We start from the raw sequence: 53,753 nt of genomic DNA, 5'->3' as shown, positions 1-53,753 counted from the left end.
GGGATTGTTTATGTTGAAAGGTCAGTTCCATTTATTGGCTGACCTTTTTTTAATTGTAGAATAGTAATGAAAATAATGCGTAACCTACTTTTTATATCGTACTTAATGGTCTTGAGTTCTTTGGCAAGCGCTCAAACCAAGATAGATAGTACGCTTATACGTTTCGAAAACCAGTTTACAACTGCCAAAACAGATTCCTTAAAAGTAGAAGCTTTACTTAAACTTTGCAATTACCAAAGAAAGAGGGATTATAATAAAGTTATTACTTATTGTAGTCAAATTCATGAAATTCTTAATAAAGCTACGTATAATACTAAAATACAAAGAGCAAAAACCTTTGGTCATTCTGGAATTTATAAACGACGAAAATCTGATTATGTAGGTGCATTAAAAGATTACTATGCTGCAGAAAAAATCTATATCCGCTTAAGCGATACCGTTCAACTTTCTACTATTTACCACAACATAGGTTTTGTATACAGAAGTCAAAAAGAATATAACAAAGCAATCAAGCACTTCAAAAAAGCAATTACTTTAAACTATACTAATAAAAAATATAGAAGTCTTGGTAATAATTACAGTATGATGTCTCAATGTTATAAAAACTTATATCAAACTGATTCTGCTTTTTATGTTATAAATAAAGCTATTGAATATTTTGATTTGGATAATTATGAAGAAGGCAAACAACAAGCTATTGCTAATAAGGCTTCAGTATTAACGTTTCAAAAGAAATATAACCAAGCCCTTTCTATGTATTTAGACTATCTGGAATATGTGAAAAGTATACACAAAAAAAGATCTATTGTAAATACACTAATTAATATTGCTAATGCCTATTTGCAAATTGAAGAACATAGCAATGCACTGCGTTATGTTAATGAAGGTATAGAAATGGCTATTTCTCAAGATACCAAACAATACTTATATAACGGTTATTTAATTAGAAGTAGAATTTACAAAGCGATGAAAAAGTATGATTTTGCATTCAAAGATGTTGCGAAATACACAGAAATTAATGACGAAATAAATAATGTAAAAAAAGCCAAAGAATTACAAGACATTGAAGTACTACATGCCTACGAAAAAAAACGTTTAAGGGATAGTATTATTAAATCAGCAGAAAAGAAAAATATACTTATTCATGCTAAAACACAACAACTCAAAAAACAATTGTATGTTAGTATACTTTTTATTTTTACGTTACTAGTCATAATCATTTTACTGCTTAGATTTAAACGCTATAAAAAAGCTAAGGAAAGTCCTCCTAAGAAAGAAAAACAACTATCCACCACCAACCATAATATACATTCTGAAGTTGGTATAAAAAAAGAACAAGTTAGAGAATTACATACCAAAACGGTATCTCATATACAAACTAAAGAGCCTTCCGTTATATCCAATCCTAATAATACGATATTACTAGAACAAATCATTTCTAACTTAAAAAATGATATTATTGATGATGAAAAAATTAATGAACTAAAAGAAAATATTAAAACTTTAAATCATGACTTTCTAATTCGGCTTAAAATAAAACATCCAAAACTCACTAAAACCGATATTGAAGTCTGTGCTTTCATTAAAGTTGGATTTTCAAGAAACGAAATAGCCAGCGTAAGAAAAACAAGTTTAGAAGCTATAAAATCGACTCGCTTTCGCTTGAAAAAGAAGCTACAATTGGGTAAAGAAAATAAATTAGACGAGTACATTCAAAATCTATAAGATTTAAAGAAAGAAGATGGAAATTGTGTTTTCAATTGTGTACGATTCCAATTCGTAAATCTAAAAACCTAAAGTTACTTTACATCTCTATTACTATAAAGTATCAAAGAACAGTAAACTATCTTTAACATGCTCTTCCCAATAAGGCCACTCATGTTTTCCTGAGAATTCCTCATAAACATGAATAATATTTTCATCTACTAATTCTTGGTGTAGTTTCCTATTGTGTTCTATTAACTCGTCATTTTTTCCACAATCAAATCGGAAAGGAGCAATATGGTCTTTATTCTTTTTAATGATTTCAAAGACAGATTCTTCTTTAGCACTTTCTTGTTTGTAATTTTCTAATTCTTCCTCTACAAACAAACTCATTTGAGGTAAATCTGTAATAGAACTATGCCCAGAAAACCCTGAAAACACATTTGGATACTTAGCTCCTAATCGTAATGCTCCATATCCTCCCATGGAAAGTCCTCCAATAAAAATTTTAGAATCATCTGTAATCTCTTCTACAACTTCTTTTACAGCTGTAATTACATCCTCTGCTATCCATTTTTCAAAATTATAACTGCTATGCGGTAAATAGGCTGAACCATCTCCCCAGAGACCATCAGAAGGCATTGCAATTACCATGGGTTGGATTTCTTTCTCTGTAATCATTCGCTCTGCAGTACGATGTACTCCTGCTTTTTGAGACCATATCCAAGCACTCCCATACACTCCGTGTAGTAAAATTACTAGTGGTGTATTTGGTGCTAAACGTACACTTGGAATATATACACAAATATCTCCTCTACCTTTAAGATTAGGCGTTTTTATGGTAATAAATCGAAGATTATCGGATTCAAACTCTTTATTTGAGATTTCAATGGTCCTAAATTTTGATGTCATAACATGCTCTAGTTTTTCTGACTTTAGTAGATCCCCCTTGAATTCTATAGAAACCTTAAAAATAACAAGGGGGTAATTCACCTACCAAAACAAATATTTTGTAATTCTAAGATGTATTTCAACTGTTATTAGTATGCTAATAATTAGTCAAAAACAATTACTCCTTTTGCATTTTTCCCTGCTAACATATCATCAAATCCTTGTTGAAGATCTTCTAATGTATATGTACGTGTAATCATTTCTTCAATTAATAAATCTCCCTTTTCATACAATGCTTCAAACTTAGGAAAGTCAATATCTGGTTTAGCCCCACCATATAGTGGATTGATATATATTTTATCCCATTCAAATAAGCGCATATCTACCATGATTTCTTCTTCAATTCCACTTACCTGTACCGCAGTACCTGCATTACGTATCATGGCTAAAGGGGCTACACCTAAAGCAGGAACAGCTGTACACTCAAAAGCGTAATCTGCCCCTCTACCATTAGTCATTCCTTTTACTATTTCAGCAGCTTTCAGCAAACCTTTATCTTCTTTATCTGCTAAAATAACATCAGTAGCTCCAAACTGTTTTGCCATTTCTAAGCGTTGCTCATTAATGTCTATCGCAATAATTTTTACTGCTCCAGAAATTCTAGCTGCTTGCACTACGTTTAAACCTATTCCACCAGTTCCTAAAACTACTACAGAACTTCCCCACTCTGGTTTGGCTGTGTTAAATACCGAACCACACCCAGTCATTACAGCACAACTAATAGTTGATGCTGCTTCAAAAGATAATTTCTTAGAGTTTTTCTTTACAACACCTGAAGATTTCACTAATGCATACTCAGAAAAAGTTCCTAAATTAAATGAGCGTTCTATAGGTTTATCATTCCATGTTGTAGACTCAAAAGTTGGATGACCTCCTGAAATTTTACCTGCATGACTTGCCAAAACTGGAGAATTACACTCACAAATATTTTGATTTCCTATTTGAGATTGAAAACTATCATACTTTGGGGTAGCCCAGTTTAAAATGACTTCATCTCCAACTTCAACCTTTGTTACTGCATCACCAACTGCTTCTACTATCCCTGCTCCTTCATGCCCCATAACAATAGGCATTCCCCATGTTAATGAGTCATAATCGGTATGGCATATAGCCGCAGCTTTAATTTTAACCAATACTTCATCACTTTTAGGTGGATGAATTTCGGTTTCTTCAATCTTGAAAGTTCCATCTCCAGGAGCGATTGCTGCTTTACATTTAATAGTACTCATCTTGTTTTTGTTAGTTTATTTCGTTTTGGTTAATTACTACTATAGATTTTAAATCTGATGCTGGATCAGCCAATTTAATTTTATCGATTTCTGCTTTTGTTTTAATGTATTTTGTACCTAACACATAAGATTTAGCATTGTTTATGGAGTCTACAGCAAGAAGTTGTTTTCCTTTAAAATACCAAATAGAGAACTTTTTATCCTCTTCAACTCTAACAACCTTATCGTCGTGTCCATCCGCTAAACCAACAATTTGAAGTTTAATATCATATTGATCTGACCAAAACCAAGGAAGAGTTTCATATATTATTTCCTTTCCACAAATATTTTTGGCCGCAACCTTTGCCTGATCAACAGCGTTTTGAACAGACTCTAATCGAACAAATCGATCATAAATACCATTGTAATGATAGGTACAATCTCCGATAGCATAAATATCTTTTTGTGAGGTTTCTGTTTTTGTATTTACATGAATACCGTTTTCAAGTTTCAATCCAATACTTTCTGCTAACTCTGTATGTACTCTAATTCCAACACCTACAATAATAATATCTGCTTCATAAGCAGAACCATCATTACATATCACATGATTTGTATTTGTGATTTCAGTAACATTTTTATTCGTAAAAATCGATACTCCATTTGCTCGATGTAATTCATCAAAGAATTTTGATAAATAAGTAGTAGTTACTCTTGCTAGAATACGATCTTCACGTTCTAAAACCGTAACATCAGCACTTAGCTTCTTTAGTGATGCTGCAGTTTCTAATCCTATATAACCGCCTCCTATTACAACGACTTTCTTAGTCTTACTTGTGTGTAATGCTTTACGAATTCCATCAACATCATTAGCGTTTCTAAGTGTAAAAACATGTTTTGCTTGTTGTATTCCTTTTATTGGTGGAATAAAAGCTCTTGCTCCCGTAGCAAAAACTAGTTTATCATAATGTTGTACACTATTATTATCTAATTGAACAAACCGTTCTTCCGTATTTATGCTGACAACAGATACTCCTAACTGTAAGTCAATATTATCTTTAGTATAGCTTTCTTCTGGTTTTAATAGATTATTTTGAATGCTATCTTCTAACTCTAAATACTTTTTAGAAAGTGGTGGTCTGTGGTATGGTAGTTTTGAATCTTTATCAAAAATTATAATACTTCCCTCCCAACCTTCTTTACGTAACGCAAAAGCTAAGTTTACCCCAGCATGACTTGCTCCAATAATAACACAAGTTGTATTCTGAGACATATAATTTTTATTTTGCAACAGTTAATTCAACTCCGTCAATAGCATCTGTAATTTCTATTTGACAACATAAACGACTAAACTCATTTGCATCATCTGCAAGCTCAAGCATATCTACTTCAATATCGCTCGCTTTTCCTACTTTATCTATATCTTTTTCAGCAACAAAAACATGACATGTTGCACAAGAACATACACCTCCACAATCACCATCAATACCTTGTACTCCATTATTTACAGCCAATTGCATTACGTTTCCAGAATCACCTTCTAATACTATCTTTTCTTTATTGCTTGTTATAAAAGTTATGTTAGCCATAATTTATTATTGTTACTTATTTATTAAACTTTACCTTTAATTCATGAAATCCGACTTTACGATGGAATTCACCCCATTCTTCAATGTTTTCTCTACTATCTGTTATTGCAATAGAAGTAACCTTATCGGACAAAAGACGTAATAAAGTTCTCATAATTTGACGTGCGTGAGTTGCTCCTAAACAATTATGATGACTAAACCCGAAAGCAACATGTGGATTTATTTTTCTATCAAAATTGACTTCATTTGGATTTTCAAAAACAGTTTCATCTCTATTAGCTGAAGCCCAACATAAGGATACTCGAGTGTCATTTTTTACAGCATGCTCACAAACTTGAGCGTCTTCCGTAGCTACTCTTCCCATGTGAGTTAATGGTGAAAAATATCGGATTAATTCTTCTACTGCTTTATTAATTTTATCTGGGTTTTCTTTTATGTCTTGCAAAGATTTTGGATGCTCTGCGAAATAGGCAATCGTATTTGTTACTGCATTAATAACAGTATCTCTTCCTCCTGCAAAAGTTAAAATCATGATTCCTTTGATTTCATCGTGAGTTAACTTTTTTCCGTTTACTTCTGCCTGTAATAAAACGGAGTATAAATCTTCACCTAAATTTTCTCTAGCTCCGTTAATTTTATCATCCAAATAATCATATAATACATTTGCTTTAGAAGCATCTAAGCTATCTCCTTCGCTTCTGAATACATGTGTTCCCCAAGAGATGAATGTATCCGACTCAACATATGATGTATTTAATAAAATAGTCAGTGCTCTTGATTGTAATTTTAGAGAAAAATCATCTACTACTTCAATTTCATCTTTTGATACAACTTCGTCAATTAATGTTGAAATCTGGTCGTTCAATATTTTTTGATACTCCTCTCCATTGGGCCTTTTAAACCATCCTTCTAATAGCTCTCTAAAATCTTTATGTAATGGTGGGTCTACCTCAAAAGGAATCTGTCTAATATCACGAATATTTACTTCAGAAGGAACTACAATTCTCCCTGGAACTGCTCCTGATTGATATGTTTTCCAATTATGTGCTGTTTTTCTAACATCTTTATGACGTAAAATCATTGCTACAGGATCATTTTGATCATCAATATGTCCTAATCCTGAATCTTGTCTTGCCTTTTCAAAAGGATCTGGAAATTCACTTTTCATAAATATTGGATAGTTTTTTTACAAATTTGACAATATTAGTTTTGCAATCATCGACGTATATTGTCAGATATTTGAACTATATTTCCTTTTTATTTTATTTTTCACTTTTCAAAGCACATATTGGATTATGAAAGCTATAAAAGAGCAACTTTTTTATGCTAATCAACAGTCGTTTTTAATTTCTGAGTTTGAACAAAATTATTTTGATTCTCCATGGCACTTTCATCATGAATATGAGCTTACCTATATTCAAGCTGGACATGGAACTCGATTTGTAGGTACTAGTGCTGAATTATTTACAGTGGGAGATTTGGTATTAATTGGTCCGCAATTACCACATTATTGGCGTTGTGATACTATTTTCTACCAACAGGAAAATCTTATTTCAAAAAGTCAGGTGATACAATTTAAACAAGATTTATTTTTTGCTCATGAGCTTCCTGAAATGAAAAATATTCACTCTTTATTAAAGAAATCTATTAGTGGAATTCAATTTCTAAATGGTAAGCAATACGAAGAACAAATTCTAAATTTAAAAAATAGTACTGGGATTCATCGATTACTTTCATTCTATAAAATTTTAGAAGAATTAAGCTTGGATAAGCATCAGCGTTTACTTTCTACCACAGCTAGTTCGCAATTATATCAAGCAAAAGACAGTGCTACTTTTCAAAAGATTTTAAACTATATCTTCGATAATTTAGAACATGAAATTTCATTAGATACTATAGCATCTAAAGTATACATGAGTAAATCTTCTTTCTGTAAATATTTTAAAAAAAGAACAAAAACAACATTTACTGATTATGTAAACCGACTTAGAATAACCAAAGCCGCTAAATTACTTGCTGAATCTGATTTAACGATTTCTGAAATCTGTTTTGCTTCTGGATTTAATAGTTTAAGTTATTTTAATAGACAGTTTAAAAAGCAAAAAAAAATAAGCCCAAAGGCTTATGCAAAATTGTATCGTATAAAAGAATAACGTGAACCCTATTTAGAATCTATGGTTTTAGGGGATTACTTATATGAGAAAATTAGATTCTTGATTCACGTTATCGCATTTTTTATTGATGTACTGGTTTAAAAATTCTAATCCAGTCTACTTTTAACACATGGTCTTCTGGAGCATTAGCGATCTCATCATCCGTTGGAAACCTACCTTTTGCTGAATTCCAATTCTGAACTTCCGCATTGATAATAATATCCATTTCCTTATTCAATCCTGTTCTAGTGTTGTCTGCAGTTTGTGTTGGAGATGTATACCCTAAAGGATCTATACCATCTTTACCTCCTACAGTATCTAAATCATCCATAACTTTCACTAAATTTCCATTGATATAATACTCAAGATAGGTTGGTGATTTCCAATACACACCTATACGCACCCAGTCACTTGATGTAAATGGATATCCGTCAATTTTTTGCCAAGTACTTGCATCTTTAGGTTGGTAATCTTGAAACGGATTTCTGATAAAAACATGATGACTAATATGAAATCTTTCACTAAACCACGCTTGCTCATTTCTTGGGTTTTGCGCTCCGTAAGCTTCTAAAATATCAATCTCTTGAGTATCATCTGGACTTAACATCCATATATCAGATGCAAAAAATGCATTTGCCACTTTCACCTTAGTTTCTACATAAACCGGATACTGCACTCTTTTTGTAGAAGTAATGCAACCTAAACGAGTAGCTTTGTCTGTAAATGTATCAGATCCTACCATATATGTTTTCATTTCTCCAGGCTCTCTTGTTGTAATTAAACGTAAATTACCTCCAGATACGGTTACATTTTCATGTTTCCAAATTGTAGATCCGGGTCCTTCCCACAAGTTATGGTAAAAATTAGTCCACTTACCATTTCCAAACTCTGTTAAACTTGATTGTCCTGCAAATTCATATTCAAAATCATCAGAAATATCCTCTTGAAATTCCCATGTCATTCCACTACCTGGATCTGCTGGTACAGGTATTGTCATCCAAGTTTCCGCTGTATTTCCCCCATCTGTTCCTGAATCTCCTCCATTTCCATTGGTATTATCATCTGTTTGCTCATCTGAATCAGTTTTTACAGATTCAGCATTATCTGAAGAGCACCCAACAAATAAAATTACGATTATTATTAAAAAAAGGCTTTTAAATTTCATATTACATAAACTTTACTTTCGAAAAGTATCAAATATACATTTATACCATAAGAAAACTTCACTTTACACACTTGATAAAAACTTAACATTTAAGTTAAATTATTTTAAAAACAGCGATTTACATTACATTTTAATTTCTTTAAAAGGGATTTAATTCTATTATTCGAATACTTTTAAGTTCTGATTTACTTTTACATTTTTAAATGTTTTGGTACCCCCGTTTCTCCATTGAATTTTAATTTCTTCAATCTTTTGGGTTTTCCCAAGGCCAAAATGTACCGTATTTAAAAATGACTGTGCATGAGAAGCACTCCCTGACCCTATTAATTTATGTTGTTTTCCATACTTGGTAATAACTGTAACTTTAGCTCCATATGCATCTATATTGTCTTTAGTATTACCCACAGTAATTAGAATATAATTATTGATATTTTCTATTTTATTTTCATACAAATGCCAACTTCCATTATCTTCATCTCCACTTAAAATATCTAAACGACCATCAAGATTATAATCAAAAGCAGCTCCCATATCTCCATGAAAATCTCTTAACTCTTTTGGTGTTGCTCCATGATTTAATGCAGCTTTAAAAGACTGTCCATTATGATTAGTTAATAACACGTCTGGTTCTCTTTGTTTTAATTTACCATAACGGTATATAAATAGATCTGTAAATCCATCATTATTGAAATCTCCTGGAATAATTCCTGGATTATTATCGCCACTCTCTTTTGGTAATAGCTCTGTAGCATTAACAAAATGATCTCCTTGATTTTTTAGTAAAATATCTTCTACTCCTAAATTTTGACGTTCCCAATCCGTTTTTATCTTATTAACCCCTGTTATAGAACCTCGTATCCCCCAGGCCAAATTTGTTTTTAATAACCATTCTAATCTCCACTCTCCATTACCCTTATACCCCAAATACCAGCCACTTTTATCAAGTTCTTTAGGGAAACCTTTTGCTTCTTCTTGAGTTACAGTTTGAACCTCTACAGGCATTTTGTATTCTATTTTATTTCGACCAATAAAAAGTGGAATTAAAGGCTTTTTAGGTCCTCTTGGAAATCGGAAAAATTCTAATAAATTAATATCTCCTGATGCAAAAAATGTAATTCTATCATGACTTTTATTTCCTTCATCTCGAAAGTCTAATCGCTTTTTATTTTCATCAAAATTTACAGCATTGTTTGCCATTTGATACGTAGATTTTCCTCTGGCTAAATAATAATCTAAATTACCATCATTATCAAAATCAAATTCAGCAACTGTCATTACACTATTTGTCTTTTGTAGTTCTTTGGGTAACCATGTGTCACTTTTATTTGTGAATGTAAAGTCATTATTACCTGCCCAAAATTCTATAGGTGAATATGGTGAAAAGGTAATAATGTCTAATTGATCATCATTATTAAAATCAGTGATTAGTAATCGTTCAGCATCGATAGCTTCAAAAATAGGACTAGGCTTATACGCAAAAGTTCCGTCTCCTTTATTTTCAAACAAAATATTTCTTGGAATATCTTCATGAACCATTTGTGCTGCATTGATTTGTAAGAAATCTAAATCTCCATCATTATCAAGATCAATCCAACGAACAGAACGTCCTCTAGCTCCCATTTTTGATAACCCTGCTTCCTCAGTTACATCCTTAAAAGTACCATTATCATTACGTAATAAGCGCTGGGGCTGCGGAGTTAAACCATTACCTCCACCTAAGGATAATACTATATCTAAATCACCGTCTTTATCATAGTCACCTGCTGACATGCCGTGTAAATCTGCTCTAGGAAAGATATTTTTTTGCTCTGTAAATACATTTTCTTTACCTCCCCAGAATAATTGTACGGGTGTATTGTCATGATTTCCTAATAAAAGATCATACTTCCCATCTTGATTTAAATCTGCGATAGTAGGACCTCCATATTTCCAATTGTATTCAGTTATTAATCCTACTTTTTGGGTTACTTCTGAAAAAATAGGAGTTTGAGTTTGCTGACTTAATACACTTTTAAATGAAAGTGCTAATATTAAAGTTAATAAAAATAACTTGTTCTTCATTTTTTATTTTTTCTTTCTAAAAGAATCCATACGCTCCATTGCTTTACCCTCATACTCTCTTTTTAATTGCCATAAAGGTCTTTTTAAAGTAAGCTCCCATTTAAATAATTCTTTATACATTTTTCTTACTTTTTCAGGGTATTTAGCAGCTAAATCATTTACTTCTGAAATATCTTCTTTTAAATTATATAGCTCAGCAGGACGATCTGGGTAACGTAATAATTTCCAATCTCCATCTCTAATAACTCCTCTATTTTCTTTTTTCCAAAACAACTTTTGATGTGGTCTATCTAACCTATTATCTTTAATAAATGGTATTAAATTTACACCATCAACATCTTTTAAATCCTTGACATTTCCTCCTCCCATTGAATAAAAAGTAGGTAATAAATCCATAGTACTTACCGGATAATTGTATACCGATTTATAAGGAATTTTTTTATCCCAACGCATTACAAAAGGTATACGTATTCCTCCTTCCAAATGGTTTGCTTTAGTTCCACTTAAAGGGTGATTAAGCGATCCATTAGTATCTGATGGACCTCCATTATCATTCATAAATACTATTATTGTATTATCATTAATGTTTAATTCTTCAATTTTTTTAAAAATCCTTCCGCAAGCTCTGTCCATAGATAATGTCATTGCTGCTAAAGTTTTACGCTTTCCTTTTAAATTTGGAAACTCTTTCAAATCTTTTCTATCAGCTTCCATTGGGGTATGAACAGCATTGAATGCTAGAACTACAAAAAATGGTTGTTTATGATTTTCATCTATAAATTTTACTGTTTTGTTTGCAAGAGCATCTGTTAAGTATACGGAGTCCTCTTTAAAGTTTCTAAATCCAAGTTCTAAATAATCTTCCTGTCTATAATTTGGATTGCTCTCATTAAACTCATAGTAAGATCTTGCCCCTCCTCTAAAACCATAAAAAAAGTCAAATCCTCTTTTGGTTGGATGGTACTGATCAGCATTACCTAAATGCCATTTTCCTATGATAGCAGTTTTATACCCTAAATTTTTCATGTAATCCCCCATAGTTACTTGTTCTAACGGCAACCCCATTTCATCTCCTTTTAATGCGGAATTCCCCATATAACCTGGTACATTATTTTCTTCATAACCAAATTTTTGTTGGTATTTACCTGTAAGAAGCCCGGCTCTCGATGGTCCACAAACAGCGGCGGTTACATAAGCTTGTGTGAATTTCATTCCTTGGTCAGCTAGTTTATCTAAATGTGGTGTTTTAAAAGCTTTGCTACCTTGAAAACCAAAATCAGCATAACCTGCATCATCAGATACAATAAGGATTATATTTGGTTGTTTTTTTTGAGCGTAAGAGTTTAAAACAATTAAAAGTAATATTGCTAAATATATGTTTCTCATTTATAATTGTTATTCAAAATTTTATTTTATGTAAACTTCTTTCACCTTTCTATTCCTTTTTTTAGCGGTAACATTTTTAAGTTCAACTATATTCGTCCCCTCTCCAACAGAAATAGTATAGCTTCCTTCTTGTAAAACTTTAGCTTGATATTTTGTACCATTAATTCTTAGCGATGATATCAGTTCACCGTTAGTAGCATTTCGAACTGTAACTACTTGATTAGGTTTAGAAATCTTTAGCTTAGGAAGTTCATATCCTTTTTTAATGGTAAAATTGTCTTTTTGGTTGATTGTAATCGGCCACCCAGGATATTGCTTGCTCTTTGGATCTGTAATATTCACATTTCTCCCCCAACAATCGAAGGTAATGTCTCTTGTTTTTTTATTGTAACGTACAATTCCATATCCTGCTGCTCTTGTAGATAATTTACCTCCTTCTTTTATTTGAGGTAGTGTTGGGTTGCCTACAGCTTTTACCGTCATTTTATTTTGAAAGCCATCTAAAAAATCACCAGTATATTTAGGACTGTTTTTTTCTTGATTTAGTCCTGGCTTTTTAGGATCCCACCAACGTAACCAAAAATTGGCTATTGCGGGTGTACAAAACGAATAACCAGCATCACCAAAATCATCAATTCCATGCTTTACAACACTACCTAGATGTTGATCTCCTGCTACCATTACAGAAAAACTTTTTCGAATCACAGATAGTGCCTTATCTCTTCCTGTTTGAGGCCAGGCATTTGTATCGAAATCTGCTAGTAATTCTCTATCATGCTTTCCAGAGTAGTTATTTACTTGTGAAAAAATGGTTTGAGATAATACTGTTTTCATACTGGCATCTTCCCAATCTGTAGTCCAATCTTCTAAGAACTTTAGCTGTCTATCACCTAATAATTTTAATCCCTCAATATCCATTCTTTTTGTATCTACATTGGGATTAAAAATAGCTTCATAAGAACCATTCGGAAAAACATCTGTAATTTTTTCAGCTAATACATCAATTCCCGATTTAAATTTTCTATCCTCTAAAATAGCAAAACTCATACCTCCCCATTTTAAATCAGTATAATAAACACCAATACCTCTTTCTATAGGTGTTGCATCATAAGGATCTGGTAAATGGCTCGTTTGTGCCCTTTCAACTTCTTGTATGTATGAAATTGGCATATAATACCCGCCAGATTTTCCTCTTCTCGATTTTGCTTTTTTTCCGCCTTGTCCCCAAAGATTTCCTTGACCAATATCGTGATCATCTGGAATGGTAATCGTCGGTGTATTTCTAATAATTTCTTCAAAATCTTTCCCAAATTTTAGCCAGTACAAATAATGTTGACTATGATCATATACTTGATCTCCAGAAAAAAACAATAAATCTGGTTTTATCTTTTTTACATTCGATACAATATCTTCTCTTGAAATATCGCCTCCATGACCAGGATAAATAGAATTACAAGTGAATGCTGCCATTACAAACTCTTCTTTATCTACAGGATTTTTCCTTAAAATTCCTTCGTAAAAAGCCGTATTATTATGATTAACTCTATACTTCACCTCTTTGGTATCATTCCAATTTTCTACTCTAAATGGAGCTGTATATCCAGGATATATAATTCTGGTTTCGGCTATTTTTTTCCATTCATTATTCATAAAAACCTCTAAACTAGCTTCAAAAGGCTCTACATTCTCTATCGGATAAAATTGAGCGGTAAGCTTTAATGTATTTTCATGAATGGTGTACAGTGCAAAAGCTATTCGATCTTTTGGGGCAATATAATCTGGTAACTTTAGCAGGTTTTCCTGTGCTTTGGCAGAAAAAATTAAGCATATTGTAAATAATATGCTTAATTTTTTTATTGAAAAATATTTTTTTATTGTCATTATTTATTTTCTTTATATTGATCTGCACTACCAAATCTTCTCGTGTACAAACCTGAGTTTATTTCCTTAGCTTTCTTGATCATCGGTGGATAAGGTATATCTGTTGCTGAAACAAAACCTACATTGTAGTTTTCGCCATCATGGGCTCTACCTGTGAGTGGAGAATCTAAGTATTGGAACCAGTGACAACCAACTAAATATGGGTTATCAATAACAGAATTTGCATAATCTTCCCACATCCTAGCACGATCATCTTGATCCGTTGCATGCACTAAACCAGAATGTAATAATCCTGAATCAGGAGCTCCAATGTGGTACTCACCAATAAGTGTTGGCATGTCTACCTCTTCTAAAAATTGCCAATATTTTTTACCAATTCCTTCTTTATAATAATTGTAACTAAATACATCTACAAACTTAGCTGCTGATTTTCTTACTTCTGGAGTTACACCCCATACCGCAAAACGACAACCTAAATACATATGATTTGGCATTTTTTTCGCTAATGCATCATGAATAACTTGAAAATATTTAGTTGCAAACGCTTCTAACAACACAGATAAATCTGCAAGCATTCCTTCTGAATATTCTTCTTTTGATTTGTAATTGATTCCTTTTTCTAATACTTTCCATGAAGATATATCTGTCTTCCATGCTGCATTTAACGCTTGGATTGTCGGATATTTTTTTCTTAGAATTTCCATAGAATGTCTTTTCAAATAACTCGTCATATCTTTTGAAAGTCCATCCAATACCAATCCATAATGATATTTTTTTGCGCTAGTTGCTCCCCAACTTCTTTCATTATCGATAAAAACTCCAATACACCAAGGATTATTTTTTACTTCTTCTGCTACTACTGCAATAGATTTTTTAGCTCTACGTTCAAATTCTGGGTCAAATGGATCAGGCATTGGTCCCCAATAATCTAGACCAGAATATACTTTTTGAAAATCACCAATAATCCATCCGTTGGCAAAATATGGTAACTTATTCCTATGATAAAAAGCAGGGTCAATCCAGTTACCAAACGAAGTGAATCCCCAGTTTCGCATTCTATTTTCTGTAACTTCTAACCACTTATCAATGTAAGATTTTGGGTATTGTTCTCCATAACGTCTTTCTAAATTTGCGCTATAAAAGCTAAACGTTTGTCCATGTTCTACAGGTCCAAAATGAGACTCTTTTCTATAGCTGTAATGATCCGCTAAAGGTCCATCAATATCAGGTAAGCCTACAAACATATCATTTCGTAATTTATTGGTAACATGCCCTGTTTTCATAATTTCTTTAGGCACTGCTACAATACCTTTAGAATCTTCTGGAGTTACATCTTCAGGATCTCTATGTTTAATTTTCTCATCCGTGTAATCTATTCCAGTATAAGTAGTTGAATTTGCCATTCTAACATTAGCCAATCCTATTGAGAAGAAAATATAGCCTTCAGGATCTACTAATGCCCATTTACCATTTACTTTTTCTTTTCTAAAAAACCCTGTAGCCTTTAATTTTGGTCCATTTTTCCAACCTCCATACTGACTTCTATCTGGCATTAATGTGTATTCTGCTAATGACTTTAATTCTGTATCAGCAATTTTCTTCAATTCTTCGTCAGAACTTACTTTAATTGGAAAATCTATTTTAGCATTTTGACCGTATTTATCTACAATACCTTTTAAGAAGTTTGGATCTCTTTCTGGACTCTCTACAAATCGAATATTATCAAGTGTTACTGTTTTATCTTTATACCCACTATTCGAGTAAATCTTAACTGACGCCACTTTAGAGAAATCTATTTTCCCTAACAGGCCACTTATTTTTAAAGGAATTGCATCAGTATCCCAAGCTTTAGGTGTATCTCTTAATCCACTATCTATATCTTCTTGCTGTGTAGTTAGCTCGAAATAATACGAATTGAATTCATTCGGATGTATACTTACAAATCTTCTTGTTGTATGTCCTTTATCATTTTTAACTTCTACATTTAAGAATGAAGAATGATTACCTTCACTTTTAGCATCAAAAACTAAACAGTATTTCTTATTCTTATCTAATTCCCATGGTTGTTTAGCTTCAAAAAGTATCCCACTAATTTTATTATCTTTTTCAAAAGCAACTTTTAGGGTTTTATTACCTTCAGTTGTAGTAACAAATTCGTGTTTAGATTTTATATTTTCAAAATTATCTATTGAATCATTTTCGAAATTATTGATTATAATTTCAGATTTATAATTCCATATTTTTTTTGCGGTTGATTGATTTTCTTTTTTCTCTTTACAAGAAAAAAATGTTGTAAGTAGTACTAAGAAAAATACTTTATACAAAATTTTAGCTGTCATGTTATTTCATTTTCTAAAAAAAGTGTCTTCGAAAAACGATTATTCTCAATTATTGACACTTAATTTTGATTATATGTTAATTTGATTCACATGCAATAAACTAAAATCTATTGATAAAGAAGGCTTGTAATTAAGGCTTTAAGACGTTTGTAAAGTTTTTTTCAATTTAATTTTTGCTTTTTTTTATGAATTTGCACAAAAAAACACATCATCTTTTTAAAAAATAAAAAAATGATGTGCTAAAAATATTATTTCAGGAGAAGATAATTTTTATTTATCCTCCAATTTCCAGGTTCTAACCCAATCAACTTTCATCGTATTTATGGTGTTATCTCCTAAGTCACTTTTTGGAGGAAGTCCTCCTAACCAATCATCATTACTTGTCCATAAATCGAAAATAATTTCTAACTCTCGAGTGAATTCTCTATCATACGTTTTTCCATCATTATGCTCTCCAACAACAACACTTCCTGCTGGCTCTCCATCTAAATAGAATTGTATATTTTTTGAATCTTTCCACCACACACCATATGTATGATAATCTTCATTCCAACCTACATTCTTTAAAGGGTTTGCATCTGACAGATTTGACCTTAAAAAATTTCCTTTATTCCTGATGGTTTGAGGTACTTTATTTTCATCTGCTTGAAAATATTGAGCATTCATTTGATTTGGAAAATCTGGTTGACAGCCACAAGATGGTTTTGAATTATTCTCAATAATATCAATCTCATCTCTATTTTCAATATCCCCATTATTCAACCAATACGTGTTGTATGCAGAAATATGTGCAGTTCTTATTCTTGCTTCTGTATACATTGGATATTTTGTTTCTGCTTTAGAATGGATTCTAGCAGTCTGAAACCAACGGTTCTCGGGATTACTTTCATTTAATGTAGCTTTGATCCATAATTTCCCATCAGAAACTCCAGAGTTATCAGAAGATGCAGACATATATACTGGTACTCCATAATTCCAAGTTGATTTAAACCATTTGGTATCATCCCATGCATCAAACTCATCTGACATTGACTCTAACTTTACCCATTTTTTATCACTAGGTGTTGTGTTACTTATAGAAGTAAAAGAAGGTAAATCTGGATCAATATTATTAAAATCATCTGCAGTAGGTACAACTTTATTTACGGTTACGGTTACTTTAGCTGTATCTGAATCGCCATCTGAATCGATGATTTTATACGTAAATGAATCTGTACCGAAGAATTCCATATTTGGCACGTATTCAAACACACCATCACTAACTTCACTTACTGTTCCGCTTGTTGGTTGAGTAGCAATTTCATAATTATCACTATCACCTCCATCTGCTCCAATCTCATCGTTATCTGCTACATTGACTTGATTAGATGTTCCTGCTTTACTATTTTCTTCCACTATTAACACGTCATCTTGCGCTACAGGTGAATTATCTGTTTTTGGAGCATCATTTGAATCAGAACCTCCACAACTTACCAATACTTGTAATACTAGTAACGGTAGTGTTAATTTTACTGCATTTTTTAATTTTCTACTAAACATACATCTATACTTTAGAATTGTTTATTTGGATTATTTGTTTGTGTAACTCAAAAATTGAGCACTATATTGTATAATGCAATAAACTAAAACTAGCTGAAAACAGTAAGGTTTTGTAAGGCCTTTCATTGCTTTGTAAAGTTTTTTTCTATTTAATTTTAACCTTTTTAAGAAAAATCTACACCTTAAAATTAACATATCTCTATTTTATCAACCTCTTGTTTTAGATAAATATAAAATTTGATGTAAATTTTTAGTAGACTAAAAACTACTAATTATAGTCTAAATAAATTGTTTTTTTCTGTAGATATCCTTCAATACCATAAATTCCATCTTCACCTCCTATTCCTGAAGTTTTATGACCTGAATGATACCCTTGAATATAACCTACAATTTGATGGTTGATAAATATGGTTCCTACTTGCATTTCTGCGATTGCTTTTCTATGCTTTTTATAATCATTAGTATACAAATATGCTGATAATCCTTCTTCTCTTTGATTGGTAAACGACATAGCTTCTTCAAATCCTGAAACCTTCATAATAGGTAAAACCGGAGCGAATAACTCGTGTTTTGTTGTTGCTTGACCATTTTTTACATTCGTTAAAATAGTAGGTTCATACCAGTTTCCTTTTTCAAAAAAAACACCTGAAGGTCTTCCTCCTCCTAGTATTAATTCTGCTCCTTCTTCTATGTCTTGTTTTACTAATTCATCTACCCTTGCTAAACCTAAACTGCTTACATTCGGTCCCATATTCATATTCGTATCAAAAGGATTTCCAACCTTAATCTGCTGTACTCTTTTTATAAGTTTCTCTGTAAATTCGTCAGCTATTTTTTCATCAACCATTACTATTTCATTACAAATACAAACCTGACCGCAATTTGCGTATCTAGAAATAACAGCCGCCTCTACAGCTTTGTCAATGTCAGCGTCATCACAAACAATAAAAGGAGCTTTACCTCCTAATTCTAAAATCAATCCTGAAATATTATTTGATGCTGCTTTATATACTGCCCTTCCTGCGCGAGTACTTCCTGTTAAACTAATTAATTTAGTAATGGGACTTTCTACCAATAAAGAAGCTGTTTGTACATCTTTTGTTGTAATTAAATTGATTACACCTTTAGGTAATCCAGCATCATCTACTAGTCTACAGAACTCAGCAGCTGTAACCGGTGTTAATTCATGAGGCTTAATAATCATAGTATTACCTGTTACCAATGCTGGTCCTACTTTTCTTCCTATTAAAGCTAATGGGTAATTAAATGCACATAATCCTACTGTAACTCCAAAAGGTACTTTATGAATTGCTAAATGTTCATTGGGTAAATCAGATGGAAAAATTGCTCCTTGTATTCTTCTAGCGGCTTCAGCAGAATAGGTTAGGTAACGTACCGTATCATCTACTTCTCCAAGGGCTTCCATATAAGTTTTTCCTTGTTCTAAAACCAATAGTTTAGCAAAGTGTTCTCTTTCTAATTTTAGTTTTTCCGCTATAGAAAAAATATAATTTGCTCTTGTTTGCGCTGGTAATAATTGCCAACTTAACTGTGCTTTTTCTGAAGTTTCTAAAGCATATTTTACGTCTTCTGTTGTATTTACAGTTACGGTGGCAAATACTTCATCATTCGCTGGGTTTTGAACTTCTAGTATTTCTCTGGTTGTTTCATTTATCCATTCACCATTTATATATCCTTTGTAATGTATTATCTCTTGACTCATTTCAATATGTTTTGTTTGTGTTGTTTTTATTCAAATTCAGGAGTTCTTTTCTCTATAAAAGCTTTGAATCCTTCAATAGCATCATAAGTGCCATATAGCTTATTTACACTTTCAGTCTCAAACTGTAAAGCTTGTTCAGCAGTCATTCCTTTATGTTGTATGACGTAATTTTTAATAGCTTTCATAGCTTTTTTAGGTCCTTTAGCCAAGTTGTTGACAAAGACGCTTACTTTTTCTTCAAAATTTTCATGGGTATATAATTGATTAAAAAGACCTAGTTCATATGCTCTTTTAGGCGTAACACTATCACCAGTTACTAACAACTCCATTGCTTTAGAAGCCCCAATTAAATCAATCAATCTAGGGGTACCTCCATTTCCTGGCATCAGTCCGAGTTTAACTTCAGGTAATCCCACTAAATAGTTTCCTTCCTTTGCTAATCTTATATCGCAAGCCATAGCAAGCTCTAATCCTCCTCCTAAAATATGACCTTGTATACAGGCGATATAAATTTTATCGCTAGAAGTAATCGTTTTCGTAACTTTTCTAGCAGCTTTGACCATTTCTATATTTTGGTCACTTGAATTGTTACTGAAAATTTTAATATCTGCTCCAGCACAAAAAAACTTTTCTGAAGCACTATTTATAACCACAACGCTTATGGTTTTATCTTTTTCTAGAGATAACAATGTTTCTTCTATGTAGAGTAAATACTCCAAAAAATAACTATTTGCAGGAGGTCTATTTAGAGTTACATAGGCTTTTCCATTATCTTTTCTTACTCGTAATTGTGATTTTAATTCTTCCATAATCCTAAACCTTTACTTTTAACTCTTCTTCTACTTCTGCATTATGTTCTCCAAGTTTTGGTGTTTTTAAAGTTGAAGTAAGTATTTGATCATTAATTTGTATCGGACATCTAGTTGTTTTTAGCGTATTTCCTTCTGAAAGTTCAATCTCTTGGATCATATTTAGTATTTGAAATGCTTCCGTATCGAATAATCTACTCCAATTTAAAACATCAGCACACCATATATCAGCAGGTTCTAATACTGACAACCATTCAGATGTATTTTTTGTTTGTAAGTGGGTAGCTAAAATTGCTTTTATTTCATCACGCTGATCATACCAACTTTCAAAAGTTTCATACATCAATAAACTTGGACATTCTAATAAATTGCCTAAAACGGGGATTTGTCCCATTGCTAATGCCATATGACCATCTTTTGTTTGATACACCCCATAAGGAGCTCCAAGATATGGATGTGCATTATTACTTTTTGTTCGTTGTGTTGGCGCACCTCCATCATGGAAATATGTAGTTATAGATTCAAACTGAAACTCTAAGATAGATTCTAACATACTTACCTCTACAATTCCACCAATATTATGTTTCGCTTTTCTAAATAGACATGCTAAAATACCTTGTGCTAAATGTACTCCTGAAATAAGATCTACAACTGGAAGTCCCATTGGAATTGGTCCATCTCCGTCATTACCACTAAGAGTAGTCAATCCAGAGAGTGATTGTAATAGCAAATCTTGTCCGGGTTTATTTTTCCAAGGTCCTTCTTTACCGTAACCTGAAATTTCTCCATAAACTATTGTAGGATGCAAACTTTTTACACTCTCATAATCTATTCCTAGTCGTTTTGCTACTCCTGGTCTAAAGTTATGGATTACAACATCTGCTTTTTTTAGTAATGCTTCTATTTTATAACGCTGAGATTCATCTTTTAAATCAATCTGATAACTCTGCTTATTTCTATTTATAGCATGAAAAATAGTAGAACTTTCATCAAAAACGATATTTGAGTTATACAAAGATCTACAGATATCACCTGTTTCTGGCTGTTCTATCTTTATCACTCTAGCTCCTAAATCAGCTAATTTTAAACTTGCTGAAGGTCCTGAAAGGAATTGGCTAAAATCTAACACAACTACTCCATGTAAAGGTTTACTTATCATATTAGTTTAAGTTAAATTCTTGATTAATAAGTGCTGTATGTTCTCCTACTTTTGGAGCAGATTTAGTTGAGAAAATTTGTTGATGATCTATACGTATAGGACACCTTGTTGTTCTAACTTTCTCGCCTTTTATTGTTTCAACTGTTTGATCCATTTCTAATATTTTATATGCCTCATGATTCAAAAGTTGTTCATAATTGTAGACATCAGAACACCAAATATCTTCTGGTTCTAAAACTGATAGCCATTCTGAAGTTGTTTTACGTATAAAAATGGAGCTTACATATTCCATAATTTCATCTTTCTTATGAAACCAATCTTCCTGATTTTGAAATTTTACAGGTAATTTTTCTTGTAGCACTTCAAACAATTTATCTAATGGAACCATGGCCAGAGACAAATAACTATCAGCAGTTTTATAAATTCCATATGGAGCCGCTAAAAAGGCATTAGCATTTCCTTGTTTTGCTCTTTTTGGTTGTCTTTTAGTATCATTTAAGTACGTAGTTAGCACTTCAAATTGAATATCTAATGCAGACTCTAATAAGCTTACAGATACTTTAGCTCCTTTATTTGTTTTCAGACTTTGATATAATACTGCCAAAATCCCTTGTGCTAAATGTGCTCCTGTAAACATATCTACGGCTGCAATTCCCATTGGAGTTGGCGCATGCTTTTCATTTCCTGTCAAGAAATTTATACCTGAAAGCGACTGTATTAATAAATCTTGTCCTGGCTTTTTTGACCAAGGCCCCTTTTTTCCATACCCCGTTACTTCTCCATAAATTATTCTAGGATTAATTTTAGACACGGTATCATAGTCTAATCCTATTTTTTCCATTATTCCAGGTCTAAAATTATGAGTCATAATATCTGCCTTGGCTATTAGCTGTTTTACTTTAGCCAAAGCTTCTGGATCTTTTAAATTCGCTGTGTACGACTCCTTGTTTCTATTTATTGTATGAAAAACCAAACTGTCGTTTTCAATGAATAGGTTTTTAATTGCAATCTGACGACCCGATTCTCCTTTTTGTGGACGTTCAATTTTTATAACACGCGCCCCAAGATCAGCTAATTTTAATCCTGCTGACGGGCCTGCCATAAATTGTGAAAATTCTAAAACGGTAATTCCTTGTAAAGGCAACATAAACTTCTGTTGATTTTAAGTTACGATAACGACTCTTTATATAAATCGTTTAATTTATTCAGAAGATTTTTTGAATCTCCTCCTTTCATCATATACTCGCGTATTGGAGCTCCTGCGTTATCTTGAAAATACATATGCCCATGATATCTAGGTCTTAAAAACGCTCTATCTAAAGCCGGTAACGTATCTTTAAAATAATCTAAACTATTATAATTAACACGAGTATCTAACCATGCTTCTCTATGCCCTGGTTGACCTCCATTATTAAAAAACAATGTTTTTTGAGTCTCAGGATCACCAACAAATCTTGCGTAATCTACTGCTTCTTTTATATGATTGCATGATGAAGAAATTGCTAAACCTGTACCTCCTAAAGTTGTAACTAACGGATTTCCTTTGATACTCACCATATCACAAAACTTCAGTAGTTTTCTTGCGTAACCCGATTTAGAATAATTAGAATAACCATAGGCAAAAGGAGAATAGGCATAAGTATCGCTTAATGTCATTGCTTCATACACCTGAATAGGATTCATATGATAACTTTCTTCTGAAATATTTTTTCCTAATTCTCTTAAGATTTCTAATGCTTGTAACCCTACTTTTTCAGAAATCACTTCCTCTTTATTCAAACAAACATCTTCTCCTAAGGTACAACATACCATATAAAAACTCATTAAAGTATCTTGAGGGATTCCAGGTATTGCTACCATTCCTTTTTTAGATAAGTTCACCAAATCTTCCCAAGTTTTAGGTACATTCAAATTCATTTTTTCAAATAAATCAGGTCTGTATGCTGCAACAGGTGTAGCCGCATCAATAGCTAATGCCCATTGATCATTATCATAACTATAACTTTCATGAGATTTACCTACAGAGTTTTCTTCTTGTCCTTTCAGAAAATCTTCTGGTAAATATTTATTTAAAGGAAGAATAGTTCCTGTTTTAGCCGCAAAACCTGCCCAAGGATGATCTATAACTAATAAATCGTATCGTTTAGCTAATTCATTTATAGGTTCATCTGCGAAAGCTTGTAGTGATCTTTTCTCCCATGTTATTTCAATGGAAGGATTTAGTTCATGAAATCTTTGTGCTGTAGCCACTACAGAGGTAAAACCTCTACTATGATTCCATGTAATTCCTTTTAAATGTATTTGTTTTTTTTTCATCATTTTATTTATAGGTAAACATACCGTTTGTATTTAAAAACATTTGTTTATACTTTTATCGCCTATGAGTAAGTACAACGCACCTGCTTTAGATAAAGGTTTAGATATTTTAGAATATTTATCTCACAAAGCAATACCTCAATCTCAAGTTGAAATAGCCAAAGGAATCGAAAGAAATCCTAATGAATTTTATAGAATGTTAGTTTCTCTTGAAGAGCGGGGTTACATTGCTAAAGATCCATCTTCGGGAAAGTTCTCATTAACTTTGAAACTATTTCAATTATCACACAGTCATAGTCCTATTGATGGTTTACTAAATGCAGCTAAACCCATTATGGAAAAGCTATCTCATGCTACCAATCAATCTTGTCATTTGAGTATTATTAAAGACCATAAGCTTATGGTTATCTCACAAACTAAGAGTCCTGGACCAGTATCTTTATCTATAGAGGAAGGAAGCCTTTTTCCTTTAATAAAAACCGCTTCAGGTAAACTCATTTTATCTTTCTTAAGTGCTAAAAAGAGAGATCAAATTCTCAAAAAAGACAGTCACTTCTTAGATTTTTCTAAAGAAGAAAAACAGAAATTTTTAGCACAATTATCAACTATTAAAACTGACGGTTTTATACTTCAACAAAGTGATTTAAATTTAGGAGTTACTGATCTTTCAGTTCCTATTGGAAATCCTAAAACAGGCCTTTTTGGAGCTTTAGCCATTTCAAGCTTAATCAATGTGTCAAAAGAACAAGACTCTAGCGATTTTATGATTGAAGAAATTTTAAAAGCTTCTTCATCAATCAACCAAGCTATTGGATTACAAAAAATCTAAATAACCAAGAAACCTTAATTACAAGGTTTCTTGATCTATAGTTTATTCAAAACCTCTAGCAATAGGCATGGTTTCATCAGCCTCTTTGTATCCTTCCTCACCACCTAAACTAGGGTAATATCTAAAGTAGTTAGCCCAACCGTATTTTTGCTTAATATCAAAAGCTTCTTTACCAATTGCTCTTAACTCTTCTTTGTCTTTCTTTTTATCTGCTACCAATAACATGTAGTCATTTGCAGACAGTTCATTTCCTTCAGCATCCAATAGATTGATTTCTACATAAAACTTATCACCTAATCCTCCTGGAACTGTACAGGAAACATCTATAAATTTACTTGAGCTATCTCCTGAAATCTCATCAAGATCATAGAATTCTTGTTTTACTACCGACTTATTTCCGTCTAAGAACTTAATAGTGGCTTTACAATTTTTAAATGATTTATAATAATCATTTACTACCCATAACTCACCTTTAAATTCTTCGCCTGGCAACCAACGTCTATCATAATGTTTCATGGTAATTAAAACAGGTTGATATGCTTTTTTCACATAATCAAAAGATATTTTTTTCTCTTGATAGTAATCTACGATTCCCCATTTCATATCTGGCGCAAATGTGATATAATGACAGATACAAATGGCACTTGTTTTTGGTTTCCTTGTTCTAAAATGTTCTAATGCATATTGAAAAATTACTCCTTGTGCAATTTGAGTAGCTTTAACAAATTTTTCAAAACCATCTCTCGATTGATCACCTAAAACTTCAAAATTTAACGTTCGTAATGCATCAAAATCCGTCCAGTGATGCCCCCAGCTTGGTCCCGGCGGCCAAATTTCATCTTCAGGAATAAATTTCTTGATACTTTCTACATTTGGACATGAGGAAATTGCAAGCTCTGGAATAACTGCATAATCTAAACTCGGGAAGTAATCCTCCATTACAAATTCTCCTTCTCCGTAGAATAAATCATTTGCATGATAACTTTCATTAGGTTTAAAACCTAAGTTTAATCCTACCTCATCACTTAAAGGCGAAGATGGAATATAGTATAATGAAGTATATGGTTTAATTGCTTCACCTAATTCATTAACAAAATTGAGATTGTGTTGTGGATCAGATGCCGTCATAAATAATTCTTCTGAACCTTCAAGTAACACAATACAAGGATGATTGCGTTGCTCTTTAACAGATGCTATAGCTTCTTCAAAAACAGCTTTTTTAAACTCTTCATCTTTTGGTAAAGATAAACTTGCTAATGGTAGCACATCTTGCCATACTGTAATACCTGCTCTATTACATAGTTCATAGAAATATGGTATCTCTTCTGGATGCCAACCGAAAATTCGCAAGTTATTAAAGTTTGCCTCTTTAGCTAATCTGATTAACTCTTCGTATTTACTTTTATGTGCTCTTCCCATAAAAATATCAGGTGGTCCACCCCAAGTTCCAGAACGCATGAAATGACGTTTACCATTAATCATAACTGTCCAAGGATTTTCTACTTGATCTAAAGTAAATCCGGGGTTATGTTCCATTTTTATCTCTCTAATTCCAAAAGTAGTTTCAGTAGTATCGTGTAAACTCTCGCTTTCTAAAACCGTAACCTTGGCTATATATAAATTCTGATCTCCTAAGTCCCAAGGCCACCAAAGTTTTGCTTCATCTATATCTAAAGCTAACTCAACTTTATTCGTCCCTTTATCTAATGTTACCGCTTTCGAAACAGTATATACTTTAGATTTAAAATTTTCTCCTTCTACATCAACTTTTAAGGTTACTTTCTTCGATTCTTCTTCATGATTTTCTAGTTCAATTTCTACATCTAGTTTAGCGGAATTGTCTGAAACAACCGTAGGTTTTACGTATGTATCTTCAATGGTTACATTTCCCATTGCTTCTAAATACACTGGTTTCCAAATTCCTGTTGGTGGTAAACTCACCCAATAATCTCCATGCCATGCTGGTTTCCTTCCAGCAACTTGACTATAACGCCTTGGTGCTGGATGTAAACGTACCATTAACACATTGGTTCCAAATCGTAGGTTTTCAAAACGAATGATCTTTGAAACATCAAATTTAAATTTAGAAAACATACCTTCATGTGTTCCTAAAAATTCACCATTTAGCCATACATCACAAGCAAAATCTACTCCGTCAAAAACCAATTGAATTCTTTTTTCAAACATTTCTTTAGGAACATCAAACTGGCGTTTGTACCACCATTCATTTTCTGGAACCCATTTGGCTTTTAAACTATTCCTACCATAATGAGGGTCTTCTAATCTACCTGCTCTCCATAAATCAGTATACACATCTCCAGGTACTTTAGCATAAATCCAGTTGAATGAATCTCCAGTGATATCAAAGTTTAATTCATGAAAACCAATCTTTACTCCTTCATCTGGTCTTATACCTTCCATTTGCCAATTGTTTCCACTTAAGTCGAAAACGATTTTTTCATTGGAGACAACTCCTTTTCTACTCATTTTCTCTTTTTCATCTTGACTAATATTCTTCATGTATATCTTCTAATTTTGATTTGATTATTCATATGTAAATATATTATTTATATTTGAAAAATAAAATAAACTTATTTAAGTTAAGTCCTCTTACTCTTCTCAAGAGAATATTCAAAAAAAGCTGTCTTTTTATGGACAGCTTTTACTTCAAAAATTCAATAGAATTTTCTTACTTAACGCTACTAAAACTTTTTGAATTATTTTCTCTACGATACTCATACATAGAATAAGTAGTTTCTCTTACTTTATCTATTACTTCTTCAAAAGGGTTATCACAAACATCTATGAATCCTACATTGTAGTTTTCACCATCAAAACGTCCTGTATTTGGTTCATCTATATATTGAAACCAATGTGCTCCAATTATATACGGGTTTCTTAATGCTCCTTGAATATAATCTTGATACATCTGACCTCTTTCTGCCTGGTTTTTTGCTTTTTTCACCCCTATATGAAAACTTCCTCTATCATTTGCTCCAAAATGAAACTCTCCAATCATAATTGGTTTATCGACACCTTTAGGAAGTGAAACTTTTTCTACACTATATTCATATTTATTAAAGCTCATAATATCTAAATATTTACTGGCTGTTGATAAAACCACATCGTTGTTTGCCCAAGCAAAACGACAACCTAAATAATTTTGATTAGGAGCTACTTTTCTAATTTCTTCATGTATGATTTTAAAATAAGTATCTGCTATTTTTCTATAAAAACCAACTAAATCTGTTCTTGCTAATTCTTCGTTTGGTTCTTCAGTTACTTCTAGCATATTGTTCCAAGAGGTATACTTTGCTTCCCAAACTTTATTCAATTCTTCTATAGTTTTGTATTTCGATTTTAAATCGTTTACAAACTCGATTTTAGCAGGTTGAGTCGCAGGACTTTTTAATGTTCCTACAGATAAAGAACCTAAAAGTCCCCATGACAATTCATTATCAATAAAATATCCAATACACCAAGGATCGTTTGCTCCTTCTTTTTGAGCAGATATAGATTCTTTAACAGCTTTCCTGAAATTAGGATCAAAAACGTCATGCATTGGTCCCCAATATCCTGTAGATCCTTCTATTTTTGGTGTTTCTTTAATCCAAATAGAACCTACATACGGTGTCCTTCCTTGTCGAGTAGCTCCAAAATCAGACATGAATCCAATAGTATTCATTCCCCAATCTTTAATTCTTTTATGTGCTATATCCTGAAATTTTTTCTTCCAATTGTCTCCGTATTTTCTGTATAAATTACTTTGATAAAAGTTATATGTAGTATAAGGTACTTTATCAAAGTAAAATCCATGGTTAGGAGTAAATTTAGTTTCTTCATAAAACTGACCTAACTTTTCATTTTCAGTTGGCAATTTTGCGAAGTAGTTTTCTCTATCAGTAATTCCGGTTGATACAGCATCTGAAGACACACAATTTAATCCAGCAGTCCAGAATAAATAGCCTTCAGGATCTACCATCCACCATTTACCATCTAATTTTTCAGTTCTAAAAAAACCAGTAGCTTTTAGTTTCGGTCCGGCAGTCCAACCTCCATACTTTCCAATATTTGGGGCTCCTTTGCTAACCTCTAAGGCAGCTAACTCTTTATTTGCAGTTTCGATTAACTCCTCTTTAGAGTGTATTTTTCCTTTCCAATCTGCATGTTTATATTGACCAAACTCATCTATAAAAGGAAAGAAATCTTTAGAGCTTTTTTCTTTATATGCTCCTACAGCTCTAACATTATCTACTGTAAAATTGTTTCGTTTGGTTGCATAACGTGAATTGAAAGTAATTTCTGTAACCTTAGTTAAGTCTGTTTTAATTTTTCCAGGTGCACCATTCATGCCCTTGAATTCAATTTGTGGTTTATTAATCCATGGGGTCCAAGCTAGATCTACTGTTATTGTTTTTCCTTCTCCAGGTTTTAAATCTATATAATCAGAACAATACCAACGTAGCAATAAACTTGGGTCATTTCCAACAAACATTTCTACTTGAATATCTTCATCTCCTATATTCTTAACATCTGCTTTTACTTGAAAATATGTTGATAAGTCCCAAGGTTTTTCTGCAAATAACTTTACACCAGGTTCTTTAATTGTAAAACCATTATTCACTTTTATATAGTTGTTTCTTTCACCTTCAATAAATTCAAAAGTTGCATCTTGTGGTTTTACACGTGATTTTTCTTGAATGTTTTCAAAATCGAAAAGTACAAGCTTATGTTCTTTCTTTTTTACGTTTTCACTTTGCACTTGACTTTTACAGTTCACAAGCGTGATTAAACCCACTATAATTAATAGATATTTACTATAAAACGATTTCATTTTTAAGAATATTAAAAAGAGTTATGTTTAGTGTTTTACTAGAATTTCTTCTAATTCTTCCAACGATTTTCCTTTTGTTTCTGGAACTTTAAACCAAACAAAGGCAAATCCTATTACTGCAAAAACGCCATAGATTAAAAACGTTTTTGTACTTCCTAATGCAGATAATTGCCAAGGGAACAATAACTGCACTAGAAATGACACTCCAAGATTAATTAACCCGACAAATGAAATTGCTAATCCTCTAATTTTATTCGGGAATAATTCTGAAAACAACACCCACATTACTGGACCAATTGACATTGCAAAAGAACCTACAAAACCAATAATTCCTATTAGAATTAAGATTGTGTTCATATGTGTTCCTGAACTTGCAATAGCTCCTTCTACTGATGCAAATTCTTTTTCACCTAATAAAGAAGAAACTACCTTTTTAAACTCTAAATCATTATTGAACACTTTATCTTGAATGGATGCTAATTTTTCTTTCTGTACTGTTTCTGGTAAGTTCTGTATTGCTTCTGCACTTAATGAGTATGTTGCAGAGTTAAACCCATAGCTTAATAAAAATAAACATACAGCTATACCTGCCATACCAATAATTAATAGTGGTTTTCTTCCGAACTTATCTATAGTAAAAATAGCTACTACTGTAAATAAAAGATTAGTAAAACCAACTAACACCGCTTGAACAAAAGAAGCATCTGTTCCAATACCTGTTTGTTCAAAAATCATTGGAGCATAAAATAAGACTGCATTAATTCCAACGATTTGTTGAAAAATCCCAACTATTAAACCGATGACAATTACTTTACGCATAGATTTGCTAAACAAGTCTGAAATTTTTGATTTCTCTTTGTTTTTATCTTCTAAAATACTTTGAGCAACTTCTTCAACTTGATCTTTCGCTTCTTCTTTTGATATTACCTTTTCAATTACCTGTAATGCTTCTTCTTTTCTATCTTGAATTATTAACCATCTAGGACTTCTAGGTACCATAAATAAACCAAAGAAATACAGAATAGCCGGTAACGCTTCAATCCCTAACATCCATCTCCAATTCCATTCTTTTAATCCTAGAGATTGTACCCAACTTACGTCAAGCTCTCCCCATTTTAAAATCAAATAATTGGTAAAAAAAGCAATTGAAATACCTAACACAATATTCAGTTGGTTGATAGATACTAACTGTCCTCTTTTTTCTGCAGGTGCTATTTCAGCAATATACATCGGAGCTATAATCAAAGACGAGCCTACGGCTAAACCTCCAATTAATCTAAAAATAATTAACCAAAAGAAGTTTCCTGCTACTGCTGATCCTATAGCAGAAATTGTAAACAATAATGCCGCATATTTAAGCAGCCTTCTTCTTCCATACGTATCGCTCATTGGTCCTGCGATTAGCATACCAAGTGCTGCTGTAAGAGTTATAGAGCTTACTGCCCAACCTAATTGTAGTTTTGTTAAATTGAATTCAGGTTCAATGAATTTTACCACTCCTGAAATTACAGAGGCATCAAATCCTAAAAGGAATCCTCCCAAAGCTACAATTGTGGCTATACGGATGATGTATAATTGTTTACTAGACATATTCTTTTTTAGTTTAGGTTGTTTGTTTTAATTCTTTAATGATGTTGATTGTTTTACTTACATTTTCTTGCAGTTTTTTAAAATCTTTATTCTTAATGATTTCCTTAGAAATTAACTTAGAACCTACTCCAACACAGGTAACTCCAGCATTAAACCAAGCTTCAAGATTTTCTTTATCGGTAGAAACTCCTCCAGTAGGCATAATCATAGTCCAAGGTTGTGGAGCTTTCACAGCCTTCACAAAATTTGGTCCGTAAATACCCCCAGGAAAAAGCTTTACAATTTCACATCCTAACTCTTCAGCCTTAGCAATTTCTGTTAAACTAGCACAACCAGGTGACCATAATACTTTCCTCCTATTGCAGGCTATAGCTATATCTTCTCTTAGTACTGGCGTTACTATAAAATTAGCGCCTAAAGCCATGTATAAAGAAGCTGCTCCAGCATCAGTTACAGATCCTACTCCTAAGATCATACCTGGTAAATTTTCTAGAGCATATTTATTTAACTCTTCAAATACTTGGTGTGCAAAATCACCTCTACTCGTAAATTCTAATAAACGCGCACCTCCATCATAACATGCTTTTAGTACTTGCTTACTTAAATCAACATCTTCATGATAAAAAAGAGGCACTAACCCGGTTTCTATCATTGCATTTGCTACTTCTATTCTTGAATATTTTGCCACTTCTCTACGTTTTTATCTTGATACTCTTCCAGAAGCATCACCGTACATTAACTTTTCGACCTCTTCCACACTCATTAAATTCACATCACCTTTTATGGTATGTTTTAAACAAGATGCAGCAATAGCAAAGTTTAATGCCTTTTGATTATCGTTTTTGTTTTCTAATAACACATAGATTAATGCTCCCATAAAAGAGTCTCCTCCTCCGACCCTATCTACAATATCTGTTATTTCATATTGTGGCGATTCATATATCTTTTTTCCATCATATAAAATCCCTCCCCAAGTATTATGTGAAGCCGATATTGAGCCTCTAAGGGTTTTGATAATTTTTTGTATTGATGGAAATTTTTGCATGATTTGGTCACATACTGATACAAACTCTTCTTGTTTCCTTTCTTTTTTACCTAATTCTGAGGTAGAATCTTTTGGTGTTATATTGAAAAACATTTTTGCATCATATTCACTTCCTAGAATGACATTACTATATGATGTTAATTCAGTCATGATTTCTTGTCTGGTTTCATGATCGCAATATTTCCAAAGTTTAGCTCGATAATTAAAATCTGTTGAAATTGTAATGCCTTTAGCAGATGCAGCTTTCACAGCTTCTAAACAAGCATCGGCAGCACTTCTAGAAATAGCAGGTGTAATTCCACACCAGTGAAACCATTCTACTCCTTCTAATACAGTATCCCAATCAACCATTCCAGGAGTTATTTGAGACATGGCAGAGTTTTCTCTGTCATATACCACTTTGCTTCCCCTGCTTACTGCACCATTTTCTAGGAAATAAATACCTAATCTATCACCTCCAAAAATGATATTATTAGTACCCACACCTCTTTTACGCAATTCCATAAGTGCACATTGTGCTATATCATTATCTGGAATTCTGGTTATAAAATCTACAGGAACTCCATAATTTGCTAGGGAGACTGCTACATTAGCTTCTCCTCCACCAAACTGAATATCAAAGCTATTTGTTTGAGAAAATCTTAAATATCCTGGAGGTGATAATCGTAATAAGATTTCACCAAATGCTACTACTTTCTTCATTTATTCTCCTCTTTCTCCTTTAGCTGTATGATGTTTCATTTTCCAAGTTGTAAACCTTCTGATATATTGATAATCATCGTTCATATATTCGTGAGTTAATCCCCAACGAAGAATTTCACAAGGTTCCCTTTCGATATCTGCAGTTCTATTCAAACCTATTGCGTGCGGTGCACCTTTTACCACTGCTTTAATATCGAAATTGATTCCATCTGCCGCCCATTGCACTGTGTTTTTCTCTGGTCCATCTGTAGTAATTAATGATGCAATACCTCCTTTATATTTCCAAACACAAATTTCATGTCCACTATTTGATATAGGGTTATACTCTGATTTTATATAAGGTCCTTTTGGATCATCGGCAATAGCAACACCATGTCTGATTTGGCGTCCACCGAATGTGATTGCTTCACCCATTTGCTCCCCTTTATAATACAAATAGAACTTATTGTTATATGGAATTATGCATGGATCGTGTACTTTATGGCTATCAAAATCTCCTTTCTTTTCTACCATAAAACGGTTATCAGCCTCACCTTTCCAAACTCCATTATTTGCTGGACTTAAAATTGGTTCTTCTGATTTTGTCCATGGTCCGTGTGGAGAATTAGACCAAGCTAAACCTACTTGGTTTTTAACCCGCACATCATATGGTGATTTTACAGTTTGATATACGAGATAATACATTCCTTCATGCTCCATGATCTCAGGAGTAAATACTGATCTATCATCATAAGCACCTTTATCACCTCTTTTTACTGCTACACCTTCTTCTTTCCATGTAATACCATCATAAGAGGTTGCGTACCAAAGATCACATCTATCCCAAGGAAATACCTTCTCTTTTTCTATATCTCCAGCAAAACCATCTGTTGGTCCTACTGATTTAGAATACCAAACAAAGTATTTTTCATCGTGCTTTATCATAGCACTTGGATCTCGTCTTACCACACCTTCTTCGTAGGCTAAATCTCCTTTTAAGTTTTCAACTTCATATTCAAAGAACCAATCATTTCCTAAATCAATAGGCCATTTTAGTGCCCTTTTACTGGCAGCACTTAATTTATCCTTGTTAGTTATTCCTAAAAAGTCTAATTGTTCGTCTGTTATATTATTATTCATCTACTTTTTACTTTTTAAATGGCTGTAGTTTTTGCCAATCAAACTCAACTCCAGTTCCAGGAGCATCTGGCGCTACAGCTTTAAAATTCTCGACTACTAAAGGTCTTTTTGTATATTCATCTATAGGAAAACTATGCACTTCTAACCATCCAGCATTGGATTGTGCAGAAACTAAACTTACATGTAACTCTTGCATTCCATGAGAGCATACAGGAATTCCATTTTCTTTTGCCAACTTTGCTGCAGCTAGCCAACCCGTAACACCTCCACAGTTTGAAGCATCTGGTTGTATAAAAGATAGCTTGGCTTGATCCATAGCGTATTCAAATTCATGGATCGTATGTAAGTTTTCTCCCATAGCTAAAGGGAAATTTGTTTGATCTACAATTTCTCCATAACCTTTATAATCATCTGGAATAATAGGTTCTTCAAACCATGTTATATCATATTGCTTAAAGCGTTCTATAGCTTCAATAGCTTTTTCTCTAGTCATAGAGTAATTAGCATCTACCATAAAAGTAACATCAGGGCCTATGTGTTCTCTAACCGCTTTTATTCGTTCTATATCTTCATCTAGATTTTCTTTTCCTATTTTAATTTTTACTGCATTGAAACCTCTAGATATATAATCATCCATATTTTTCAATAACTTTTCTATAGGAAACATTAAATCGATACCCCCACAATATGCCTTACAAGTATTAGCTACTCCTCCAGCCATTTGCCATAATGGTTTATCCGCTTTTTTACAACGAATATCCCATAATGCTATATCTACAGCAGAGATAGCAAATGAAGCTATTCCACCTCTACCTACATAATGAATATGCCATTCTAAAAACTCATATATTCCTTCTACATCAGTACCATCTTTACCTACGAGTACGTTGGTAAAATCGTGTTCTATCATAGCTTTTATGGCATAGCCTCCTTTTCCTCCAGTGTACGTATACCCTGTTCCTTCACTACCATCTTCTAAAGTAATTGTTACTGTTACCAATTCGAAATGATAGTGATCGCCATGCTTTGCATCTGAAAGCACTTCTGGTAATGGTACTTCAAATAGCTGTACGGCTACATTTTTTATTGTTGTACTCATAAAAGCTATGCTTTATGTCTTACATAAAAAGTTTTCTTCTCTAAGTATTGTTCAAAACCATACTTCCCATCTTCTCCACCTGAACCTGATAACTTATATCCATTATGAAAACCTTGGTGCTGTTCACCGTGACCACGATTCACATAAATTTCACCGAATTCAAGTTCTTCATTACATTTCATAATCGTACTGATATCATTAGTAAATACCATAGCCGCTAAACCATAATCACAATCGTTAGCATACGTAATTACTTCTTCGAAAGTGCTGAACTGTAGCACCGGTAAAATTGGTCCGAAAGATTCTTCATGAACAATAGTCATTTCTTGGGTAACATTAGTAAGTACTGTAGGTTCAAACCAAAAACCTTTTTCAAACTGTGCTCCTTCTGGGCGTTTACCTCCTGTTGCTAATGTTGCTCCTTCTTGTAAACTTATCTCAACTAAATGCTCCATATTTTTTAATTCAGAAGCATTTACTTTTGGCCCCATATCCGTATCCTCTAACATTGGATCTCCAACTTTAAGGCTTTTTACTTTTGCAATGAATTTATCCATGAACTCGTCATAAATTCCTTCATGTACATACATTCTTTCATTACAAGTACATACTTGTCCACAATTATCAAATCTAGAATGTAGTGCTGCATCTACTGCTGCATCTATATCTGCATCTTCAAATACAATAAATGGAGCTTTACCTCCCAGTTCTAATTGTACATGAGTTAAATTTTGTGCAGCATTCCTAGCTATTTGCTGTCCTACAGGTGTAGAACCCGTCATGGTAACCATTTTAGTAATAGAACTTTCAACCAAAGCATTACCCATAGCTCTACCTGGTCCTGTTAAGATATTAATTACACCTGCTGGTATACCAACTTTATTAGCTAAGTTTCCTAACTCTAAAGTTGCTAAAGGTGTTTCAGAAGTAGGTTTAATTACAATAGTATTTCCTGCTACTAATGCAGGTCCTAATTTTCTACCTGCTAATGCTAATGGGAAATTCCAAGCTGTGATAGCCACTACAACTCCTCTTGGTATTTTTTGAATCCAGATTTGCTCATTAGGATTGTCTGAAGGAATAATGTCTCCTTCAATTCGTCTTGCTCCTTCAGCAGCATATCTAATAAAAGACGCCGTTACAGCTACTTCCATTTTAGCTACTTTAAGTAGTTTCCCTTGTTCATTTACTAATAACTTAGCTAAATCTTCTGAATTTGCATCTATTTCATCAGCTAGTTTATATAGGTATTCTCCTCTGGTACGAGCAGGAAGCTTTCTCCATTCCTTTTGTGCTTTTTCAGCTACTTCTAATGTTTCAATAGCTTCTTTTGCTGTTCCATTTTGAACTTTTGCAACGATTTCTTCTGTTGAAGGACAAACCACATCTATAGTTTCTCCAGATGTAGAGCTTTTCCACTCTCCACCTATAAATAATTTATATTCTTTAATTGCTGACATAATTTCCTTGTTTTACGTTTAGTTTATCTTCCCATCCAACCACCGTCTACAAGCGTTACAGAACCACTCATATAGTCTGATGCTTTTGAGGCTAAGAATACTACTGGCCCTGCAAAGTCTTCAGGCTGACCCCATCTTCCTGCTGGTATTCTAGATAAAATAGAAGTTGCTCTTTCTGGATTATTTCTTAAGGCTTCAGTATTATCTGTTGAGATATAACCTGGTGCTATTGCATTTACATTCACACCTTTTCCAGCCCACTCGTTTGCAAAAGCCATAGTTAACTGACCTACCGCTCCTTTACTCGCAGCGTATCCAGGAACTGTAATTCCTCCTTGGAAGGTTAGTAATGAAGCAGTGAAAATGATCTTTCCTTCTTCTCTTTTTACCATTTCTTTTCCAAATTCTCTAGTTAAAATAAATTGAGCAGATTGATTGATTTCAATAACTTTATCCCAATATTCATCTGAGTGTTCAACTGCTGGTGCTCGTAAAATAGTCCCTGCATTATTTACTAAAATATCTACTTTAGCATATTCTTCTTTTACTTGCTTTATAAACGCATACAATGCTTTTCTATCTCCAAAATCACACTGATATGCTTTAAAAGATTTACCTGTAGCGGTAACTTCTTTTTCTACATCACTTCCACTTAATTCTAAAGAAGCCGAAACACCAATAATATTTGCACCCGCTTCTGCTAATGCAACTGCCATTGCTTTTCCAATTCCTCTTTTACAACCGGTTACAAGAGCGGTTTTACCTTCTAAACTAAACTTGTTTAATATTCCCATGAGTATTTTATACTTTTATATAGATTGACAATCGATTAATGTTTTCATTCCATTAGGATTCTCATCAATACTTTCAAAAATTTTCTGAATTTCAGATAATGACTGTACATCTGTAATCATTTCTGAAAACGGTAAATTATTTTCGTTAATTAATTGAATTGATCTTTCATAGTCTTCTTCTTCATATACTCTAGCTCCGATTAATTTTAATTCTTTCCAGAAGAATTTAAATAAGTTTACTGGCTTTGGTTGACCATGTATTGCCACCATTACAATTCTACCTCGAATACCTGCTATTTCTGTCATGATATCCAAAGTTGGTTGTACACCGGCAACTTCAAAAACAACATCAGCCAATCTTCCATCCGTTTTTTCTCTTACATACGATACTAAATCTGTTTCAACAGGACTTACTGCTTCCAATCCCATTTCTTTTGCCTTAGTAATTCTGCTTTCATTAACTTCTGAGATAATTACATTCGCTCCCATTTCTTTTGCCACCAAAGCAATTAGCATTCCTATTGGACCTCCGCCCAGCACTACCGCAAATTCACCTGGCTGTAATTCGCTCATGCGTACATCATGTGTTGCTACTGATAAAGGTTCTACTAAAGCGGCTAGTTTTAAATCTGTAGTTTCTGGAAGTTTATGAAGTGTAAATGCTGGAACATTCCAATATTGTTGCATAGCTCCAGGACTATCTATTCCTATGAATTTTAACTCTTCACAAATGTGATTAAATCCTTTATCTGATGGTTTTGCTAACCTATCGTCTAAAGGTCTTACGACAACTTTATCTCCTACTTTGTAATCGGTTACTTTTTCGCCAATGGCATCAATAGTTCCAGACATTTCGTGACCAATAGTTAAAGGAATATCTACACGTTTGTCCATCATTCCATGATAAATATGCATATCTGTACCACACACTCCTGCATATGCTACCTTAATTCTTACTTCATCGGCTTTTGGCTCTTCTACTTCTTTATCAATTAAAGACAAGACTTTATTTCCCTCGTAAAGAGTTGCTTTCATTTATTTAAAATTTGATTTGCTGTAGAGATTTATATCTCCTTGTAATTATTTAACTGCTTGTTTTCAATTACGTATCACAACAGTAAATACATCTTAAAAATGATACGCAAATTGAGTGAGTTAAAAATAGAAGAAAAGGCTATGAAGTGATAAATAAAGCCACTTGACAAAAACTTTACAAGCCTTCTAGAGAGCTTGAGAACTCTTGTGTCAAAATAGCGTTTTAGCTTTATTTACTGAGTGTTACAGCTGTTTAACCATTAAAAAAACAAAGTAAAAAACACATCACTTATAATAGTCTTAAAAGACAACAAAAGGACTGTTGTTTATTTTAAATTAAGGTTTTTCAGCTTTTTATTGATGAAAAAATCCTAAAAAAACTTTTAATTATTTACTATATCCTTAAATAAAACACAATAAAATTAAGATTTTCTTTCTATGAAAAATCTAAAAGCACCCTAAAAAGTATGGCTATTTATGTAAAAACACAGTTAAATTGAATTGATAAAATCCTCTAGATTTATACTTCTATCAAGGTTCATTTTTTTTCGAATTCTATGCCTAGAAGTATGTACTGATTCAACAGAGATTCCTAAAAGTTTTGCCATATCCTTACTAGAAAAGTTTAGTTTTATTAAGGCGCATATTTTTTGATCTCCTTGACTTAAATTAGGAAAACGTTCAAAAACCTTGTCATAAAATTCTTTATTCACATCAACAAACCTAAGTTTAAACTCTTCCCAATTCTTATTATTACTCACTGATATGGTACGCAGCGCATTATTGATTTCTTGAACCTTTGATTTATCAGTTTTTGAGGCTTCTATTTTACCTTTTAACATTTTTAATAATTCATCTTTTTCAATAATTTGTAATGCTGAAGTTGCTAGCTCTTTGTTTTTTAAATCTAGCATTTCATTTTTCTTTTTTATCTCTAGTTCTTTACTCATTTCCAGCATTTTCCTTTCAGAATAATGCTTATATCGTAAACGTTTCACATAGGAAAAACCGATAGCCAAAATGAACACAATAGAAATCAATAAAACAATTCTTTGTAAATTTTTAATTTTATCTTCCTGTTCTAATTGTTTTAAATATTGTTCTTGTAATAACTGACTTTGTTTTTGTTTTTCAATTAGATACTCATTCTTTATCTCAATATGATTTTGATTTCGTTCGCTTCTAATATCAAAAACAGTTTGATCTAATGTTTTTTCTTTAGTCAAATTATCAAAAGCAAGTTTATAATCCCCTTTTTTAGCATATAACTTAGCCAATTGTTGATATATAAGTGCAGTAAAATCAACATGACTATTATATTTTTTTGAAATTTCTAACGCATCAAGGTAACATTTTTCACTTTCTTTATAATTAGATATTTGAAAGTACGCATCGCCCTTGTATTTATTAAATAAAACTAAATATGTTGGATAATTACTTTTGAACCAAGGATAAAGTTCATCAAACAAACTAATCGCTTCCTTGCTGTCTGTCTTAATGAATTGACATGCTTTTTCAAAATCGATAAAAGGTTTAGCTACCAAAGATTCTTTTTCATTATAATACATGTAACAACTATCTAAGTAAGCTTTGGTAAGTTTGTCATTATCCAATTCTCTGTAGGTAGAAACCAAAGAATAATAATAAGGTACTAAAACAACTTTTGATGAATTATTTTTTTTCATGATATCCTTTTGAATATTTAGTGCTTTATTTAAATATTCAACAGATTCTTTTTCTCTCTTATGATATGAAAAAATTCTACCTAATCTATGATATAAAACAGATTTTAAGCTTTCTCTTTTAGAATTATCTAACATGATTACTGCTTGCCAAAGTATCTCATATGATTTTGCATACTTTGCATTGTTTTCATACACTTCACTTTCATTTAAAATACTGTAAATGGCTTTTACAGTATCTTTTTCTTGCATAAACTTTTTGTAACTTTTGTTGAATAAATAAATAGCACTATCTGGATTTTCCAGACGAATTTTCATTGCTCTTTCATAAATTTCATCTGCTTTTTTATCTTGACTATATAATTCATTGAAGTTTGAAAGTAGAATCAAAAACAGAGAAAATACTCCACGTAATAATTTAGACATCATTTAAAAATTCTTTTGAAAAAGTTATTCGTATAAAACAATAATAGTGATAAAACAGGTTCCAAAAAAATCTACAAAAAGATATTGTCCACTATTTACTAGTAGATTAATAGAACTTTGTCTAGTTTTTGTCTAGTTAAATATTCATATCTGTAATATTCTACATTTCTATATTTACTTTTACACATCTTGGTGCAAATTTTTTAATTATGAACAAAAATGATTCTTATGATCTCGTGGTAAAATCTCCAGGTAGAATCAATCTAATTGGTGAGCATGTAGATTATAACGGTGGACATGTATTGCCTGGTGCAATTGACAAAAAAATCACTCTTAAATTTAAAAAAAATAATACAAACAGTGCTACTGTTTACTCTAAAAACATTGATAGTCAATTTACCATTGATCTATCTAACTTAAATCGAAGTACTATAGAATGGCACAACTACATAATAGGTGTTATTTATTATATAAACATACTTAAGCCTAAATCTGTTAAAGGTTTTGATTGTTACATTGATAGTAATCTTCCTTTGGGATCTGGTGTTAGTTCTTCAGCCGCTTTAGAATGTGGTATAGCCAAAGGACTTAATGAACTTTTTATTATTGGTTTAACTGATATTGAAATCATAAATCTCTCAAAAGATGCTGAGCACACTATGGTTGGAACTAAATGTGGAATTATGGATCAATTTGCTGTGGTTAAAGGTGAAAAGAACAACTTACTACTTTTAAACTGCAAAACAAACGATTATGAAACTATAAAAGTTGACTTTGGTGATTATAAACTTGTTTTATTGAACACAAATGTTTCTCATAATTTAGCTAGTAGTGAATATAATGTGAGGAGAAGCGAATGTGAAACCGCAATGGAAACGATTAAAGCTAAATACAATGAATATGAATATTTATGTGATGTTGAACCTCAAATAATCAAAGAGTTTAAAAATCTTCTTCCAGAAAAAATATATAATAGAGCTCTTTATGTATCCAAAGAAAATCAAAGAACATTGAAAGCTGTAGAAGCTATAAAACGAAATGATTTAGATGCTTTAGGTGGACTTTTATATAAGTCTCACGAAGGACTCAGTAACCTATATGAGGTTAGCTGTAACGAACTTGACTTCTTGGTGGATTGTTCTAAAAAATACGATCAAATTTTAGGAGCTAGAATGATGGGAGGTGGTTTTGGTGGTTGCACAATTAATATCATTCATAAAGATTTTGTTGATAATTTAATTGAAGAAATTTCATACGCTTACCGAAACGAATTTTCAATTGACCTAACGCCCATTGCAGTTCACATAGATGATGGTGTAAAAATATAACTATGAAAATAAACGAACAGTCACACAGAAGATATAACATTTTAACCGATGAATGGGTTTTAGTTTCTCCACATAGAACTAAGAGACCTTGGCAAGGAAAAAAAGACGCTCCTACAGTTTTACCGAAGATTGATTACGATCCAGATTGTTATTTATGCCCGGGCAATACTAGAGCAAATGGAGAAGTGAACCCTAATTATAATTCTACTTTTGTATTTACCAACGATTTTGCTGCTTTACAACAAGATATAGTTGAAGAGACTTATGAAGATGATATGTTAAAAGCCAAAACAGAAACTGGTATTTGTAAAGTTGTTTGCTTTTCTCCTAATCATTCTCTTACCTTACCTTTAATGGAAATTGAGGATATTGCTAAAGTTATTGATTTATGGAAAAAAGAATATGTTGAATTGGGAAAAAAAGAAGGAATTAACCATGTTCAAATATTTGAAAATAAAGGAGCAATTATGGGGTGCAGTAATCCACATCCTCACGGTCAAATATGGGCTCAAAGCTCCATACCTGAGATCGTATTAAAAAAACAAGAACAGCAGGCAAAGTATTATAAAAAAACTGGTAAAAGTTTACTGAGCGCATATATTCAAAAAGAACTCTCATTAAATGAACGTGTTATTGCAAAGAATGAACATTTTGTTGCTTTAGTTCCCTTCTGGGCCGTTTGGCCATACGAGGTTATGATAGCGCCAATTCAGCATTACAATAACATACAACAACTTAATAAAAAAGAGGTTGATTCTTTTTCAGAAATAATCAAAGAAGTTACGGTTAGATACGATAATTTATTTGAAACTTCTTTCCCTTATTCATCTGGAATACACCAAAGCCCAACCGATAAAGAGCATCCTGAATGGCATTTCCATATGTCTTTTTATCCTCCTTTATTAAGATCTGCTGAAGTAAAAAAATTTATGGTTGGATATGAGATGTTTGCAAATCCACAACGAGATATAACTGCAGAACAAGCTGCGAATACTTTAAAAGGATTAAGCAACATACATTACAGCCTGTAGCACTAATGTAAAATCTCTAACTAATGAGTAATCAAGTTACATTAAAAGATATTGCTGCCATTTTAAATGTTTCTACCTCTACAGTTTCCAAAGCATTAAGTGATAGTCATGAAATTAGTCAGGAAACTAAAAATAATGTAGTAAGAGTAGCAAGATCATTAAATTATGTTCCTAATGATATTGCGAGGAGTTTAAAGTCTAACGCAACCAAACGCATAGGAGTTATTTTACCTAATATTGAAAGTGATTTTTTTGCCAAAGTCATTCGAGCGATTGAAGATGAAGCCACTAAAAAAAACTATAAAATTTTAATCAGTCTATCTAACGATACTATAGAAAAAGAAATAGAAGGTGTTTCTATTTTATTGAATGGTAGTGTAGATGGAATAATTATTTCTTTATCACAAGAGACACAAGATTCACAAGAATATTCGCACTTAAAGAACTTCAATCAAAAAAAATTACCCGTAGTCATGTTTGATAGAGTTTGCGATGAAATTGAGTGTGATAAAATTACCATTGATGATTTTGGAGCCACTAAAGAAGCAACTATACATTTACATCAAAGAGGTTGTAAAAATATCGCTTTCTTATCTACAATATCTCAAACAAGTGTTGGTAAATTACGCGTTGAGGGCTACCTTAAAACGTTAGAAGAGCTTGGAGTAGAAAATAGTTTAGTTATAAAAGTCCCTAGTTATGATAAATTTGACGCTATTTTAAAAGATCATTTGAATAACTATACTATTGATGCTATCATTACTTCAGATCAATTATCTGCCATTTGCGCACTCAAAATCATACAAGAAAACGGTTTTAATATTCCAAAGGACATATCTGTTATAGGGTTTACAGATGGAATTATTCCAAAATATACAACTCCTTCTTTATCTATTATAAATCAAAATGAAGAACAAATGGGAAAACAAGCATTCGACACATTAATACATCGAATAGAAACTATAAATGCTGAAACCCCAGAAAACTTCACTCATAAAATTTTAAAAACTGATTTCATAAAAAGACAGTCTACTTTATAAAATGAATTCTAAAAAATTAAATTCAACCATTCCATCATCGGTTAGATTAACAAATAAGCATGGAATGGAGTTACTCGTTAGCTCTTTTGGTGCTACTATAATAAGTTTAAAAGTACCTAATAAGCATCATCAATTCACCAACGTTGTCCTTAGTCTAAAGGATGAAAAAGAATATTTTAATCAGGCTTATTTAAATGAAAGGATATACTTAGGTAGTACCGTTGGCAGGTATGCAGGTAGAATTTCTAATAAATCATTTACAATTGATCAAAACACATATGAATTGCCTCATGATGAGAATGGAGTTCACTTGCATGGTGGAATCAATGGTTTTGATAGAAAAAACTGGAATATCATTGAAATTATAGAAGACGATGGACATATATCTAAAGTTACTTTTTCTTACACAAGCAAACATTTAGAAGAAGGTTTTCCTGGTAATTTAGTTTTAAATGCTACATATATAGTAACTGACGAAAACCAAGTTAAAATTAACTATTCTGCTACTAGCGATAAAAAAACGCATGTAAATATCACTAATCATAGTTATTATAACTTAAATGGAGGGAATTCTATATTAGACCATCAATTACAATTGCATTGTGATAAACGGCTTGAAGTAAACAAACACCTCATTCCAACAGGTAACATATTAAAAGTGCAGAATACTAAATATGATTACAGAGATTTAAAATTTATTAATGACGGTGCATTTAATGGCTTAGATGATACTTTTATTTTTAATCAGAATAATAACAACATTATATTATATTCTGAAGAAACAGGTATTACAATGATGGTTACCACCAATCAGCCTGCAGTAGTTATTTATACTCCATTTAATTTTAATCATTTAAATTTAAGTAAGAAAACCGAGTACTCAAACTACCCCGCAATTTGTTTCGAAACTCAAAAATATCCTGACACTCCAAATAACCCTCATTTTCCTTCAACTTTATTGAAACCAAATGAAACATATCTAAACGAAACAACACTAACTTTTACCATAGATTAAAAGACAATATTAATTTTTCAAAAATCAATATTATTTTTGCATCAATAATTGAATGAAGAAATTATAATTTAATATTTAAATTCCACCCCAAAATGAGAATACATTATATGGAATAAATCAAAAGATGTATATTTAAATAATTGCCTCTAAAAAGTGATAGAATCCGTTATCTTAAAATTGACAAATAATCAAAAAAACACTTTAAAAATTCTTCATAATAAATTATAATGTTAAAAAAATAAGAACTTAATATTAGTTAATCGTAAATGTATTTTGACGCAATTATTGCCTAAAAATGCGGGTTTCACGTTACTAAAACGATTTTGTCAAGTTTTTATCTAGTGCACATTTTATGTTACGATTCTTAATTTAACAATATTTGACAATGATAACTAATAAAACAACAAAAATATGGATGTAATATTGCGATGTTTGCATTTTAAAAAATCGTTAATTACATTGATTTTTTTACTCGCTTTTGGCTATGTAAATGCACAAACAGTAACTGTAAAAGGTCAAGTAATAGATGAGCAACAAAATCCCTTACCGGGAGCAAACGTAATTGTAAAAGGGACAGGTCAAGGAGTTGAAACTGATTTTGATGGTTTCTATGAAATCAAGGTGAATACAAACACTATTTTAATTTTCTCCTTTGTCGGATATAAGAAAAAAGAAATTTTAATAACTGAACCAAAAGACAATTTAAATATAACTTTAGATGTAGATAATAATATTTTAAATGAGGTTGTAATTGTAGGGTATGGTACGCAACGAAAAAAAGAAGTGACTGGTGCTGTAGCTAATGTTAAAGCTGAAAGTATTACAAAATTAGCTGTACCGGACTTGGGAACTGCTCTACAAGGTAAAGTAGCCGGAGTGAATATTCAAGCATCTAGTGGAAGACCAGGTGAATCTGCAAATATTCAAATTAGAGGATTAGGCTCTGTAAACCCTGGAGCATTAGGTCCATTATATGTTGTTGATGGTGTACCTTTTACCGATAATCCAAATATTGCACCTGAACAAATTGAATCTATTGATATCTTAAAAGATGGTGCTTCTGCTTCTGTATATGGAGTTAGAGCTTCAAATGGTGTTATTTTGATCACTACTAAAAAAGGGAAAAATGGAAGAATGACAATTGATTTTAATGCCTATACCGGTATTCAAAACATTACTTCTGGAACTCCTTTAATGAATACAACACAACAGTTATTTGCTGAAGACACTAGGTTAGATGCTATTGGTCAAGAACCATTGGTATTCTTTTTTAACCCTAATGCATTAGATTTTAATTCTGATTTTGTAGGTGATATTCAAAACAATAATGCCTTAGTACAAAGCCTTAGTTTAAACTTAAATGGTGGAACAGACAATTTAAAAGTTAATTTAAATAGTTCTTATTTTGATCAAAAAGGTGTGATTATCCAATCTAGTTTTAGGAGAATTGCTAATAGATTAACCGCAGATTACAAAAAAGGAAAGTTTAGAGCTTTTGCATCTGTTGGTATTACGCAAGAAGACAGAGAACAAGAACCTTTTGCGCTATATGAATTTGCAGTGGCTCAAAACCCATGGCAACCTAGTTTGAGTGACGTTACAAGTATTGGACAAAACACAGTTTCTATTCCTGTTAGGAATGCCATACTATTTAGTAATTTATCGAGAAACTTAACTAATATAGATGAGAGGGAAATTAATTCAACTAATATAGCCGCTAACTTAGGATATGAATTAGCAAAAGGCTTAGATATAAAATTAAATTTAGGTAGAAACACTTGGGATTTTAGAAGAAAGTGGTTTAGACCTCAATATAAAGTTTTTGATTTTAGCGGTCAATTAAATCCTACTGCATCGAGAATTAATGCTTTACTAGATAGATTTTTAATTTTCAACTCAAGAGAAACTATTGAAGGTATACTTAACTATAAAACTAATTTTGGTAAGCATAACTTAAATTTTACCGGGGTAATATCATATGAAGAACAACAAAGTCAAGATATCGCTACAGGTGTTATTTTTGATGAGAATGCAAGCAATGATGTTCAGGTATTAAGTGCAGGTGCTGAAGCTACAAGACCTAGAGAAGTAATTCAAAGAAATACTTTGGCTGGTAAATTAGTGAGAATGCAATACAATTATGATGATAGATATCTTTTTTCTGCAAGTTACAGAAGAGATGGATCTTCAAGATTTGCTCCTAAGAATAGGTTTGGAAACTTTTTTGGACTATCAGCAGGTTGGAATATTCATGAAGAAGAATTTTTCAAGAATGTAAACTTTGTAAACAGTTTAAAGATTAGAGGAAGCTGGGCAGAAGTTGGTAATCAAAATATTCCTAACTACGCATTTTCACCTGTAATCGAATCGGGTGTAAATTATCCTTTTGGTCCCAATGAAAGTTTGAATTTTGGGTTTTCTCAAAGACGTTTTGTTGATGAAAATATTCGTTGGGAAACTACCATATCTAAAAACATAGGTTTAGACGCAACGTTTTTTGATAATAAGCTTTCATTTACTGCTGATTATTACGAAAATGGAAGAGAAGATATGCTTTTAGAGCAAAGACTTCCTCCTTCATCAGGAACAGCTCAACCAGGCGGTGGTGCAGGTGTCTTTGATGTATTAGTAATTAATGCCGGAGATATGATTAATAAAGGGATTGAATTTGCTTTATCTTACAAAGATGAAACTAATTTTGGTTTAAAGTACAACATTTCTTCTACTTTTAGTCGTAATAGAAATACAGTTACCAATTTAAATGGAATACAAAGAGGATTTGCAAATGCTAGACCAATTGTATCACAAGGACCTAATATTGATTTTACTACTTTCTTAGCAGTTGGTAGAGAAGCTGGGGCATTTTTCTTAGTTGAAAATGCTGGAGTTATTAAAACACAAGAACAGCTGGATGCTTATTTACCTATAGATGGTAGTGCTCAGTTAGGAGATTTAATGTTTGTAGATCAAAATGGTGATAATAATATAGATGATAATGACCGTGTTTATAAAGGTTCTGGTCAAGCAGATTTTGAAGTTGGTTTAGATTTTAACTTTGAGTATAAGAACTTTGATTTATACGTACAAAATTTCTATTCACAAGGTGCTGAAATTTATAATGGAGCTAAACTACATGCTTATGGTCAAGGTAGACATAGAGATTTATTTAATATGTGGTCACCTCAAAACCCTAATTCTGATATTCCTACTGATAGAATTAGTGCTTTTCATAATAATGTTAGAGCAAGATCAGATTTCTTTTTAGAAGATGGTACATATTGGAGAATAAGAAATATTACACTTGGGTATACAATTCCTAATATCCAAGGAGTAGATAAAGCTAGATTGTATTTATCATCTGTTAACCCCTTTACATTTACCCGATATACAGGTTTCGATCCTGAAGTTGGTGGTGATGGAATCTTTACTAGAGGAGTTGATCGTGGAGACTATCCTGTTTCTCGTCAATTTTCTGTAGGTGTTCAATTAAGTTTTTAAAAAATAATTTATCATGAAAAATCTTAAAAAAATAAGCCTATTATCACTTCTTTTCTTAGTAGTAACTTTGGTTAGTTGTGATGAAGAAGAGTTTCTAAAAGAAGTCAACCCAAATGCTATAACAGAGGATACTTTTTGGAAAACTCAAGAACAATTTAATGCTGCATTAACTACCGTATATGGCGCTTTACAATTCCAATCGATAAGCGGAGGATTATTACAACATCAAATGGTAAGAGGTGATATTGCAGGTACAGAACCTTGGTATAGACCTTTACAGTTTAGAAATTTAACATTTAATGATGGAACTTTCTATGTTACAGACAAATGGAATGAGCTATATATTGGTGTATTTAGAGCAAATCAAGTAATTAATCAACTTTTATCAGCTGATTCTAGTGTTACTTTTAATGGTAATAGTAAAACTGAAATAGAAGCTCAAGCACGCTTTTTAAGAGCCTTCTTTTATTTTCAAATAGCACATACTTATGGACAAGGTATAATACATACAACTGTTCCTGCTGCTGGTGAATTTAATAAAGACCTATCTACTATCCAAGAAATTACAGAGACAGTAATTAAACCTGATTTAGAATTTGCTAAATCTAATTTACCACAAACATGGTCTGATCAAGATTTAGGTCGTGTTACTTGGGGAGCAGCTACATCATTACTAGGTAAGGTATATTTATATGAAGAAGACTGGGGCATGGCAGCTTCTAATTTTAAAGAAGTTATTGATTCAGGATTATACTCTTTAACTCCAGAAATTATGGATAACTTTAGACATGATACCGAGTTCAACTCTGAATCTATTTTTGAAGTAGTTTATAATGACGAGTTAGCTCCTGGTATAGGTGGAGGTGCAGTAGACGATTTCCCAGGTGGTGTTGGTGCTGAAGCTTCAACTTTATCTACTGCAACAGGACAATTAAGCTTTAATGCATTTAATACTGTATTAGCATCTTATTATTTACACGAAATGTTAATCAACGATGTGATTGACCCAAGCAGTTCAGTAAATGACACGAATATACATTCTAAAAGACTAACAGCCACTATTGCACCAAGAAATGGTGAAGGAGAGTACTACAATCGCCCTTTTTTAGATAAACCAGGTTGGGGATTCGGACAAAGTGCATATATTAAAAAGCATTCAAATTGGTATCATAAAGATCAAGAAGATGCTGTTGAATTTAGTGGTAGATCGGGGATTAATTTTAGACACATTAGACTTGCAGATGTCTTTTTAATGTATGCTGAAGCTGTATTAGAATTAAATGGTGATGTTAATACCGCTATTGAATATATCGACAGAGTACGATCTAGAGCAGGTGTAATTCCTCTTAATAACTATATTACAAATAATGGAGGAATGTTCCCACAACTACATGTTAGTATTCAAGTTCATGGATCACAACCTATGGTAAGTCCAACATCTGAGAATGTTATGACGCATTTACGAAGAGTAGAAAGACCTTCTGAATTATGTTTTGAAGGACAAAGATGGAATGATTTAGTAAGATGGGGGATTGTTGCAGAGGTATTTAATGAACTAGCTGCAGATGAAGTATGGAGAGAAACTAATAAGGAAACTGTTTTACAAGTTAGTAATGGAGGTGTTGCTCCTTTGTTCATTATAGAAAGAATTAGACCTGACTTTATGGTTGCGAATAGCTCTTATACGCCAAGTCAACACGATTATCTTCCAATTCCAACTGGTGAAGTACAATCAAATGGTAATCTTATTAATTAAAAACAATGAGAAAAATTAAATTAAAAAATATTATTACAATACTGATTCTCTCTTTAGCTGGCACTTGTTTTGTTCAGTGCGACAAGGAAGAAACAGTAGTGATAGAGCCTAATCAAAGATCTGTTTTCACTTCTGAGATGGACTTTAATAACAACGTAAATGTAAACGCAGATATTGATTTTGCAGACGCTTCTGCTGGTGTAGTCTCTAGATTATGGACTTTTCCTGACAATGTTGTAGATATAGACAAATCTGATAATGATAAAACCTCTACAAATAAAATTGTTAAAGCCTTTTTTAACACACCAGGTACTTATAATGTAACTTTAAATCAAACTTTTAAAGGTGATGTTTTTGCCAATGGAACAAGTACTGGTTCTAATACAGCTGATACCACTATTGTTGTTAATGTATTATCAGAAGTAAAGCTTGGTTTAACAGCACATCTTTTAAATGATGATGGTACCCTAGGTGCCCCATTAACTATTGCAGATAATGTAGAAAATGAAGTTACTGCAAGTAAAAAAGTACGCTTCTCTTATACTGTAGAAGGTCAACCTAATACTTTTGACTGGACATTTAATGGAGCTACTCCAGAAACTTTCAATGGACCAGATATAGATGTAGATGTAACCTATAGAAGTTTAGGAGTCCATGATCTTAAATTCATTGCAAGTAGAAATCGTCCTGCTGGTTCCGATACAATCTTTTACAAAAACTTAATTAAAGTAATTCCTTCTACTGAGCCCGTTACTTTAGACGCTGTTAACGAACGTGATGGTAAAATTGGATTAGAATTTAGTCGAGACATGGATATAACTACAGTTGACTCTAGTAATTTCACTGTTAGCTTAGAAAACAACGGAATGATGATTCCTGTTAATATTACTGACATCTCTATTGATCCTAGTGCTCCAAATGTAGTCTTAATTACTTTAAATGAAACTGTATACAGAGATGATACCGCTAAAGTATCTTATACTCCTGGTTTATTATCAACTACTGATCAAGTAAAAGCTGATGCTATTTCTGAAGCAGTTGTTGGTTTTGAAAGAATTGAAAATGTATTAGAGTCAACGACATTAGATTACAGTTTCGAAAATAGCACCAATATAGATAGTGAGTGGCCAGATAATGGCTGGGGAGGATTATGGGGTATGTACAATCGTGATGTTTCATCTACAAGAGCAAAAACAGGATCTAGTAGCCTAATGGTTGAGTACCAACCTAACGGAGGTATGATTTTAAATAGTGGGTCTGCAACTATACCAACAGTACAAGGACAATCATATGAATTAGGGTTTTGGGTTTATGTAGAAAGTTTAGGAAATAGTGATCCTTCTCAATTTTTACCAGAAATTAGATTTTTCGCTGACCCTCCTTTCCAAGAATTAGGAATTGTTTTCTTTAATGATACATTTCCAACAGGAGAATGGGTATATCAAAGTTTAATATTTACATCTAATACAACAACAGATGCTAAACTTTTAATTAGAGGATTTAATGAATTCAACCCACAACCTTTGAAATTCTTTATGGACGATTTAACTTTAAGAAAAGTTAATTTACGCCCTTAAAACAAAGAACCTTTAAGTTTTTATTTGTATAAATTTTGAATGTCATACACTGATATCAAAAGAGAATTAAGCCTAAGTTTTTAGGCTTAATTTTTTATATAAAAATTCAAATCAGTAATTACTATAAAACATATTTAAAAATGAAGAAAATTCTAGTGACAGGTGGATTAGGATTTATTGGCTCACATACTGTTGTAGAGCTTCAAGAAGCAGGCTTTGAAGTGGTCATCATAGATAATTTATTAAATTCAAAAATTGAAGTTCTAGATAATATTGAAAAAATCACATCTCAAAAACCTGAATTTTTCAACTTAGATCTACGTAATAAAAAAGATGTCAATCATTTTTTCAATACCAATTTAATTGATGGAATCATTCATTTTGCAGCTTCTAAAGCAGTAGGTGAGAGTGTTGAAAAACCTTTAGAATATTACGAAAACAACATCAATTCATTGGTTTATTTATTACAAGAGATGAGAGATCATAATATCTCTAATTTTATTTTTAGCTCTTCTTGTACAGTTTATGGACAAGCAAGTGAACTTCCTATTACAGAAAATTCTCCTGTTAAACCTGCTGAATCTCCTTACGGTAATACCAAACAGATAGGAGAAGAAATTATTAAGGATACTTGTAAGGCAGATCATTTAAACGCTATAGCCTTGCGTTATTTTAACCCTATTGGAGCACATGAAAGTATTAAGATAGGAGAATTACCCTTGGGAGTACCTCAAAATTTGATTCCATACATTACACAAACTGCTGCTGGTATTCGAAAACAGCTTTCTGTATTTGGAAATGATTATAATACCCCTGATGGTACAGCAATTAGAGATTATATTCATGTAGTAGACCTAGCCAAGGCACACATTGCAGCTTTACAAAGGTTACTTGATAAAAAAAACAATCAAAAGTTCGAATATTTTAATGTTGGTACAGGTAAAGGTAGTTCTGTACTTGAAATAATACATGCTTTTGAAAATGTAACACAACAAGAATTAAACTACCAAATTGTTGGACGAAGAGAAGGTGATGTAACTGCCGCTTATGCCGATACAACAAAGGCACAAAGTGAATTAAACTGGAAAACAGAAAAAACGTTAGATGAAGCCTTAAAATCTGCTTGGGAATGGCAAAAAAGGCAATCATGAAAGCTTAACGCAAATAGTTTATAAAATAAAACATCGCAATATTAGCGATGTTTTATTTTTAATACAAAAACTAGATTAAGGACAATTCGTCCATTAAATTATTTCCATTTTACTTTCCAATTCTGAAGTAATTTTAGTTATCTCTTCATGAATGAGTACCATTGCTAATTCAAAGTCCTTTTTACCTAAGATTAGAGAAATAGAATTATAAAAACGTCTAAAACCTAATACTCCTATTTTATTACCTTCGAGAACTTTCTTTATTTGCTTTAATTCCTTCTTTTTCTTCATGTTTTCGCCTGTAATAGTTACTAACACTATATTTTCATCAATTACATCTACATTAGGGCTTAAATCTTCTGTATTAGCATTAAAAAAGCTTACACATTCATCAGATACTACATAATATGTTTTTTCTTTATTCTCTGGTCGTTTTACCCTAAAAAACAAATAGTTTTTATCAATGATTTCCTTCATTAATTCTTTTGGAATACCAAATGTTCTTTCAAAACCTACTAAAACACAAGATTCATGTAATGATAATGCTCTTTTTGATGAAATATTCTGATTTAATACTTGAGTACCCGTAAAATTTCGATTGAATGTATTTCGAATTAAAAAAGGAATATTGTGCTTAGATAATTCGTTAATAGAATCTGGATGCACCAGTACATTGGAACCAAATTTAGATAAGTTTTTAAGTTCATCAAATGTAATATTTTCGAGCGGAGTTGCTTTTACAACTTTGTTCGGGTCTGC

The 53,753-nt window shown here is 32.3% G+C and carries 39 protein-coding genes (1 of these 39 only partly in view); 11 read left to right on the top strand and 28 right to left on the bottom strand.

Annotated elements, in window-relative coordinates; translation table 11 throughout:
* Positions 1 to 66 precede the first annotated feature (66 nt).
* Positions 67 to 1,725: a tetratricopeptide repeat protein gene (locus tag BVC87_RS14005; RefSeq protein WP_083629484.1), complete on the top strand. Its 1,659-nt coding sequence runs from the start codon at positions 67 to 69 to the stop codon at positions 1,723 to 1,725.
* A gap of 93 nt (positions 1,726 to 1,818) precedes the next feature.
* Here the strand turns inward: BVC87_RS14005 and BVC87_RS14000 are convergent, their stop codons facing one another.
* From BVC87_RS14000 to BVC87_RS13980, 5 genes are all read right to left on the bottom strand, one after another.
* The gene (locus tag BVC87_RS14000; RefSeq protein ID WP_075343020.1) at positions 1,819 to 2,616 is read right to left on the bottom strand and encodes an alpha/beta hydrolase; all 798 of its coding nucleotides are present in this window, start codon (positions 2,614 to 2,616) and stop codon (positions 1,819 to 1,821) included.
* Between the two features lie 143 nt (positions 2,617 to 2,759).
* Positions 2,760 to 3,884 carry a zinc-binding dehydrogenase gene (locus tag BVC87_RS13995; RefSeq protein WP_075343013.1) on the bottom strand — a complete coding sequence of 375 codons (1,125 nt, stop codon included), beginning with the start codon at positions 3,882 to 3,884 and terminating at the stop codon, positions 2,760 to 2,762.
* Between the two features lie 10 nt (positions 3,885 to 3,894).
* Positions 3,895 to 5,136 (bottom strand): NAD(P)/FAD-dependent oxidoreductase, encoded by a 1,242-nt coding sequence (locus BVC87_RS13990; protein ID WP_075343012.1) that lies wholly within the window; start codon positions 5,134 to 5,136, stop codon positions 3,895 to 3,897.
* Between the two features lie 7 nt (positions 5,137 to 5,143).
* Complete coding sequence (locus tag BVC87_RS13985; protein ID WP_075343011.1) at positions 5,144 to 5,452, bottom strand: 2Fe-2S iron-sulfur cluster-binding protein; 309 nt, start codon at positions 5,450 to 5,452, stop codon at positions 5,144 to 5,146.
* Positions 5,453 to 5,468: 16 nt separating this feature from the next.
* On the bottom strand, positions 5,469 to 6,620 hold the full coding sequence (locus tag BVC87_RS13980) for a cytochrome P450 (protein WP_075343010.1): 1,152 nt from the start codon (positions 6,618 to 6,620) through the stop codon (positions 5,469 to 5,471).
* A 127-nt stretch (positions 6,621 to 6,747) separates the two neighbouring features.
* On the opposite strand from BVC87_RS13980, the gene BVC87_RS13975 reads away from it, so the two are divergent.
* Positions 6,748 to 7,605, top strand: coding sequence for an AraC family transcriptional regulator (locus tag BVC87_RS13975; protein ID WP_075343009.1), 858 nt, complete (start codon positions 6,748 to 6,750; stop codon positions 7,603 to 7,605).
* Positions 7,606 to 7,687: 82 nt separating this feature from the next.
* Here the strand turns inward: BVC87_RS13975 and BVC87_RS13970 are convergent, their stop codons facing one another.
* From BVC87_RS13970 to BVC87_RS13920, 11 genes are all read right to left on the bottom strand, one after another.
* Positions 7,688 to 8,770 carry a LamG domain-containing protein gene (locus BVC87_RS13970; RefSeq protein ID WP_075343008.1) on the bottom strand — a complete coding sequence of 361 codons (1,083 nt, stop codon included), beginning with the start codon at positions 8,768 to 8,770 and terminating at the stop codon, positions 7,688 to 7,690.
* A gap of 159 nt (positions 8,771 to 8,929) precedes the next feature.
* Positions 8,930 to 10,831 (bottom strand): CRTAC1 family protein, encoded by a 1,902-nt coding sequence (locus BVC87_RS13965; RefSeq protein WP_075343007.1) that lies wholly within the window; start codon positions 10,829 to 10,831, stop codon positions 8,930 to 8,932.
* Positions 10,832 to 10,834: 3 nt separating this feature from the next.
* On the bottom strand, positions 10,835 to 12,217 hold the full coding sequence (locus BVC87_RS13960; RefSeq protein WP_075343006.1) for a sulfatase: 1,383 nt from the start codon (positions 12,215 to 12,217) through the stop codon (positions 10,835 to 10,837).
* A gap of 21 nt (positions 12,218 to 12,238) precedes the next feature.
* Positions 12,239 to 14,098, bottom strand: coding sequence for an alkaline phosphatase D family protein (locus BVC87_RS13955; RefSeq protein ID WP_083629482.1), 1,860 nt, complete (start codon positions 14,096 to 14,098; stop codon positions 12,239 to 12,241).
* Positions 14,098 to 16,437 (bottom strand): beta-galactosidase, encoded by a 2,340-nt coding sequence (locus BVC87_RS13950; RefSeq protein ID WP_083629480.1) that lies wholly within the window; start codon positions 16,435 to 16,437, stop codon positions 14,098 to 14,100. The genes BVC87_RS13955 and BVC87_RS13950 overlap by 1 nt, the downstream gene beginning before the upstream one ends.
* A 270-nt stretch (positions 16,438 to 16,707) precedes the next feature.
* On the bottom strand, positions 16,708 to 17,976 hold the full coding sequence (locus tag BVC87_RS13945; RefSeq protein ID WP_075343005.1) for an Ig-like domain-containing protein: 1,269 nt from the start codon (positions 17,974 to 17,976) through the stop codon (positions 16,708 to 16,710).
* Between the two features lie 268 nt (positions 17,977 to 18,244).
* Entirely contained in the window at positions 18,245 to 19,699 is a 1,455-nt protein-coding gene (locus BVC87_RS13940) for an aldehyde dehydrogenase family protein (RefSeq protein ID WP_075343004.1), read from the bottom strand.
* 26 nt (positions 19,700 to 19,725) lie between these two features.
* Positions 19,726 to 20,508 carry an enoyl-CoA hydratase/isomerase family protein gene (locus BVC87_RS13935; protein WP_075343003.1) on the bottom strand — a complete coding sequence of 261 codons (783 nt, stop codon included), beginning with the start codon at positions 20,506 to 20,508 and terminating at the stop codon, positions 19,726 to 19,728.
* 4 nt (positions 20,509 to 20,512) lie between these two features.
* Complete coding sequence (locus tag BVC87_RS13930) at positions 20,513 to 21,667, bottom strand: CaiB/BaiF CoA transferase family protein (RefSeq protein WP_075343002.1); 1,155 nt, start codon at positions 21,665 to 21,667, stop codon at positions 20,513 to 20,515.
* A 1-nt stretch (position 21,668) separates the two neighbouring features.
* Positions 21,669 to 22,814 carry a CaiB/BaiF CoA transferase family protein gene (locus tag BVC87_RS13925; protein WP_075343001.1) on the bottom strand — a complete coding sequence of 382 codons (1,146 nt, stop codon included), beginning with the start codon at positions 22,812 to 22,814 and terminating at the stop codon, positions 21,669 to 21,671.
* A gap of 20 nt (positions 22,815 to 22,834) precedes the next feature.
* Positions 22,835 to 23,986: an extracellular solute-binding protein gene (locus BVC87_RS13920; protein ID WP_234974670.1), complete on the bottom strand. Its 1,152-nt coding sequence runs from the start codon at positions 23,984 to 23,986 to the stop codon at positions 22,835 to 22,837.
* Positions 23,987 to 24,047: 61 nt separating this feature from the next.
* On the opposite strand from BVC87_RS13920, the gene BVC87_RS13915 reads away from it, so the two are divergent.
* Complete coding sequence (locus BVC87_RS13915; RefSeq protein ID WP_075342999.1) at positions 24,048 to 24,812, top strand: IclR family transcriptional regulator; 765 nt, start codon at positions 24,048 to 24,050, stop codon at positions 24,810 to 24,812.
* 42 nt (positions 24,813 to 24,854) lie between these two features.
* On the opposite strand, the gene BVC87_RS13910 is transcribed toward BVC87_RS13915, so the two are convergent.
* From BVC87_RS13910 to BVC87_RS13860, 11 genes are all read right to left on the bottom strand, one after another.
* Positions 24,855 to 27,332 carry a glycoside hydrolase family 2 protein gene (locus BVC87_RS13910; RefSeq protein ID WP_075342998.1) on the bottom strand — a complete coding sequence of 826 codons (2,478 nt, stop codon included), beginning with the start codon at positions 27,330 to 27,332 and terminating at the stop codon, positions 24,855 to 24,857.
* Between the two features lie 169 nt (positions 27,333 to 27,501).
* Positions 27,502 to 29,646, bottom strand: a complete 2,145-nt coding sequence (locus BVC87_RS13905; protein WP_075342997.1) for a beta-galactosidase — start codon at positions 29,644 to 29,646, stop codon at positions 27,502 to 27,504.
* A gap of 27 nt (positions 29,647 to 29,673) precedes the next feature.
* Positions 29,674 to 31,236 carry a sugar porter family MFS transporter gene (locus BVC87_RS13900; RefSeq protein ID WP_075342996.1) on the bottom strand — a complete coding sequence of 521 codons (1,563 nt, stop codon included), beginning with the start codon at positions 31,234 to 31,236 and terminating at the stop codon, positions 29,674 to 29,676.
* 13 nt (positions 31,237 to 31,249) lie between these two features.
* On the bottom strand, positions 31,250 to 31,924 hold the full coding sequence (locus BVC87_RS13895) for a bifunctional 4-hydroxy-2-oxoglutarate aldolase/2-dehydro-3-deoxy-phosphogluconate aldolase (protein ID WP_075342995.1): 675 nt from the start codon (positions 31,922 to 31,924) through the stop codon (positions 31,250 to 31,252).
* Positions 31,925 to 31,936: 12 nt separating this feature from the next.
* Entirely contained in the window at positions 31,937 to 32,983 is a 1,047-nt protein-coding gene (locus BVC87_RS13890) for a sugar kinase (RefSeq protein WP_075342994.1), read from the bottom strand.
* Positions 32,984 to 34,102 carry a glycoside hydrolase family 117 protein gene (locus tag BVC87_RS13885; protein WP_075342993.1) on the bottom strand — a complete coding sequence of 373 codons (1,119 nt, stop codon included), beginning with the start codon at positions 34,100 to 34,102 and terminating at the stop codon, positions 32,984 to 32,986.
* A 7-nt stretch (positions 34,103 to 34,109) separates the two neighbouring features.
* Positions 34,110 to 35,201: a mandelate racemase/muconate lactonizing enzyme family protein gene (locus tag BVC87_RS13880; protein WP_075342992.1), complete on the bottom strand. Its 1,092-nt coding sequence runs from the start codon at positions 35,199 to 35,201 to the stop codon at positions 34,110 to 34,112.
* 5 nt (positions 35,202 to 35,206) lie between these two features.
* A complete protein-coding gene (gene aldA / locus BVC87_RS13875) occupies positions 35,207 to 36,661 on the bottom strand; it encodes an aldehyde dehydrogenase (RefSeq protein ID WP_075342991.1) in 1,455 nt (484 codons plus the stop codon).
* Positions 36,662 to 36,684: 23 nt separating this feature from the next.
* Positions 36,685 to 37,449: an SDR family NAD(P)-dependent oxidoreductase gene (locus BVC87_RS13870; RefSeq protein ID WP_200799194.1), complete on the bottom strand. Its 765-nt coding sequence runs from the start codon at positions 37,447 to 37,449 to the stop codon at positions 36,685 to 36,687.
* A 21-nt stretch (positions 37,450 to 37,470) separates the two neighbouring features.
* Positions 37,471 to 38,490 (bottom strand): zinc-dependent alcohol dehydrogenase, encoded by a 1,020-nt coding sequence (locus BVC87_RS13865; protein WP_075342989.1) that lies wholly within the window; start codon positions 38,488 to 38,490, stop codon positions 37,471 to 37,473.
* A 491-nt stretch (positions 38,491 to 38,981) separates the two neighbouring features.
* Positions 38,982 to 40,601 (bottom strand): tetratricopeptide repeat protein, encoded by a 1,620-nt coding sequence (locus BVC87_RS13860; protein ID WP_143569785.1) that lies wholly within the window; start codon positions 40,599 to 40,601, stop codon positions 38,982 to 38,984.
* Positions 40,602 to 40,807: 206 nt separating this feature from the next.
* Here BVC87_RS13860 and galK point away from each other — a divergent pair, with 206 nt between their 5' ends.
* From galK to galE, 8 genes are all read left to right on the top strand, one after another.
* Positions 40,808 to 41,926, top strand: coding sequence for a galactokinase (gene galK / locus BVC87_RS13855; RefSeq protein WP_075342987.1), 1,119 nt, complete (start codon positions 40,808 to 40,810; stop codon positions 41,924 to 41,926).
* A 2-nt stretch (positions 41,927 to 41,928) separates the two neighbouring features.
* Positions 41,929 to 42,957 (top strand): UDP-glucose--hexose-1-phosphate uridylyltransferase, encoded by a 1,029-nt coding sequence (locus BVC87_RS13850; protein ID WP_075342986.1) that lies wholly within the window; start codon positions 41,929 to 41,931, stop codon positions 42,955 to 42,957.
* A 23-nt stretch (positions 42,958 to 42,980) separates the two neighbouring features.
* Entirely contained in the window at positions 42,981 to 43,997 is a 1,017-nt protein-coding gene (locus BVC87_RS13845; RefSeq protein WP_075342985.1) for a LacI family DNA-binding transcriptional regulator, read from the top strand.
* Position 43,998: 1 nt separating this feature from the next.
* Complete coding sequence (locus tag BVC87_RS13840) at positions 43,999 to 45,012, top strand: aldose epimerase family protein (RefSeq protein WP_075342984.1); 1,014 nt, start codon at positions 43,999 to 44,001, stop codon at positions 45,010 to 45,012.
* 411 nt (positions 45,013 to 45,423) lie between these two features.
* Complete coding sequence (locus tag BVC87_RS13835; RefSeq protein WP_075342983.1) at positions 45,424 to 48,510, top strand: SusC/RagA family TonB-linked outer membrane protein; 3,087 nt, start codon at positions 45,424 to 45,426, stop codon at positions 48,508 to 48,510.
* A 13-nt stretch (positions 48,511 to 48,523) separates the two neighbouring features.
* Complete coding sequence (locus BVC87_RS13830) at positions 48,524 to 50,266, top strand: RagB/SusD family nutrient uptake outer membrane protein (RefSeq protein ID WP_075342982.1); 1,743 nt, start codon at positions 48,524 to 48,526, stop codon at positions 50,264 to 50,266.
* 5 nt (positions 50,267 to 50,271) lie between these two features.
* A complete protein-coding gene (locus BVC87_RS13825; protein WP_075342981.1) occupies positions 50,272 to 51,843 on the top strand; it encodes a hypothetical protein in 1,572 nt (523 codons plus the stop codon).
* A gap of 140 nt (positions 51,844 to 51,983) precedes the next feature.
* Positions 51,984 to 52,994 (top strand): UDP-glucose 4-epimerase GalE, encoded by a 1,011-nt coding sequence (galE, locus tag BVC87_RS13820; protein ID WP_075342980.1) that lies wholly within the window; start codon positions 51,984 to 51,986, stop codon positions 52,992 to 52,994.
* Between the two features lie 93 nt (positions 52,995 to 53,087).
* Here the strand turns inward: galE and BVC87_RS13815 are convergent, their stop codons facing one another.
* Positions 53,088 to 53,753, bottom strand: the final stretch of a protein-coding gene (locus tag BVC87_RS13815; RefSeq protein WP_075342979.1) for an aspartate kinase. The gene runs 696 nt beyond the window's last position; the window shows 666 of its 1,362 coding nt (coding positions 697-1,362); the start codon falls outside the window, past its right edge — the gene reads right to left on this strand; the stop codon is at positions 53,088 to 53,090.

It is taken from the genome of Tenacibaculum agarivorans (assembly GCF_001936575.1).
GTDB classification, from domain to species: domain Bacteria; phylum Bacteroidota; class Bacteroidia; order Flavobacteriales; family Flavobacteriaceae; genus Polaribacter; species Polaribacter agarivorans.
This window is presented reverse-complemented; position numbering and strand designations above follow the sequence as displayed.

Excerpts from the sequence above, each read along its gene's own strand:
- BVC87_RS13900 (WP_075342996.1), bottom strand. The coding sequence starts at position 31,236 with ATGTCTAGTAAACAATTATACATCATCCGTATAGCCACAATTGTAGCT.
- galK (WP_075342987.1), top strand. The coding sequence starts at position 40,808 with ATGAACAAAAATGATTCTTATGATCTCGTGGTAAAATCTCCAGGTAGA.
- BVC87_RS13850 (WP_075342986.1), top strand. The coding sequence starts at position 41,929 with ATGAAAATAAACGAACAGTCACACAGAAGATATAACATTTTAACCGAT.
- BVC87_RS13930 (WP_075343002.1), bottom strand. The coding sequence starts at position 21,667 with ATGATAAGTAAACCTTTACATGGAGTAGTTGTGTTAGATTTTAGCCAA.
- aldA (WP_075342991.1), bottom strand. The coding sequence starts at position 36,661 with ATGTCAGCAATTAAAGAATATAAATTATTTATAGGTGGAGAGTGGAAA.
- BVC87_RS13950 (WP_083629480.1), bottom strand. The coding sequence starts at position 16,437 with ATGACAGCTAAAATTTTGTATAAAGTATTTTTCTTAGTACTACTTACA.
- galE (WP_075342980.1), top strand. The coding sequence starts at position 51,984 with ATGAAGAAAATTCTAGTGACAGGTGGATTAGGATTTATTGGCTCACAT.
- BVC87_RS13970 (WP_075343008.1), bottom strand. The coding sequence starts at position 8,770 with ATGAAATTTAAAAGCCTTTTTTTAATAATAATCGTAATTTTATTTGTT.
- BVC87_RS13860 (WP_143569785.1), bottom strand. The coding sequence starts at position 40,601 with ATGATGTCTAAATTATTACGTGGAGTATTTTCTCTGTTTTTGATTCTA.
- BVC87_RS13845 (WP_075342985.1), top strand. The coding sequence starts at position 42,981 with ATGAGTAATCAAGTTACATTAAAAGATATTGCTGCCATTTTAAATGTT.
- BVC87_RS13975 (WP_075343009.1), top strand. The coding sequence starts at position 6,748 with ATGAAAGCTATAAAAGAGCAACTTTTTTATGCTAATCAACAGTCGTTT.
- BVC87_RS13880 (WP_075342992.1), bottom strand. The coding sequence starts at position 35,201 with ATGAGTACAACAATAAAAAATGTAGCCGTACAGCTATTTGAAGTACCA.
- BVC87_RS13945 (WP_075343005.1), bottom strand. The coding sequence starts at position 17,976 with ATGTTTAGTAGAAAATTAAAAAATGCAGTAAAATTAACACTACCGTTA.
- BVC87_RS13955 (WP_083629482.1), bottom strand. The coding sequence starts at position 14,098 with ATGACAATAAAAAAATATTTTTCAATAAAAAAATTAAGCATATTATTT.
- BVC87_RS13995 (WP_075343013.1), bottom strand. The coding sequence starts at position 3,884 with ATGAGTACTATTAAATGTAAAGCAGCAATCGCTCCTGGAGATGGAACT.
- BVC87_RS14005 (WP_083629484.1), top strand. The coding sequence starts at position 67 with ATGAAAATAATGCGTAACCTACTTTTTATATCGTACTTAATGGTCTTG.
- BVC87_RS13965 (WP_075343007.1), bottom strand. The coding sequence starts at position 10,831 with ATGAAGAACAAGTTATTTTTATTAACTTTAATATTAGCACTTTCATTT.
- BVC87_RS13960 (WP_075343006.1), bottom strand. The coding sequence starts at position 12,217 with ATGAGAAACATATATTTAGCAATATTACTTTTAATTGTTTTAAACTCT.
- BVC87_RS14000 (WP_075343020.1), bottom strand. The coding sequence starts at position 2,616 with ATGACATCAAAATTTAGGACCATTGAAATCTCAAATAAAGAGTTTGAA.
- BVC87_RS13835 (WP_075342983.1), top strand. The coding sequence starts at position 45,424 with ATGGATGTAATATTGCGATGTTTGCATTTTAAAAAATCGTTAATTACA.
- BVC87_RS13980 (WP_075343010.1), bottom strand. The coding sequence starts at position 6,620 with ATGAAAAGTGAATTTCCAGATCCTTTTGAAAAGGCAAGACAAGATTCA.
- BVC87_RS13905 (WP_075342997.1), bottom strand. The coding sequence starts at position 29,646 with ATGAAATCGTTTTATAGTAAATATCTATTAATTATAGTGGGTTTAATC.
- BVC87_RS13910 (WP_075342998.1), bottom strand. The coding sequence starts at position 27,332 with ATGAAGAATATTAGTCAAGATGAAAAAGAGAAAATGAGTAGAAAAGGA.
- BVC87_RS13920 (WP_234974670.1), bottom strand. The coding sequence starts at position 23,986 with ATGATGAAAAAAAAACAAATACATTTAAAAGGAATTACATGGAATCAT.
- BVC87_RS13990 (WP_075343012.1), bottom strand. The coding sequence starts at position 5,136 with ATGTCTCAGAATACAACTTGTGTTATTATTGGAGCAAGTCATGCTGGG.
- BVC87_RS13915 (WP_075342999.1), top strand. The coding sequence starts at position 24,048 with ATGAGTAAGTACAACGCACCTGCTTTAGATAAAGGTTTAGATATTTTA.
- BVC87_RS13865 (WP_075342989.1), bottom strand. The coding sequence starts at position 38,490 with ATGAAAGCAACTCTTTACGAGGGAAATAAAGTCTTGTCTTTAATTGAT.
- BVC87_RS13825 (WP_075342981.1), top strand. The coding sequence starts at position 50,272 with ATGAGAAAAATTAAATTAAAAAATATTATTACAATACTGATTCTCTCT.
- BVC87_RS13840 (WP_075342984.1), top strand. The coding sequence starts at position 43,999 with ATGAATTCTAAAAAATTAAATTCAACCATTCCATCATCGGTTAGATTA.
- BVC87_RS13925 (WP_075343001.1), bottom strand. The coding sequence starts at position 22,814 with ATGTTGCCTTTACAAGGAATTACCGTTTTAGAATTTTCACAATTTATG.
- BVC87_RS13985 (WP_075343011.1), bottom strand. The coding sequence starts at position 5,452 with ATGGCTAACATAACTTTTATAACAAGCAATAAAGAAAAGATAGTATTA.
- BVC87_RS13935 (WP_075343003.1), bottom strand. The coding sequence starts at position 20,508 with ATGGAAGAATTAAAATCACAATTACGAGTAAGAAAAGATAATGGAAAA.
- BVC87_RS13940 (WP_075343004.1), bottom strand. The coding sequence starts at position 19,699 with ATGAGTCAAGAGATAATACATTACAAAGGATATATAAATGGTGAATGG.
- BVC87_RS13885 (WP_075342993.1), bottom strand. The coding sequence starts at position 34,102 with ATGAATAATAATATAACAGACGAACAATTAGACTTTTTAGGAATAACT.
- BVC87_RS13890 (WP_075342994.1), bottom strand. The coding sequence starts at position 32,983 with ATGAAGAAAGTAGTAGCATTTGGTGAAATCTTATTACGATTATCACCT.
- BVC87_RS13830 (WP_075342982.1), top strand. The coding sequence starts at position 48,524 with ATGAAAAATCTTAAAAAAATAAGCCTATTATCACTTCTTTTCTTAGTA.